41 protein-coding genes (2 of these 41 cut by a window edge) are annotated in these 57,671 nt (G+C 60.2%); 24 read left to right on the top strand and 17 right to left on the bottom strand.

The window, feature by feature from the left end; translation table 11 throughout:
• The 5 genes in view from AC07N4_RS12030 to metC are tightly spaced (at most 24 nt apart) and all read left to right on the top strand, a layout consistent with a single transcriptional unit that may run on beyond the window.
• Positions 1-599: the 3' portion of an amino acid ABC transporter permease gene (locus AC07N4_RS12030; RefSeq protein WP_493066168.1), read on the top strand. It extends 190 nt beyond the left edge of the window; the window shows 599 of its 789 coding nt (coding positions 191-789); its start codon lies beyond the left edge, outside the window; it ends in the stop codon at positions 597-599.
• Complete coding sequence (locus tag AC07N4_RS12025; RefSeq protein ID WP_273535785.1) at positions 586-1,422, top strand: amino acid ABC transporter ATP-binding protein; 837 nt, start codon at positions 586-588, stop codon at positions 1,420-1,422. Before AC07N4_RS12030 ends, AC07N4_RS12025 begins: the two co-directional genes overlap by 14 nt.
• Positions 1,423-1,437: 15 nt before the next feature.
• Positions 1,438-2,034, top strand: coding sequence for a cysteine dioxygenase family protein (locus AC07N4_RS12020; protein ID WP_493066169.1), 597 nt, complete (start codon positions 1,438-1,440; stop codon positions 2,032-2,034).
• Positions 2,031-2,687, top strand: coding sequence for a glutathione S-transferase N-terminal domain-containing protein (locus AC07N4_RS12015; protein ID WP_273535782.1), 657 nt, complete (start codon positions 2,031-2,033; stop codon positions 2,685-2,687). Before AC07N4_RS12020 ends, AC07N4_RS12015 begins: the two co-directional genes overlap by 4 nt.
• A 24-nt stretch (positions 2,688-2,711) precedes the next feature.
• Positions 2,712-5,447, top strand: coding sequence for a cystathionine beta-lyase (gene metC, locus AC07N4_RS12010; RefSeq protein ID WP_493066170.1), 2,736 nt, complete (start codon positions 2,712-2,714; stop codon positions 5,445-5,447).
• On the opposite strand, the gene AC07N4_RS12005 is transcribed toward metC, so the two are convergent.
• A complete protein-coding gene (locus AC07N4_RS12005) occupies positions 5,444-6,700 on the bottom strand; it encodes a PucR family transcriptional regulator (RefSeq protein ID WP_493066171.1) in 1,257 nt (418 codons plus the stop codon). The genes metC and AC07N4_RS12005 overlap by 4 nt on opposite strands.
• Positions 6,701-7,014: 314 nt before the next feature.
• On the opposite strand from AC07N4_RS12005, the gene AC07N4_RS12000 reads away from it, so the two are divergent.
• Genes AC07N4_RS12000 through AC07N4_RS11990 form a run of 3 tightly spaced genes read left to right on the top strand, consistent with a single transcriptional unit; the run spans position 7,015 to position 10,319 of the window.
• Entirely contained in the window at positions 7,015-7,218 is a 204-nt protein-coding gene (locus AC07N4_RS12000; RefSeq protein WP_217993306.1) for a YtcA family lipoprotein, read from the top strand.
• A gap of 9 nt (positions 7,219-7,227) precedes the next feature.
• Complete coding sequence (gene mdtN / locus AC07N4_RS11995; protein ID WP_096820590.1) at positions 7,228-8,280, top strand: multidrug transporter subunit MdtN; 1,053 nt, start codon at positions 7,228-7,230, stop codon at positions 8,278-8,280.
• Entirely contained in the window at positions 8,277-10,319 is a 2,043-nt protein-coding gene (locus AC07N4_RS11990) for an FUSC family protein (protein WP_493066172.1), read from the top strand. The genes mdtN and AC07N4_RS11990 overlap by 4 nt, the downstream gene beginning before the upstream one ends.
• 33 nt (positions 10,320-10,352) lie before the next feature.
• Here AC07N4_RS11990 and AC07N4_RS11985 read toward each other — a convergent pair whose 3' ends face one another.
• Genes AC07N4_RS11985 through AC07N4_RS11975 form a run of 3 tightly spaced genes read right to left on the bottom strand, consistent with a single transcriptional unit; the run spans position 10,353 to position 13,196 of the window.
• Complete coding sequence (locus AC07N4_RS11985; RefSeq protein WP_102622102.1) at positions 10,353-11,558, bottom strand: methylaspartate mutase; 1,206 nt, start codon at positions 11,556-11,558, stop codon at positions 10,353-10,355.
• Positions 11,559-11,601: 43 nt separating this feature from the next.
• Positions 11,602-12,057, bottom strand: coding sequence for a cobalamin B12-binding domain-containing protein (locus AC07N4_RS11980; RefSeq protein ID WP_102622101.1), 456 nt, complete (start codon positions 12,055-12,057; stop codon positions 11,602-11,604).
• A 14-nt stretch (positions 12,058-12,071) separates the two neighbouring features.
• Positions 12,072-13,196, bottom strand: a complete 1,125-nt coding sequence (locus AC07N4_RS11975; RefSeq protein ID WP_173861330.1) for a fatty acid desaturase — start codon at positions 13,194-13,196, stop codon at positions 12,072-12,074.
• A 109-nt stretch (positions 13,197-13,305) separates the two neighbouring features.
• Between AC07N4_RS11975 and AC07N4_RS11970 the strand changes: the two genes are divergently transcribed.
• The gene (locus AC07N4_RS11970; RefSeq protein ID WP_493066173.1) at positions 13,306-14,187 is read left to right on the top strand and encodes a LysR family transcriptional regulator; all 882 of its coding nucleotides are present in this window, start codon (positions 13,306-13,308) and stop codon (positions 14,185-14,187) included.
• A 19-nt stretch (positions 14,188-14,206) separates the two neighbouring features.
• Here the strand turns inward: AC07N4_RS11970 and AC07N4_RS11965 are convergent, their stop codons facing one another.
• The 4 genes from AC07N4_RS11965 to AC07N4_RS11950 form a co-directional block, all read right to left on the bottom strand.
• Positions 14,207-15,193 carry a quinone oxidoreductase family protein gene (locus AC07N4_RS11965; protein WP_102622099.1) on the bottom strand — a complete coding sequence of 329 codons (987 nt, stop codon included), beginning with the start codon at positions 15,191-15,193 and terminating at the stop codon, positions 14,207-14,209.
• A gap of 9 nt (positions 15,194-15,202) precedes the next feature.
• Positions 15,203-15,823, bottom strand: coding sequence for a LysE family translocator (locus tag AC07N4_RS11960; RefSeq protein WP_102622098.1), 621 nt, complete (start codon positions 15,821-15,823; stop codon positions 15,203-15,205).
• A gap of 123 nt (positions 15,824-15,946) precedes the next feature.
• Entirely contained in the window at positions 15,947-16,885 is a 939-nt protein-coding gene (locus AC07N4_RS11955; RefSeq protein WP_493066174.1) for an AraC family transcriptional regulator, read from the bottom strand.
• 21 nt (positions 16,886-16,906) lie between these two features.
• The gene (locus tag AC07N4_RS11950; RefSeq protein ID WP_493066175.1) at positions 16,907-17,740 is read right to left on the bottom strand and encodes an oxidoreductase; all 834 of its coding nucleotides are present in this window, start codon (positions 17,738-17,740) and stop codon (positions 16,907-16,909) included.
• A gap of 189 nt (positions 17,741-17,929) precedes the next feature.
• On the opposite strand from AC07N4_RS11950, the gene tspO reads away from it, so the two are divergent.
• Positions 17,930-18,373 (top strand): tryptophan-rich sensory protein TspO, encoded by a 444-nt coding sequence (gene tspO, locus AC07N4_RS11945; RefSeq protein WP_493066254.1) that lies wholly within the window; start codon positions 17,930-17,932, stop codon positions 18,371-18,373.
• A gap of 10 nt (positions 18,374-18,383) precedes the next feature.
• Positions 18,384-19,352, top strand: a complete 969-nt coding sequence (locus tag AC07N4_RS11940; RefSeq protein WP_493066176.1) for an alpha/beta hydrolase — start codon at positions 18,384-18,386, stop codon at positions 19,350-19,352.
• Positions 19,353-19,517: 165 nt separating this feature from the next.
• On the opposite strand, the gene AC07N4_RS11935 is transcribed toward AC07N4_RS11940, so the two are convergent.
• The 3 genes from AC07N4_RS11935 to AC07N4_RS11925 all read right to left on the bottom strand — a co-directional run bounded on the left by AC07N4_RS11935 (position 19,518) and on the right by AC07N4_RS11925 (position 22,465).
• A complete protein-coding gene (locus AC07N4_RS11935) occupies positions 19,518-20,525 on the bottom strand; it encodes a hypothetical protein (protein WP_493066177.1) in 1,008 nt (335 codons plus the stop codon).
• Positions 20,526-20,615: 90 nt separating this feature from the next.
• Complete coding sequence (locus AC07N4_RS11930) at positions 20,616-21,554, bottom strand: hypothetical protein (RefSeq protein ID WP_493066178.1); 939 nt, start codon at positions 21,552-21,554, stop codon at positions 20,616-20,618.
• Positions 21,554-22,465: an endonuclease/exonuclease/phosphatase family protein gene (locus AC07N4_RS11925; RefSeq protein WP_493066179.1), complete on the bottom strand. Its 912-nt coding sequence runs from the start codon at positions 22,463-22,465 to the stop codon at positions 21,554-21,556. Before AC07N4_RS11925 ends, AC07N4_RS11930 begins: the two co-directional genes overlap by 1 nt.
• 465 nt (positions 22,466-22,930) lie before the next feature.
• On the opposite strand from AC07N4_RS11925, the gene AC07N4_RS11920 reads away from it, so the two are divergent.
• Together AC07N4_RS11920 and AC07N4_RS11915 are read left to right on the top strand one after the other, a co-directional pair.
• A complete protein-coding gene (locus AC07N4_RS11920) occupies positions 22,931-23,374 on the top strand; it encodes a hypothetical protein (protein ID WP_493066180.1) in 444 nt (147 codons plus the stop codon).
• Positions 23,375-23,467: 93 nt separating this feature from the next.
• The gene (locus AC07N4_RS11915; RefSeq protein ID WP_493066181.1) at positions 23,468-23,878 is read left to right on the top strand and encodes a hypothetical protein; all 411 of its coding nucleotides are present in this window, start codon (positions 23,468-23,470) and stop codon (positions 23,876-23,878) included.
• Positions 23,879-24,196: 318 nt separating this feature from the next.
• Here AC07N4_RS11915 and AC07N4_RS11910 read toward each other — a convergent pair whose 3' ends face one another.
• On the bottom strand, positions 24,197-24,898 hold the full coding sequence (locus AC07N4_RS11910; RefSeq protein WP_493066182.1) for a hypothetical protein: 702 nt from the start codon (positions 24,896-24,898) through the stop codon (positions 24,197-24,199).
• Between the two features lie 537 nt (positions 24,899-25,435).
• Between AC07N4_RS11910 and AC07N4_RS11905 the strand changes: the two genes are divergently transcribed.
• Positions 25,436-25,798 carry a DUF6124 family protein gene (locus AC07N4_RS11905; protein ID WP_493066183.1) on the top strand — a complete coding sequence of 121 codons (363 nt, stop codon included), beginning with the start codon at positions 25,436-25,438 and terminating at the stop codon, positions 25,796-25,798.
• 139 nt (positions 25,799-25,937) lie between these two features.
• Here the strand turns inward: AC07N4_RS11905 and AC07N4_RS11900 are convergent, their stop codons facing one another.
• Positions 25,938-26,894, bottom strand: coding sequence for a GlxA family transcriptional regulator (locus tag AC07N4_RS11900; protein WP_493066255.1), 957 nt, complete (start codon positions 26,892-26,894; stop codon positions 25,938-25,940).
• Between the two features lie 106 nt (positions 26,895-27,000).
• Here AC07N4_RS11900 and AC07N4_RS11895 point away from each other — a divergent pair, with 106 nt between their 5' ends.
• The 9 genes from AC07N4_RS11895 to AC07N4_RS11855 all read left to right on the top strand — a co-directional run bounded on the left by AC07N4_RS11895 (position 27,001) and on the right by AC07N4_RS11855 (position 54,454).
• Complete coding sequence (locus AC07N4_RS11895; protein ID WP_493066184.1) at positions 27,001-27,795, top strand: SDR family NAD(P)-dependent oxidoreductase; 795 nt, start codon at positions 27,001-27,003, stop codon at positions 27,793-27,795.
• Positions 27,796-28,061: 266 nt separating this feature from the next.
• Positions 28,062-29,006: a lysophospholipid acyltransferase family protein gene (locus AC07N4_RS11890; protein ID WP_273535883.1), complete on the top strand. Its 945-nt coding sequence runs from the start codon at positions 28,062-28,064 to the stop codon at positions 29,004-29,006.
• A gap of 273 nt (positions 29,007-29,279) precedes the next feature.
• Positions 29,280-29,891, top strand: a complete 612-nt coding sequence (locus tag AC07N4_RS11885; protein ID WP_273535881.1) for a hypothetical protein — start codon at positions 29,280-29,282, stop codon at positions 29,889-29,891.
• Between the two features lie 577 nt (positions 29,892-30,468).
• Entirely contained in the window at positions 30,469-39,477 is a 9,009-nt protein-coding gene (locus tag AC07N4_RS11880) for an amino acid adenylation domain-containing protein (RefSeq protein ID WP_493066185.1), read from the top strand.
• On the top strand, positions 39,474-43,586 hold the full coding sequence (locus AC07N4_RS11875) for a non-ribosomal peptide synthetase (protein ID WP_493066186.1): 4,113 nt from the start codon (positions 39,474-39,476) through the stop codon (positions 43,584-43,586). Before AC07N4_RS11880 ends, AC07N4_RS11875 begins: the two co-directional genes overlap by 4 nt.
• Positions 43,583-52,678 carry a hybrid non-ribosomal peptide synthetase/type I polyketide synthase gene (locus tag AC07N4_RS11870; protein WP_493066187.1) on the top strand — a complete coding sequence of 3,032 codons (9,096 nt, stop codon included), beginning with the start codon at positions 43,583-43,585 and terminating at the stop codon, positions 52,676-52,678. The genes AC07N4_RS11875 and AC07N4_RS11870 overlap by 4 nt, the downstream gene beginning before the upstream one ends.
• A gap of 14 nt (positions 52,679-52,692) precedes the next feature.
• Positions 52,693-53,361 carry a hypothetical protein gene (locus AC07N4_RS11865; RefSeq protein WP_493066188.1) on the top strand — a complete coding sequence of 223 codons (669 nt, stop codon included), beginning with the start codon at positions 52,693-52,695 and terminating at the stop codon, positions 53,359-53,361.
• Entirely contained in the window at positions 53,354-53,569 is a 216-nt protein-coding gene (locus tag AC07N4_RS11860; protein ID WP_096820614.1) for an MbtH family protein, read from the top strand. The genes AC07N4_RS11865 and AC07N4_RS11860 overlap by 8 nt, the downstream gene beginning before the upstream one ends.
• Positions 53,570-53,584: 15 nt before the next feature.
• On the top strand, positions 53,585-54,454 hold the full coding sequence (locus AC07N4_RS11855; RefSeq protein ID WP_273538276.1) for a TauD/TfdA family dioxygenase: 870 nt from the start codon (positions 53,585-53,587) through the stop codon (positions 54,452-54,454).
• Positions 54,455-54,497: 43 nt separating this feature from the next.
• Here AC07N4_RS11855 and AC07N4_RS11850 read toward each other — a convergent pair whose 3' ends face one another.
• Genes AC07N4_RS11850 through AC07N4_RS11840 form a run of 3 tightly spaced genes read right to left on the bottom strand, consistent with a single transcriptional unit; the run spans position 54,498 to position 56,750 of the window.
• Positions 54,498-55,187 carry a hypothetical protein gene (locus AC07N4_RS11850; protein ID WP_493066189.1) on the bottom strand — a complete coding sequence of 230 codons (690 nt, stop codon included), beginning with the start codon at positions 55,185-55,187 and terminating at the stop codon, positions 54,498-54,500.
• Positions 55,156-56,196, bottom strand: a complete 1,041-nt coding sequence (locus AC07N4_RS11845; protein ID WP_493066190.1) for a GSCFA domain-containing protein — start codon at positions 56,194-56,196, stop codon at positions 55,156-55,158. Before AC07N4_RS11845 ends, AC07N4_RS11850 begins: the two co-directional genes overlap by 32 nt.
• Positions 56,197-56,234: 38 nt before the next feature.
• Positions 56,235-56,750, bottom strand: a complete 516-nt coding sequence (locus AC07N4_RS11840; RefSeq protein ID WP_493066191.1) for a GNAT family N-acetyltransferase — start codon at positions 56,748-56,750, stop codon at positions 56,235-56,237.
• Between the two features lie 437 nt (positions 56,751-57,187).
• Here AC07N4_RS11840 and AC07N4_RS11835 point away from each other — a divergent pair, with 437 nt between their 5' ends.
• The gene (locus AC07N4_RS11835; protein WP_102622152.1) at positions 57,188-57,451 is read left to right on the top strand and encodes a hypothetical protein; all 264 of its coding nucleotides are present in this window, start codon (positions 57,188-57,190) and stop codon (positions 57,449-57,451) included.
• A gap of 113 nt (positions 57,452-57,564) precedes the next feature.
• Here AC07N4_RS11835 and AC07N4_RS11830 read toward each other — a convergent pair whose 3' ends face one another.
• Positions 57,565-57,671 carry the 3' end of an NAD(P)-dependent alcohol dehydrogenase gene (locus tag AC07N4_RS11830; protein ID WP_096820620.1) on the bottom strand. The gene runs 943 nt beyond the window's last position, so the window shows 107 of its 1,050 coding nt (coding positions 944-1,050); its start codon lies beyond the right edge, outside the window; its stop codon occupies positions 57,565-57,567.

Here is a 57,671-nt window from a genome sequence, read left to right as displayed (position 1 = left end):
TCGCCATCGCGCTGGGGTCGCTGCTGGGGTTGTTGGTGGGCGCGCTGGCCCTGTCGCCGTTGCGCTTGACGCGTCTGCCGGCGCAGATTTGGGTGCAGGTGTTCCGTAATGCGCCGTGGCTGGTGCTGATCTATTTCACCACTTATGTGTTCCCGTTCGAGATTCACGTCGCCGGCGTTTACCTGCCGTTTCCGGACTGGGTCAAGGTCACCATCGGTCTCGCGCTGCCGGCCAGCGCCAACATCGCGGAAATCTTCCGCGGGGCCGTGGCATCGATCCCGGCCACCCAATGGGAGGCGGCGCGCTCACTGGCGTTCACCCGTGGACAGATTTTCCGCTCGATCATCCTGCCACAGTGCTTCAAACGCATGCTGCCGCCGTGGATGAACCTGTACGCGGTGATCACCATGGGCACGGCGCTGGCTTCGCTGGTGGGCGTGCATGACGTGATCGACACCGCGCAGATCGCCAGCAACACCGTGAACATGACCGGGTTTACCGTGGTGATTTACCTGAGCCTGCTGGTGTTGTTCTTCGCCTATTGCTACCCGATTTCCCGACTCACCCGACGCCTGGAGCGACGTTATGCCTTCTATTGAAACCGTCGGCGAGCCGCTGGTCAGCCTGCGGGATTTGCACCTGTCGTTCAGCGGCAACCCGGTGCTCAAGGGCATCGACCTGGACGTGCATCGCGGTCAGGCGGTGTCGATCATCGGCCCGTCCGGCTCCGGCAAGTCGACCATCCTGCGCTGCATCACCGGCCTGTTGCAGCCCCAGCGTGGCAGCATCCGTGTCGGCTCGACCGAGGTGCACACGCTGACGCAGGAAACCCAGCGCATCGAGTTGCGCAAGCGCGTGGGGTTTGTGTTTCAGCAGTACAACCTGTTCCCGCATCTGTCGGTGCTGGAGAACCTGGTCGTGGCGCCGCGCAAGGTGCTGGGCCGCAACCGGGTCGACGCCGAAAAGGACGCACGCGCCTTGCTGGCCAAAGTGCGTCTGGAGCACAAGGCCGATGCCTATCCCGGGCAGTTGTCCGGCGGCCAGCAACAGCGCGTGGCGATTGCCCGGGCATTGGCGATGCGCCCGGAGCTGATTCTGTTCGATGAAGTGACTTCGGCCCTCGACCCGGAAACGGTCGGCGAAGTGTTGACGGTGATTCGCGAACTGACCGAGGAGGGCATGACCTGCGTATTGGTGACTCATGAAATGCGTTTCGCCGAAGAAATCAGCGACGTCGTCTATTTCACCGAGAACGGCGTCATCGTCGAGCACGGCAGTGCCGAGCAGATCTTCCAGAACCCCGTTAGTGAACGCACCCAGACCTTTTTGCGGCATGCCTTGGGCGATCCGGGTCGTCGCCCGGCGCTCGCCAACGATCCCTACCTGCTGAGCAATCTGAGCCGTTACAGCCTGTCCGTCTGAACCGAGGAGATATCCATGAGTACCGTGAACCGCGCCGACGTCATCGAGGACTTCCTGAAGAAAGTCCGCGTCATCCATCAACGGGGCGTCGACCGCAATGCGTTGAAGGAGATCGTGACGTTGCTCGAAGCGCTTGCCGAGCGCCGCGATCTGTTCAATTTCGACGAATTTCCCGCACCGGTGCCGGGGCAGGGCAGCACCGCATTCCGCTACCGTCTCAACGACGATGGCGACACACCGACGCTGTACCTCAACTCGCTGCTGCCGGGCAAAAGCACCATCCCCCACAACCATGAAACCTGGGCGATCATCAGTGCCATCGAGGGCCAGGAAATCAATTACGTCTACGCCCGCAGTGACGAGGGCCGCGAGCCGGGTTTCACCACCTTGCATCTGGAACGGGAAGTCATCGTGCAGCCCGGTACCTCGATCTCGTTCCTGGGTGAGGACCTGCACGGCATCCGTGTCGACGGCGACCAGCCGACCCTGCATTTCCACCTGTACGGTTTGCCGCTGGAGTCCCTCAACGGTCGCTACGGCGTCGAGGCGGACGGGCGCATTCTCAATTACAACGCCTCGCAAATGGCCCCGTCGATCAAGGCCTACGCATGATCGACCTGTATTACTGGCCGACTGGCAATGGCCTGAAAATCGCCATTCTTCTGGAAGAACTCGGGCTGGAGTACCGCGTACTGCCGGTCAATATCCGCGAGGGTGAGCAGAAGTGGCCGGCGTTCCAGCGCATCAGCGCCAATGGGCGGATTCCGGCGATTGTCGATCACGCGCCTCACGGTCTGGGCGAGCCACTGAGCCTGTTCGAGTCCGGCGCGATCCTCAACTACCTGGCTGACAAGGCCGGGCAATTCCTGCCGCCGCCGGGCACCGCCGCACGCCAAAAAGTCCAGGAGTGGCTGTTCTGGCAAGTGGGACATGTGACGCCGTACCTGAGCCAGTTGCAGCTGTTCAAGGAAAAGGCGCCACAACCTCAGCCGTTTGCCCTCGACCTGCTCAGCGGCGAAGCGACGCGACTGTATGGCGTGCTGGAGACGCGGTTGTCTGAAGTGCCGTATGTGGCGGGGGAGTATTCCGTCGCCGACATGGCGATCTTTCCGTGGATTCAGCCGCTGCGTCAGGGCCAGGACCTGGCGCATTTTCCGCAGATCAGTGCCTGGCGCGAGCGACTCAAACAGCGTCCGGCCATCCAGCGCGCCTATGCCAAGGGCCGGGACATCGCGGTCAACGAGCGCTCTCTGGCGCTTCAATAAATCATCTTTAAAAGCGGAACCTCCATGAGCCAGACCGTATCCCCGCAGCAGTTGCAGCAATGGCTGTTCGACGGGCAGGAAATTGCCCTGTTTGATGTGCGCGAGCACGGCCAGTATGGCGAAGCGCATCTGTTTTTCGGGGTGAACCTGCCCTTCAGTCGACTGGAACTCGAGGCGGCACGCCTGGCGCCGAATCCGCATGTGCGGCTGGTGATCTACGACCAGGATGGCGGCAGTCTGGTGGCCCGTTGTATGCAGGTGCTGCAGGGGTTGGGCTATGACAACGTGCACTGGCTCGCCGGGGGCGCCGACGGCTGGGAAGCAGCAGGTTATCAGCTGTTCGCCGGCGTACACGTGCCGTCCAAGGCGTTCGGTGAATTGGTCGAGGAGGCCAGTCACACGCCGCATGTCACGGCGCAGCAACTGGCCGAATGGCAGGCCCGGGGCGCGCCGCTGGTGATGCTCGACGGTCGGCCGTTCGAGGAATACCGCAAGATGACCATCCCCGGTGCCATCTGCTGCCCGAACGGGGAACTGGGCTATCGCATCCATGACCTGATTCCGGACGACAGCACGCCGATCGTGGTCAACTGCGCCGGGCGAACCCGCAGCATTATCGGCGCCCAGACGCTGATCAATCTGGGGCTGAAGAACCCGGTCTACGCGTTGGAAAACGGTACTCAGGGCTGGTATCTGGAGGACTTTCGACTGGAGCACGGCAGTGCCCGGCGCTATGCCGATGAAGTGTCCGCCAAGGGGCTGGAAGCCCGGCGTCTGGCGGCCGCCCGGCTGGCGGACAAGGCCGGAGTGAAAACCGTAGCGGCTGACGAAGTCCGGCGTTGGGCCGATGACGCAGGGCGCAGTCTGTTCCTGTGTGATGTGCGCACGGCCGAGGAATTTGCCGAGGACAGTCTGCCGGGGGCGCAGCACACGCCGGGTGGGCAGCTCGTTCAATCCACCGATTTGTACATTGGTGTGCGCCGGGCGCGGGTGGTGCTATTCGACAGCGACGGCGTGCGCGCGCCGATCGTTGCCAGTTGGCTGCGGCAGTTGGGACATGAGGCTTATGTGCTGGCAGGTGGGACGGGCAGTGGCCTGGCGTTGTCCGGCACGGGCGTCGATACGCCCGCAGCATTGCCTCTGATCACGGCCCGGGCTCTGGCCGACGCACTCAAGGACGAGGCGATCGTGCTGGTGGATCTGCGCCCGAGCATGGACTATCGCAAGGGGCATGTGGCGGGTTCGCGCTGGTCGATCCGCCCGGTGCTCGCCGGTGCCGTGGCCGGGGAGACACGGCCATTGGTGTTATTGGCGGATGATCCGGCGCTGGCGGCCATCGCCGCTCTGGAATTGCCTGCGATTCAACGCGCTGGCGTGCGCTTGCTGGACGGCGGACTGTCGGCGTGGCAAGCGGCGGGCGGCGCGGTGCAGGAGGAGGGCAGCAGTCCGGCAGATCAGGATTGCATCGACTTCCTGTTTTTCACCCATGACCGTCATTCCGGGAACAAGGACGCGGCACGGCAATACCTGGCCTGGGAAATCGGCCTGCTGGCGCAGATGAGTCGCGAGGAAATCGCCAGCCTCAAGCCGCTGAAAACACCGGGCGATGCACGCGTACGCACCCGGCTGATTCATTCGGCCCGCACCGAAAACGGCAGCGGCGCACGCTCGGTCAATGTCCCGGTCACCCGCCTGAGCACCGTGTTGTTCGACAACCTGGCGCAGATGCGTGACGCCCGTCAGCGTCGCGACACTGAACGTGTCTTGAGCTACGGCGCCCGGGGCAATCCCACGGCGTTTGCCCTTGAGGACCTGGTCACGGAACTGGAAGGCGGCTATCGCACGCGCCTGTTCAGCACCGGGCTGGCGGCGGTAGCGCAGACGTTCCTGGCCTATCTGCGCCCCGGCGATCATCTACTGATTACCGAAGCGGTCTATGCGCCCGTGCGGCGACTGGCCGCTGAGCTTCTGGAACCGTTCGGCATTCAGGTCGATTACTTCCAGGCCGACGGCAGCACTCTGCCGGGTTTGCTCAAGGCCAACACCCGAATGGTCTACACCGAAGTGCCGGGATCGCTGCTCTACGAACTCTGCGACTTGCCGGCGATAGCGAGCCTTTGCCAACCCCGCAACATCCTGCTGGCCGTGGACAACACCTGGGGCTCGGGTTACCTGTACCGGCCGCTGGCGCTGGGCGCGGACATTTCCATCATGGCGCTGACCAAATACCTGAGCGGCCACAGCGACGTGGTCATGGGCAGCGTCTGCACCCGCGAGGACGTCTGGCAACCCTTGGCGTCCATGAGCGATGCAATGGGTGTCACGGTCAGCCCCGACGACGCGTATCTGGTGCTGCGCGGTGCACGCACCCTGGCATCACGCCTGGAGGTTCATGAACGCCAGGCGCTGGAGATCGCTCACTGGTTGCAGGCGCACCCGGCGGTGAAACGGGTTTTCCATCCGGCGCTGGCCGAACATCCCGGGCATGCGCTGTGGCAACGGGATTTCACCGGGAGCAACGGGCTGTTGTCGTTCGAGCTGCATCACGCCGGGGCTGATCAATTGGAGCGATTCATCGATTCGCTGCAACTGTTCGGGCTGGGCGCGTCGTGGGGCGGGTACGAGAGCCTGATCACGGTGACCGATGCGCTGGACAGTCGTGGCGCAGGTTCAGTGTTGCGGCTGCACATCGGGCTGGAGGATGTCGAGGCGTTGATCGAGGATCTGCAGCGCGGGTTTGCCGCTTGTCGTGAACGCTAGTCCTCGCGCACCTTGCTGATCGAGAACCGGCGCAACTTCAGCGCCGTGTCCAGTCGGCTGACCCAGTTGATGTCATTGAGATCCGCGCCCAGCAGGTTCTCGATGCGTCCCGTCCGGTAATTGAGGGTGTTCGGGTGGATGCCGAGGGTCTTGGCGGTCTGGGCGCGGTGACGGCCACTTGAGAAGAACGCCTCCAGCGTCAGCAGGAGGTCGGGTTCATGGCTGAGTTGCTCGATGAGCGAAATCAGGTATCTGAGGGTGTTGTCGTTGCTGCGCACGCTGTCTTCGATCAGCACGCTGGAATAGCGTCTGACGAGTTGTTCGGCCCCGTTGAAAGGGAAGAGGTCGATCGCCTTGATCGCTTCTTCTGCCGTGCTGATCCAGCCGGCGATACCTTGATTCAACAGACCGATACCCACGCCCCGCAGTTGGGGCAGGAGCGCGGGCAGTGACGCAGCGCTTTCGGCCATTCGCTGGTCGCATTGGGTCAGGGTTTCGCCTTTGATGCCCGGCAGCCAGATCACCAGTTTGTCCCGGTACCAGACGCGGATCAGCTCCTTGACGGGAATCTTCAGGTGCCGGGAAACCTGCAGGGTCAGGCGGTCGAATTCGTCTTCGCGCTGCAACGGCTGGACAGGGCGCAAGGGCAGTTCCAGTGCGAGCGCCACGCGGGGCGTGCTGGCGTCCAGGCCGAGTGCCGACAGGGTGTCCTCAAATCCCTCGGTATCCTGCGGCGAATGCAGCAGGAAGTGATAAAGGCGTTGGTGCAGGTGTTCCCTCCAGCGGACTTTCTGAATCTGTTCTTCCAGATACGCCTGGACCACTTCTTCGGCGATATCGTCGAAGAAGTCGAACATGTAGCCGGAAATCTGCAACAACAACTCTTTGCTTAATGCATCGTCGTCTCTGGCGAGTTCCAGGTAGCCGCTCCAGATTTCACGCACCCCCAGACTGAAGCCGCGCATCAGCGATTGCAGGGGCACGCCCTGATGGACCCGCCTGCAACCGATCTCCTTCAGCGTAAGACGCGTGTCCTGCGACAGACCCTCGCCGGTCAGCAGCGTTTCGCACCACAGGCGCGCGGTGTAGCTCAGGGAGTTTTCCAGATCCTTGCGGGCTTCTGGCGTGAGGTCCTTGTAGCCCGCCATCCGGTTGAGTTGGCTGTTGATCTTCGCGGTGAGCAGGGAAGGGGTGTTCGCAAACTCGCGGGTGATCGTTGCAAGTCGAGCGCTGAGGGTGGGGATTGGCGTCACTGTGTTCACCTTTTTGCGCCTGGAAGTGTCGGTTTCACTCGCCGGCGAGTGTCTGTGCGCGCTCTATACTCTTACGTTCACCAAGCCAGTTCAACAACGCTTTCAGCCCGGTTTTCCGGTTGTTTACTGTCACAACGAAGTTATGTTTTTTTCCAATATCGGGGCCGTGGACGGATCGGTAAGGTGCGCAGGTCAATTCCTTGCCCAGAGGTTCCGGTTTGCGTCAGTCGTCACTTGCGGAGGTAGGCATGCCTTCATTCAATCCCGTCAGGCTGGCACTGATACCTGTCGTTCTACTGCTCAGTGGATGCTCCATGTCCCCCTCGCTTGTACTGTTCGGTGCGGCTTTTCCTGACTGGCTGTTCTGCATTGTCGGCGGCGTTCTGGCGACCACGGCAATCCACGTGATACTGGGCAGATATTCGCTGCGCGAACACATTTCTCCTCTGGCACTGAGTTACCCGGCGCTGACCGGACTCCTGGCGATGCTGTTGTGGCTCGTCGTCTTCCACGGATGAATGCCCGCCATGAATAAAACCACCGAAAAAACGCATTCAAGCCGTGTGCCGGCGCTGCTGATCGTTCTGGCCGCTTTTCTGGTGCTGGGTTATGTGCTCTGGCAAACCGAAACCCGGCCGAGTACCGATGATGCCTATGTGTACGCCGACACCATCGATGTCGTTCCGGAAGTGAACGGCCGGATCGTCGAGATGCCGGTGCGCGACAACCAGTTGGTCAAGCAGGGCGATCTGTTGATCCGCATCGACGCACGTCCGTATCAGGATGCGCTGGATCAGGCCAGGGCGCGGCTGGTTACGCTGAATCATCAGATCGGTTTGACCCAGCGCAGTGTGAATGCCCAACAATACGAGGCGGCATCGGCTGTGGCGTCGGTCGAGCGGGCGCGGGCGCAGGCCACGCAATCGAACGACACCCTTCAGCGTCTGGAGAAGTTGCTCGCCAAGGGTTATGTGTCCGTGGAAGCGGTGGATCAGGCGCGAACGGCCCAGCGTTCGACGGCTGCCGAACTCAACGCCTCCCGATTGCAGGCGCAACGAGCCGGGGCTGCCGTCAGTGGTGTGGATGCGCTGGTGGCGCAGCGGGCCGAGGTCGAAGCGCAGATTTCCCTGGCCGAACTGAGCCTGGAGTTCACCGAGGTTCGCGCACCTTTCGACGGGCGAATCGCGTCCTTGCGCACCACCGTCGGCCAGTTCGCCTCGGCCTACAAACCGATTTTCACGCTGATCGATACGCGCCACTGGTACGTGGTGGCGAACTTTCGCGAGACCGATCTGAAAGGCATCAAGGCTGGCACGTCCGCCACGCTTTATCTGTTGGGCGACACCGGCAAGCGGTTTCAGGGGCGGGTCGACTCGCTCAGTTTCGGTGTGTTGCCGGATGACGGCGGGACCGTCATCGAAGGCCTGCCGCGCGTCCAGCGCACCATCAACTGGGTCAGGGTTTCGCAACGCTTTCCGGTGAAGATCTCGGTGCAAGACCCCGACCCGGAGCTGTTTCGCATCGGCGCCTCTGCCGTCGCGGTACTGCGCCCTGACGAACCGGCCAAGACCGGTCAATGAAACGCTCGGCGGAAGACAGGAACAGGGGCAGCCTGGAGCGCCTGTATCGGTTTCTGGTCGATGAACTTCAGCCGTACCCTGGCCGTGTGAACCTGTTGCTGCGCACGCTGCTGGGCAGTGCGCTGGTGATCATCATTTCGATGACCCTGCAGGTGCCGTTGCTGGCGCTTTCGCTGATCGTGGTCTTCTACGTGACGCAGACCAACGTGGTGCTGACCCGCATGGTCGGGATGCTGTTCCTGGTCGGCGCAACACTTGCGATCGGCTTGACCATCCTGCTTCTGAAATTCACCTACGGATACCCGCTCCTGAGAATTCTCGGTGCGAGCGTGCTGTTTTTCTGCAGTGCGTATCTGATTCGTGTGACGCGGATCGGCGTGGTGTTTTTCGTGGTCGGCATTGTGGTGATCTATGCCCAGACCTTCGTCGACCTGACCGATCAGGCCGAGGCCGTTTTGCGTCTGGTGCTGTGGGTGTGGGTGGCGGTCAGTTACGCCATCGGCCTGACGCTGTTGGTCAATACGCTGCTGTTGCCGGCGGAGCCTGTCAGGCAACTGGAGAATCATCTGCGATCGCAGTTGTTGATCGTTGCCCGGTGTCTGAGCGGCGAGCAGAGCGGTGCGGCGCTGGGTGCCGCCGCGATTCAGCGCAGCGTGTTGGCCGCGCAGCAACTGTTGAGGTTCGCCTGCATGAGGGACGCCGGTTATCGCAGCCAACAAGTCGCTCACCTGGCGCGCATCAGCAGTATTTCCCGACTGTTGACGTTGGCCGCTCAATTGCCGGCGCCCACAGCGAACGCTCTGGCCAACGAATTATTGCGACAGGCAGTGCTTGATCTGGAGGCTTCTCTGGGCACGGGACAGGCACCCGAAGGGATGTCCGTTCTTGATCAGATCGATACGAGAGGATTGCCCGGCGTTTACGAGGAAATACGCCTGGAGTTGCTGTCTTTTCTGAATGTGGAGAAGGCTGATAACCCTCAAGGCACCAAGGCTCAGAGCGCGCCGATGTGGGTGCCGGATGCGTTCGAAAACCCGGTGTACATGCAGTTTGCCGTCAAGACGCTGCTGGCGGCGTCGCTTTGTTACCTGTTCTACATGGGCACGGACTGGCAAGGCATCCACACCATCATGCTGACCTGCCTGATCGTCGCTCAGCCCAGCCTCGGCGCGACCGGAATGCGTGCGACGTTGCGTGTCGGTGGTGCGCTGGTGGGCAGTGCCTTGGCTTTGGCGATGGTGATTCTGGTGGTTCCGCACATCGACGGGATCGTCGGCCTGTTGTTCATGTCATTGCCGGTGATTGCGCTGGGTTCCTGGATCGCCGCCGGCTCCGAGCGAATCAGCTACGCCGGCGTGCAGATCGTGTTCACTTTCGCGTTGGCGTTGCTGGAGCAATTCGAGCCCAGCACCAACCTGACGGAGATTCGTGATCGCGTGATCGGTGTGCTGTTGGGTGTCGGGATATCCCTGTTGATTCACGCCTTTCTGTGGCCCGAGGCAGAGGGTGAAGCGTTGCGTCAGCGATTGGCGAAGCTGATGGACCGACTGGCAGACTCGTTGAAAACCCGACGAACAGCTGACGAGGCGCCCCGTGATTTGCGGGTATGGAATGAGTTGGCCGACAGCCAGGCGATGTTGGCCAGGGTGGCGCTGGAACCTGGCTGGCAGGTCGCCGAGAGTCATCAGGAAGTGCTGGTTTTTCGTATGCAGGAATTGCTGGTGCGGCTTCGCACCATCGCCATGGCAATCGATGCGCTACAAGTGGAGTTGACTCACGATCAGTCGGAAGGCGAGGCCTGGCTGGCATCACTCGAACTGTGCAACGAGACCGCCGCCGTGCTCGATGACTATGCACAACAGTTGAAAGGTCAGGGTGGTTTTGTTGTCGCGAGAGGGACGCTTGCACGCTTGCATGCTTATGCAATGGCAAGACTTCAGGACGACACCTTGAGAGCGCGCTTTGTCGATTTGCTGGCGAGCGTCGATGACTTGCCTTCAAGCGGTCCGGGATTGGGGGTAGGGCTGCCCGCCGAATAAGGCGAACAGCCTCCCATTAACGTAGACGGTTACTCAAAGCACGCCGTCATAGGTACGGATGTTTTGTCGCAGCGCCGCGAGGAAAGAGAACGCGTTCTCCACGCGCTCGCCTTCGAAGCCGTGATAGTAGTTCTGCGGAGTCAGCACGGTGCCGGCGCTGCGCTTGTTATCCGGGTGGAGGCAGTAGGGGATCGACAGGAATCCACTGTCGAAGGCACTGAGGATGGCTTCGGACAGATTGGTATCGCGCTTCAACGTCCCCTCGATCAGCCGTTTTGCGGCCCCCAGAATGCGCGCGTGTTCCTGCGCATCGAACGGGATATCCGGCAGAACGCCGTCGGTGTGCAGGCAATAATCCGCGTATTCCAGGGCCGCGATGTTCTCCTCGATCCGGGGAATCCGCCGTGATTCCACCGGCGTCTTGATGATGACCCTTTGCACGCCTGTCGCGCGGATCATGCCCAGCGCATCGCCGGTGATTCGGCAGAAGCCACCCAGGGTCCGGGGGAAGAACCCCATGAACACATAGCCGACAAAGTGATAACTGCCCGGTGCGAAGTACTCGGCCGCCAGCTGTTGCAGCGCCGTCACTGCGGCGCGGTCCTGTACCGGCGAGGTGCCCTGGGCATAGGAGAAGGACAAGGTCTTGATCCCGTGGGAGCGCAAGAAGAGCCCTTCAAGGATGTTGAGTGCAACCAGAATGACCGGGTCGCACATCTGCCCCATCATGCAGCCGGCAAAGCTTTCGATATGACTCTGCTCTACGCCCTGGGCCAGCACCTGGCAGGATTTCTCCCAGTGGCCGAAGGCTTCGCGCAGCGGTGTGCGGCTGTAAGGCAGGCAATAAGAGATCGGTCCGCCTTCGGTGGTGGCCAGGCCGATCTCGACCATGCGCTGGAAAATGTGCAGCGGGTTGGGCGAGCCATGGCGAATCTGCACCGGCAGTCGGTAGCGGTCGTGAATCTGACCTAGCATGGTACGGGTCTGTGCCGGTGGATGGTTGACGATCGGGTAGCCATTGAGCATGGAAGCCGTATCGATGGCCCGTTGTGCCGCCTCAAGGTTGTTCACCCGTGTGAATGCATCAAGGGTGATGGTGCAAACGGTGTTTGCCCGGCTTGCCGCTGTGGCCTCCAGACCCGCCTGCATGCGGGCCGGGTCACTGAAACCCATGCGCGGCTGAAGTACCGGGCCGCGTGCGTCGAACTGTTCAAGGACATGCGTGTTGAAGTCGATCATCCTGGCAAACCTTTATCTGGACCTGAGGGGGCGGTGTCGCGGGTCATCGAGCGACCCGTTTTTCCAGGTAATGCGTCGGATAAAGCTGCGCTGTCACCAGCTCCTGAAAGGCATCGAAGCTGTTCGCGACACTGTCGTCGAACACTTCATCAAAGCCTGCCGTCCTGAGGGTTTCGCTGTGCCGGGCGATGGTCTGCGGATCGTTTTCGGTGCAGATCTTGCCACCGATATACAGCCCTTCCGAGTGATCGGTCTCGGCACGAATGCGCCGGGCGAGTTCGGCGCCCTCAAGGTAGCCGTGGCCGTTGACCGTGCTGACCACAACGATTGCGCTACCGTTGCGATTGAGCCGCGAGACCACCTCATCCATCGGGGTGTTGGGCCCCAGGTTTTCGACCTTGTAGCCAAGGTCGTTGAGCAGGAACTCCATGAACACCAGGTTCCAGCTGTGAGAGTCCGAAGGTACGGTGGTGAGCAGTGCGGTTTGTTTGAACGTCATCGTTAAAGTCCCTTTTAAGTTGCATTCCTGGCTGCGTAATACGGGAGTGCCCGTTGAAAGTTGCGAAAGTTCGTCGTGACCGCGTTGATGTATCCCCAGTTCTCCCCGTAGTTGGTCGGGAAGGGTTTTGAGCCTTCGATCCTGTCGCGCTCGCGGGCGGTGATGTAGTTCGGCCACTCCTTGGATCGCGGGCGGCGGTGGTGGAAGTCGTGGCACGGCGTATCACCGACCATTACAAACAGGCGAATGAACAAGTGGAACGCGAGCATCTTGATCAGCCACAGGCCGATATGGGCGTAGCGTCGAACGGTGCCTGCGCCGTCGGGGATGTGCAGTTCTTCGCCGATGAACACCGCTGTCGTGCTTTCGCAGATGAAGTCGATGCCGCGTCGCTCCAGGACATCCACGCTTGGCCAGGTGTGTTCGGCGGCGAGGCGGAAGGTGGTGCTGATGTGGTAACCCGCGAAGACCGGCACGACCCAGGCCATCATGAACAGATCGAAATGGCCCAAAACGATCGACAACAGCGCAAGGCTCGCCCAGAACAGGAGGGTCAGTGCCGAGACGCGTCGGTTTGGCGCCGTTGCGGAGGCCTTCAGTCGCCCCCAGAACGAGCGCAGGATGGCGAGCGGGGAAAACGCCGTGGACACCAGTTTGGTCCACATGGTGGTGATGCTGTCGGACGGCTTCAGCCCTACCACGCTTTGCAGGTAGGAGAGGGTGTCGTCATCGTCGGTCAGCAGGGTTTTGGAGCTGTGATGCAGCGTGTGCTCATGCTTGTACGTATCGAAAGGCTTGAGCATCAGGGCGCCGGAAATGATCCGGCCCACGGTCAGGTTCTTCTCGCGTGATTCAAAGACCATGTCGTGAGCGCAGTTGTGGCAGATCATCACTTGCATCTGCTTGATGCCCCCGGTCGCCACGACGAAGCCCAGCAGCCAGAGTGCAACGTTGCCGTGCAGGTAACCGATGCCGGCCAGCAGCGTGCCGGAGGCTATTAATCCCGCCGACACAAGGATATGGTGCATCGGTTTCAGGACGCGGACCCGATCGAGGTCTTCGGGCAGAGGTTTGGCCGTCAGCCAGCTCAAGAACGGCTGCATGAACCCTGGAAGGGCGCGCATTGAATTACGTATCATCCATGTTTCCTCTGGGTTTTGCTCCGTGCAAAAACTCTAACGTGGCCTCGAATTATTTCGAATAGAAATAGGTGGGGATCGATTTTCCATTTTTGGGTATGTCATCAACATGGACTGGGATGATCTGAAGGTTTTTGTCTTCGTCGCCAAATCGAACAACGTGACCGAGGCCGGAATTTCGCTCAAGGTCTCGGCCTCGACGGTATCGCGCAAGATCGCCGCGCTCGAGGAATCGCTCGGCACTGTGCTGTTCTCGAAGAAGACCAATGGCTATTTCCTCACGGAGGCGGGCCGCACGTTGCTGCCACTGGCACTGGAAACCGAGGAACGCTTCAAACTGATGGAGCGGCAGATGTCGCAACCGGGGGACCGGATGGCGGGGCAGGTGCGTATCGATTGTCCTGAACTGATGGGCACGCACCTGATCATTCCGGGGCTTGCCGCATTCCGTGATCAGCATCCGGAAATCAGCTTCGATTTCATCAACTCGGCGGTGTCCTCCAAACTCACGCAAAGCCACAGCGACATCATTGTCCGGTTGCGCAGGCCCGATAACGGCAACTTCACCATGCGCCGGGTGGGCACGCTGATGCAGGGGCTGTTCTGTTCCCAGGGATATGCCGCAACCCATGGGCTGCCCATGGAGCCCGGCGACTTGAAGGATCACAACCTGATCGGCTGGACCGAGGAGATGGCTTACATGCCGCTGGCGCAGTGGCTGAGTGAAGTCAGTGGTGATCAGAAGCTCTGGATGCGTGTGTCCAACCTCAACGCTCAGCTGAAAGCGGTCGAGGCCAACCTTGGCATCGCCGCGTTGCCGGCCTATGTCGGCCACCAGTCCGGTTTGCTGCAGGTGTTGCCCGACCGGCCGTCACGCACCTCGGATATCTGGTTGCTGCGCAATCAGGCGACGCAGGGCGTCAGTCGTGTCGATCGGGTGGTGGAGTATCTGACGGAGCTGTTTCACAGCAAAACGGCCGAAATTCACTGACGGCCGTTTTGCTGCGAGGTCAGGGGACCAGGATCAGCGAGCCCCGGGTTTCCCGGTCTTGCATCATGCGATGGGCTTCAGCGGCCATGGCCAGCGGCAGGCGCGTTATCCGAGGGGCCTGGATCGAACCGTCGGACAGGGCCAGCAGCACACGCGAGGCAGCGTCGGCGAGTTCGGCGTCCTGGCCGATGTAGTGCTTCAAGGAGGGCCGGGTGACATGCAATGAGCCCAATTGCCCAAGCCGTGACAGGTTGAACCCGGTCACATCGCCCGAGGCATTGCCAAACAGCACGAGATGACCGCGCTGGCGCAAACTGGCCAGCGACAGCTCCACGGTGTCGTGCCCGACAGAATCGAACACCACATGAGCACCCTTGCCCTCGGTCAATTCACGAATGGATGCTGCTGCGCCCGGGGCGCCCGCGTCGAGAGCGGCAATGCATCCGGCCTCCAGCACTTGTTTGCGCTTGGCTTCGGTCGACGCGAGGCCGATGACGCGCATGCCTCGAGCGACCAGCCAGCGGGTGGCAATGCTGCCCACGCCTCCGGCAGCGGCGTGCCAGACAACATAATCGTCAGGCTTGAGCGGGACGCAACGATGAGTCAGGTATTCGGCCGTCAACCCCTTGAACATCAACGCCGCGACGACCTCGGCGGGTGCATCATCGGGCAGGCGAATGGCACGTGCGGCCGGAAGGATTGCGTGGCTGGCGTAACTCCCGGTCGAGTTGTCGACGAACGCAACCCGGTCACCGGGGGCGAAGCCTTTTACCTGGGCTCCACATTCGACTACGCGACCGGCACCTTCCATGCCCAGCCCCCTGGGAAACGGCGAACCGTCCTCCAGAGCACCACTGCGACGGTGCAGGTCGATGAAGTTCACCCCCGCCGCTTCGATGGCAACCGTGATCTCCTCGGGGCCTGCGGCGCGCAGTCTGTATTCGCGTAATTCGAGGACGTCCGGTTGACCTGGTGTGGCGAAGACGATCCCGTGTGCATGGGTCATAGGTCCTCCTTACAGTGGGCCGATACGCAGGAAAATCCAGACCGCCACGGCGATCAGCATCAGACCAAATGCGGCGTTCTGGAACACCAGTAATCTGGGGCGTGACTGGATCAGTTTCTGCACGGTCGAGCCCAGCGAGACCCAGATGACATGCGAGAAGAAATTCAGTGAGATCAGTGCGGCGCTCAGGATCAGCACGACACTGCTGCTGGTTTCACCGGAGGGCATGAAGGTCGAGAACATCACCAGCAACATCACGATGCCCTGAACATTGCCCAGTTGCACAACGATCCCGTCCTTGAATTGCAGGTGCATGGCCTTGTCGCTGGGCGCCTTGAGCGGGCGACGCAACAGCCGGATGCCCAGGTACAGAATGTAGAAACTGCCGACGACTTGCAGAACCCAGACCAGCGTCGGGCTGTTCATGAGCGTGTGATAAAGGCCCAGTCCGACCAGCACGGCGATCAGGAAGTAAGTGATATCCAGGCCGGCAATGAACCGGACCGAGCGGCGCACACCGCTTTGCGCACCCGAGGTCGCCACCATCAGATTGCCAGGGCCTGCACTGAGGGTCAGCGGCACCATGGTTGATAGCCAGAGCAACCAGTTGATGCTGAAAATTTCTTGCATGTTGTCTTCCTTAATCGCGATGCGAACTGAACTGCAGCCAGTCTAATTCGCGGTCGCTTATAAGGTTATAGCGAAGAGCGCAAGGCGGTTTCCCAGAAATGGGGGAAGCGCGGGAGAGGGCGATCAATGCGACGAAACATACTCCGAGGGTGTAGTCGGCGCAGGCAAGGCATAGGTTGCTTTCATCCACTCGATCTCCGCCTGCGGCGTCCTGCCGAAAAAGCGTTTGAACTCGCGACTGAACTGCGAGGCGCTTTCATAACCCACGTTGAACGCCGCTGCCGAAGCGGTCATGGCATTGCGCAGCATCAGCAGTCGCGCCTGGTGCAGTCGCGTCGACTTCAAGTACTGCATCGGCGAGGTGTCCGTCACGCTGCGAAAGTGCAGGTGAAAGTTGGGCACGCTCATTCGGGCTTCGTGAGCGAGTTGCTCGACGTCCAGGCGCTCCTGATAGCTGCTGTGGATCTTGCGGATCGCCCGAGTCACCTTGCCGAAATGCCCCTGTCGATTGAGCGCAGCACGCATCGAGCCGCCTTGTTCACCCGTCAGAATGCGGTAGTAGATCTCCCGCAGCAGCGATGGCCCCAAAATCTGCGCTTCGCCCGGAATGCTCATTGCTTCAAGAAAACGCAATGTCGACGCACGGAGCCTGTCGTCCATCGGCGAGGCGTACATGCCCTTGGGTTGCGCGTCGCTTGGGCCGTGAAGGTCATCCACTTGCTGCATCAACTCGCTGGCCAGCTGGAAGTCGAGGTGCATGTAGATCGCGAGCATCGGCTCGGCCTCGGTGGCATCGGTTTCCATGGTGAAGGGGATGGGCACGGACACCACCAGATAATGCTGGGCGTCGTAAACGTAGACGTCATCGCCCAGATAACCGCGTTTCTGGCCCTGACAAAGGATCACGATGCCCGGGTCGTACAGCACCGGTGTGCGGGTCAGCGGCCGGTTCGCGCGCAGGAAGCGGACACCTTCAAGCGCACTGAGGTTGTAGCCCTCGACCGGTGCGAGCGTTTCCATGAGCTGCACCATGCGCGAGGTGCCTGCGTCGGCCTGCTTCATTGCTTCCCCTCTATTGCCCGCTCAATGGTCGGTGGAGCGAGTCAACGCTTCCCACTGATCGATCTCGCCGGCGGCGTGTTTGAGCTTTTCACGCACCAGGCGCAACGCGTCACTTCCCAGGAGCACGTGCGCCGGTGGTGTCGGGCTGGCGATGATCTGCAACATCGCCTGGGCGGCTTTTTGCGGATCACCGAGCTGCTTGCCGCTCTTTTCTTCTCGCGCCTTGCGCACCGGATCGAAACTGGCGTCGTAGTCGGCAATGCTGCGCGGTGTGCGCTGCATCGAGCGACCGGCCCAGTCGGTTCGAAATGAACCCGGTGCAACGGCGGTCACGAAGATATTGAAGGGCGTCAGCTCTTTGCTCAGCGTATCGGAGATGCCTTCGAGCGCAAACTTGCTGCCGCAGTAGTAGGCGATGCCCGGCATCGTGATCGTGCCGCCCATCGAGGTGATATTGATGATGTGGCCCGCACGCCGCTTGCGAAAGAAGGGCAGGAACGCCTTGATCACGGCAACGGCGCCGAACACGTTCACGTCGAACTGGCGGCGCATGTCTTCCAGCGGTGACTCTTCGAAGATGCCTTCATGGCCGTAACCGGCGTTGTTGATCAACACATCGACCGGCCCATGAGTCGCTTCAACTTCGGCAATGACGCCGTCGATCCGGTCGAAGTCCGTGACATCCAGCATCACCCCGTAAGCGTTATCCACGGAGAGCGACTGAAAGGCGTGCAAGTCGGCTTCCTTGCGCACGGTCCCGATGACGCGATGGCCAGCCGCGAGTGCTTCCTTGGCCAGCGCGTGGCCGAAGCCGCTGCTGACGCCGGTAATGAAAAGGGTCTTGGTGGTGGACATGACGGGCTCCGGTGAATGGGGTTTCTGCTCATGGTATCCATCGCAGAAACGCCCACCTATGTCGGTTTGTCTTTGAGCATTGCCTATTCCTATCAACGAGGCGAGATGACGGTTGATGAACTTTTTGCATGGCTCCGGGCATCCAAGCAGGAACAGACCCAAAGCGCTGATATCAGCCAAGGACAGACGATGACTTTTCTGATTTTCCTGTTGGCCTGCGGTGCGGCAGCGAGCACCGGGATGATTTTCCAACCGGGTCCATGGTACGAATCGCTGAACAAGCCACGCTTTACACCGCCCAACTGGGTGTTTCCCGTTGCCTGGACAACGATCTACCTGTTGCTCGCGTGGGTCGGTTATCGTCTGACCCTGACGCCCGGCAGTGAAACGGTACTCGCCTTATGGGCGGCGCAAATTGCATTGAACACCTTGTGGACACCGGTGTTCTTCGGCGCCCATCGCATCTTCGCCGGTATGCTGATCATCACGCTGCTGTGGCTGGTGGTCGCGGCGATGGTGGTGTTGGCATTGCGCCTGGATGTGATTACCGGTTTGATTCTGTTCCCTTATCTGGCATGGCTGTGTGTCGCGGCGGCGTTGAATTTTTCCATTCTGCGCAACAACCGCGAATAAATAGGACGAAATGAAGACATCAATGGACTGGCCCGCAGACGATAACGAGTTGGCGCAATTACGCGCTTTCAACAAGAAGCTTGCCCGGCTGCCGCGCTTTCGCATCCGTAATCGCATCACGCCGCGAGTGATTCAAATGCTGTTACGCCTCAGCCAATTGGGCGGCGCGAGAAAGTTGTTCAAGCACGGGCTCGAGGCAGAACGCAAAGTGGTGGGCGTCGACGGCGCTTCAGTGCCAGTGCGGATCATTCGGCCAAAGACAAAGGCCAAAGGCGTGGTATTGGATTTTCATGGCGGCGGCTGGGTCATCGGCAATGCGCAAATGAACGATCACCTCAACATCGGCATGGTGAACGCCTGCGATGTGGCAGTGGTCTCCGTCGATTATCGGCTTGTGGTCTCGACGCCGATTGAAGGCGTGATGCAAGACTGCCTCACGGCGGCTCGCTGGCTGCTGAGCGATGACTGCCACGAGTTTGCGAACCTGCCCGTCATCGTCGTGGGCGAGTCGGCCGGCGGCCACCTCGCCGCCGCAACCCTGCTGCAACTCAAACAATGGCCGGAGCTGCTCAAACGGGTGAGCGGGGCGCTGCTGTACTACGGCGTCTACGACCTGACCGGGACCCCCAGCGTACGCAACGCCGGACCCGACACCTTGCTGCTGGATGGGCCGGGGATGGTTGAAGCGCTGCAAATGCTCACGCCGGGATTGAGCGATGAAGAACGCCGGCAGGCGCCGTTGTCTCCGTTGTACGGTGACTTTACGGGGTTTCCGCCGGCGTTGATGTTTGCGGCGGAGCTGGATCCGCTCAGGGATGACACGTTTGAGTTGGCTGAGCGTTGGGGCAGGGCGGCGGAGGTTGAAGTGCATTTGTTGCCGGAGACGGCGCATGGGGTGATTCATTTTCCGTTGGGGTTGGCGGGGAGGGTGGTTGGGTATAGTTGGGCGTGGGTTGTGGGGCGGGTTGGTGAGGGGTGAGTGTTTTAGGGAGGGCCGATTTCGGCCTCCACGAATGTCCGCTATCGGCTAGAAGCGGACATTGGCAAACGACCGCTGCCGGCAAAAAGCAGCCAAGGTGATACGCATCGTTGAGGCTATAATCTCTCATGATAAATATCGAGGCTTTACGCGCTCGATATATTTTTAGATTATGGGCCGGGTCTGGCCTAGTTCATTAACTATTTCGACGCCTCTATCATTCGTTTGAACTGTAAACATATGACGTGTGCTCCTACGAACCTTGGATGAGGAAAATATCGCGTACTCGGTCTTTTTTTCGAATTCATAGTGAATACGAATTTTATTTATTTTTTGCTCTTTTGATATCCGCCGTAGGTTTTTATCTAGCTCTGACAGCTCATTCTTCTTGTTTCTGTTTTGCCCTGCTGCATCAAAATAAAAAATAAGGCATTTCTCTAGAAGTTTCCCCTCTAGTTCCACGTCAACCTCATCTGTCATGGCATTTGCGAAAGCAAAACTGAGCATGGAAACCTCATCGTCCGCGCGCGTGATTATCTTGAAAAGATTAAAATAGATAAACGAATCACGGCAGTTTTCCGACAGTCTATAGAGTGTGTCACTCAGCCCAGTATGTCCGCCGTTAGTTGGTCGCGACTCAGGATTTTTCGTATAGCCTACATATTCAACGTTACTATCCAAACCAAGGAAGATATTCGCATCCTCAAGAAAGTCGTGGATCGAGAGCGTAATATTATGGTTTTGCGCATCTGTGATGGTAATGTACTTGTCGGTTAGTTCTATTTTCGGGTGGTAGAATTTTTGACTCTGCATGTCAAAGAATTTGCATCGAATCGTTTTTTTTATTTTGTTTTTACCAATTAGCACATGAAATTTTGTGGAGCGGGTAATTCGATTATAGGAGGGCGTTTTCTTAATATTGAAGCGCACCCGCTCACGAGAACAGATGAAGTATATGAATCGCTTTTCAAGCCCGGCTTCAACAGCCGCCTTTATTCGCTTGAGATAGTCGACAATGAGTTGCCTGCTATCGAAATACTCCGCAACCTCATGTGGATTTACTACCAAGTCATACCAATACTTGTGATATTGTTGCAGTTCTACAAACCATTCTTTATCCGCATTTTTGTAGGCCTCTGTCTCGGCCACAATAGAAAAGAAACCTCTATTCATTGCTGCTCGCTAAGTAACATTAGACTTATGAAAGGTCATCCAGATTATGACCAATGTGACCACTTTTTTCATCTTGCCTAATAGATTCACCTATACGGGCACGTCGCTATTCGCATTTTGTTGATACTCCCGGCCGGCGTTATTGCCAATTGGGGATCCGTCGGAGATGTCAACATCAGCTGGCTTTAATTTGGATTTGGCGGACGGAGCTTTTGCAACAGCCTGTGCCGCCGCAGGTTTTTTTGTAGGCCTAGAGGTTGCGGGCTTCGCTGTGCTCTTAGGAGATTTAGCTTTGGACGCCTCGGGCTTGGCAGCACTCTTAGAAGCTGCGCCCTTAGAGGCAGTAGGTTTCGCGGCAGTATTAGAAGCTGTAACCCTAGGGGCAGCGGGTTTTGCAGCGCTCTTAGAAGCTGCAACTTTTGAGGCTCCAGATTTGGCCGCTATCTTAGCAACTGCAGGCTTCGTAGCAATTGTAGAGGCTGTGGACTTTGCGGAAGCTTTGGAGCTCGCACTCTTTTGTACAGACTTACTAACTAAACTCAAACGAGAGGGTTGGCTTACCTCTGAAGTCTTTCGCGACTTCTGCATGCTAGCTTCTGAGGCTTTTTTTGTCAGGTTGTTTACAGCATTACCAAAACCAACTGAAGACAATAATTCAGATATACCATTAACCAAATGCGCAGCAGAGCCACAACTTAATTCCTGGCCGTCAAACTTTAGCACGCAGGGATATCCTGTTGCGCGCTGTTTCCAACCCGCAACATCTACGCTAAACTCTCCACTTTCCGTATTTAATGAAAGAAATATCCTATCATTTCTGAAGAAATAAGACTCGGCACCTGCGATCTTATCGACGATTGATTCGATCTGAGCCTTTCCAGATGTGCTGCGGACTAGCCTTAGCTCGCCTGCTGGATAGTTCTTTAAGTCGGAATTAACGTTTTTGAAAATCTCATCGACCTCGGCCACGGCAGCAAGACATTTGTTGGATTTTTCAACAGCCATCTGTACAAATTTAAGAAAATCCATCAAATGACCCTCTTCAAATTACATGCGATAGGATAATGATCAGAGAGATCCGACCATTTCAAATTGCTACCAGCGATATTCAGAGTTGTAATGATTTCTACGCCGCTCCCTACGAAACTCCAGCCATCTTTCAAAAAGCCCGATGATAGAATAATTTGGTCAAATGTTCTCCAATTGGTTAGATGTTGAGAATCCGTACTTGCGCAAGTTCCAGCTGGCAGGTGAGCTCCTGTCACGAGATCGGTCATTCCCACGAGTCGCCAGAACGGATTAAAGAGAGCATCGCTGCGCGCTTTAACATAACTGATATCCCGGCTCGCCTTCAATGCCATCTGGAGGGATCTGCTGAAAGGCTCATCATTGAAGTCGCCGCAAATAACAATCAGAGCATTTGGATCGTCATCGTATATATCTTTGATGTATCCTCTAAGCGCTAATGCAATCTCTGTCCTGATATGCGCGTCTTCAGCATATGTGCGCAAACTTTGCCAATGGCACAGAATTACCGAGATATCAAATTCTGCACTCAACTTAAAGCCTAGTTTTCGACCGACCTTTAGATGCTTTTCGGATACGTCGGACTTGGCATTTAGATCGATCACATCAACTGCAGAAGAGAGCTTCTCATGATTATATATAACGCCATAATCATCTATTCTGTTGCCATCCTTTGAGTATAAAGAACGCACAGTATAGGATGCATATTTTGGATCGATCGATGCAGCCACCAATATCTGCTTTTCCAGATCTCGGCAATTGTCTTCATTGACTTCGCAAAGACAAAGAAGGTCAACACTGGAATTCAACATATTTAGAATCACGGTGACAAACTCCGTTGTCACCTGGCCAGATTTTGCTTTGGTAGAAGGGGCAGATAAATGGCAGTTCCACCATGCAATTTTTAGTTCCATGAAACTCCTTATGGCCTCGTTCTCCAAATGTTGACGTCAACGCAAATCACTGGTTTATACATCGCTGGAGTGATTTCAATCCTTTCTATGGGCGATGTCAAATAGTGATATAACGATAGGGTCACTGGTTCAACAGTGAGCCTCGCGACCATTGGGCCTATTGACTGTCCGCGATAGTGCGTCGGCGTGTTCGACGGACAGCTCTTGGCTGGGAGCGGTCACTTGCGATGTCCGCTTCTGGCCGTCAGTCGTCACTTGCGCACGTCTGCTTCTGGCCGATCTGTGCCGTTCGTGGAGGGTAGAAAACGGCCAGAAGCGGACGTAACGGCGCTTGTGTAGTATCTGCTTCTATTTCGACCTGTATAGAGCTGCCCGATGTCTAGCCGACACTCCCCATCCCCTACAAGAGCTGTCCTGGATCTGCAAAACGCACGTTCACTTTTGGGAAAGCGGCTGGGTGCGCTGGTGCACGACCAGTACTATTTCAACGACGAGAAGGAACTGGGAGACATAGGTTCTCTAGAGTGGCATTTTGGCGAGCGAGAACTTCTATCCATGTATCTCTTGAGTGATGGCGCAAGAGTAGGCGCGGACTTGTTGCCTTCTGATACGCCGATTTCCTTCGAGATAGAGCCGAACGTGACATGTTCCTGGAAAAGGGAAAACCTGCTTGCAGCCCTATCAGCAACCCAACTCGAGAACACGAAAATTTGCGCAGTTGAGGGAATTCTTGACTCTTTCAACGGGCAAGAGCCTTGGCTCGCCGGATTCAGAGTTACGTTCGAGACCGGTGACTCATTGATCTATCTTAACCAGGGCGACGATGCCGTAGTTTTGATTAATGCGCTACCGCCAGTAAATGCAGGCCTCGAAACCCGCTTCGTTACCTCAGTTCAATCACAGCGATGAGTCGGATGCAGCCCTTCACGACAGCCAGAAATCGGCCAAAAGCGGCTGCTTTCGACCCAAAGCGGACAATACGCACGAGACTGAGGAGAACAAATGTACATAGTGACCGTCGTTAGCGAGCGGCCCGACTTCAGGTGCTTCCTGGATTTGCTCTATGGCCCGGGGCGAAATCTAGACACGGATGGTAATTCATACCCAGTGAACAGCCGCTCTTGGACATCCCTGTATGTGAAAGACAGAGAGAGCGATGACCCTTACATCGAAATCGAGGCGAGCGAGGTAGATGTCTCAATGTTTACCGTGCAGTCCGACTCGTCGAGGCTGGAGGCGCTGGCTGCGTTGTACTTGTACCTGACCTGTGGTGGGGCAATCGCCTCTTCAGATCAGGCGCTTGATACAGCAGCCATCGAAATCTTGTGCGACAGATATTCCATTGAGCTCTGCCGAGCCCATGGTTCTATTTGGCATCAGTCGACAGATGAAGCGCCTTATCCACAGGAGTGAGCGACGGCTTGTTTCGGTGCGCAGCAACCGTCAGCAGAAAAGGGGACGGTGTTGTCGTTGTGGAGATTGGGACTGGAATATTGGCGTAGCGGACGCGACTCAACCTCTCGAAAAGCGTTGGAGAGGTTGGAGCTCGTGATGCGAAACGAGGTACACCAACAAGCACAGGCTTTGGAGTCGATTTGTGAGGATCCATCAGAATCCGTCCCTATTCTTTCTTAAGGATAGCTAATACTGGCCCGTCGGTATTGGTTAACAAGGGGAGGGCGACCTACTGTAGCCGCTTACCAACGACTGTGGTCGGCACCCATTTTTGTCTTACTCCACTGATTTCATTTCTCCTAGATATGCCCATTCGCCACCGGTACTGTTATTGAACCACAACCGGTTATCACAGCCTTTATTAGGAATGAAAATCTGAAGATGGGTACTGTCCTGGCGCTGCACTACAGTTCCCTTGCAGTCAAATAGTTTTTGCTGCGCTATCTCCCTGAATGCCGAGAAGAGTGTCTCGTTAGGGTATATCTCGACCCAAACTCCCGGTTTCACTTGAGTCCACTGGCGACTTCCCGCGTACTCGCCGAAAGTGTAGTTGAAGGTAAAACTAACGGGGCGACCCAGAGCATCATCCGACTTGAGTTGCTGTTGCGCAGGATCTAAATTCGGAGGGAGTTTTTCTATACTAATCTCTTTGCCCACAGGCACGTTGCCCTGACAGGATGTGTTGGTAAACTGCAGTTCGAGTGGCTCTGATGCTAATGCAGTTGGCTTGAACCACACCACCAGTATAAATACGGCAATTGCACCTCCCGCTTGGATCGGTAGTTCAGGCAAAGCATTAATTTTTAGTTTCAAAATACCTGGGATACATGCAGCAATCAGTGCAGACATCAGTCCAAGGGCAATGTTGAGCGTTCGTTCTTGGCTCACTGTCGGGCACGCGTTGAACAACGTAGCTATAACCAACAACGCAAGACCAACACTTCCAGTGATGAAGAGGATAATGTCTCGCTTGTTCATCAAAGGCCTCCAGCTGACAAAAAATGCTCACCGACATCAAGACTGCTGCCATGAACCTGCAGCAGTTTACGTTCCACTCGCCATCAGCGTAGCCAAGCTTTAAGTCTGCTGCCAAACCATGCGACAGAATTGGGATGCTCAATCGGAAGCATGGAGAGGGGAGCTGATCCAACCGTTTATCCCTCCCAAAAATCCCCGTTTAAAAGACACCATCCGTTACTTCCTCAAGGCTACACAACCTTGCGTCATTGCCTACGACTACGCCAGAATCCGCCGGCTTGTGCGTCTGGGGCGCGGGTTTTATCGTTTTCGGGTCACTGAAAAACAGTGATCGGGTTTGGTAGCCCGGTTTACCTGTCGCATCGCAACGCCAGTTTGCAGGGATTCTTTCGTCCTCTGTTTTTATGGTGGCCATGCGTAGGGCGTCTTCGGACGCGCCGGGTATCCAGGTGACCGGTCTACCAACCTCCGTATGGCCACCACCCTCGTTTGGTAGCGAGGTTGATGGCTCCACTTTCTCACCCTGGAGTTACATCAATGATCAAACCAACACCCAACTCACCCGAAACCGACCCGGTTTCCCCCTACCAATTCCCCGATTCCCGAACCCTGAACGAAGCCGCCGAACGCGCCCTCGATCATTACCTCACCCCGCAACAGCGCATCATGGGCAGTCACTCAAAGCACGACCCCATGTTCCTGGCCAACCCGGCCTACAACAGCGAATCCCTCCTGGCCAATGCCAGCGAATCCCTCGATTCCGCCAGCGAAATGCTCAGCAACTTCGCCGCGATCCTGGAGCCCGGCCACCGAAAAACGGCACTGGGCATCGCGCAAGTGGTGATGGTCGCGGGGTTGGCGGTGAATCAGGCGCTGGATCATGTCGAGGTGAAGACGTGATCGGTTGATGGCTGTCGCTCAATAGCCGAAAAGAAAATGGCCGAGGTTGTCAGGTGTCACTGACGACCTCGGCCATTTTTCTTTTTTCCTGCACCTTTCAACGCTCCAACAAAGGTGACAGCTCGTCAGTCCTCGATATCTACACTTTCCCCACCACTTGCCGCGCATCCCGCCGTACCGCCTGCGGAGGCACACCGAAGCCTCGGATAAACGCTTCCCGCATATGGCGCCGATCGCGAAAACCGGATTCGCTGGCCACCACATCAAGGGAATGCCGGCTCTGTTCAATCATCAACCGAGCGGCCTCCAGACGCAGGCCTTCGATGGCTTTTGCGGGAGATTGGCCGGTTTCCGCGCTGAATATGCGGGTGAACTGGCGAGGGCTCAGGTGTGCCACGCCGGCCAGTTCTTCGACGCTGAGCGGTCGGCTCAAATGTTGCCGCGCATAGTTCAGTGCGCTTTGGATGCGGTCGGATTTGGGTGCTAGGTCGAGCATTTCCGAATGCTGCGACTGGCCGCCGGAGCGGTGCTGGTGCATCACCAGTTTGTGCGCCACCGAGCGGGCGATATCGGCGCCCAGATCCTTCTCCACCATGCCGACCGCGAGGTCGAGGCCGGCGGTCATGCCCGCCGACGTCCAGAAGGGGCCGTCGACGATATAGATGCGGTCGACGTCGACGCTGATTTCGGGATGGCGCTTCTGCAAGGCCTGCGCGTAGGCCCAGTGGGTCGTGGCGCGGCGTCCGGTCAACAGGCCGGCTTCGGCGAGGATGAAGCCGCCGGTGCAGATGCCGACAGTGCGCCGCGCCTGATTGCCGGCCTGACGCACGAAATCGAGCACCGCAGAGGCCGTATCGGTTTTTACCGGATCGTTGACCCCGACAACGATCCAGGTATCGGCCAGTCCGGGCGCCTCAAGCGGGCGGGTTTCCATGGCCAGCCCCAGTGAGGAGCGCACCATGCCGCCGTCCGGCGAGAAGTTTTCGACGCTGTAGAAGGGTTCTTCGGCGATCTGATTGGCAAACTCGAAAACGGCTTGAGTCGCCAGGGAGAGCACTTGGAAACCGTCGGTGAGCAAGTAGCCGATGCGATGCATGGTGTTTTCTCGGTTGTCCTGAATCACTACCATATACGTCATTTGAGATATGGCCAAGCCGTCGCATTCTGTTCTCCAGTACTTCCCACAACCCTGGAGATTCGACATGACTCAATCCCGCCTCGGTACCGCCCTGATCACCGGTGCGTCGTCCGGCATCGGTGCCATTTACGCTGAACGCCTGGCCCGTCGTGGCCATGACCTGATTCTGGTCGCGCGAAATCGCGATCGCCTGAATGTTTTGGCTGAGCGCCTGAGTGAAGAAACCGGCCGTCAGGTTGAAGTTCTGGCTGCCGATCTTTCCGACAGGACCGATCTGGCACGGGTCGAGGAGCGGCTCAGAACGGACGCCAACATCTCTCTGCTGGTGAACAATGCCGGGGTTGGCGCGACTCAGCCCTTGCTGGAGTCGGACGTCGACAAACTCGACGACTTGCTCACGCTCAACGTGAACGTGCTGATGCGTCTGACGTACGCGGCCGTTCCAGGCTTTGTTGCCCGTGGCGGCGGCACGCTGATCAACATTGCTTCGATCGTGGCCATTGCCCCGGAGGTGTTGAACGGCGTTTACGGCGGCTCCAAGGCCTTCGTCCTGGCGTTCAGCCAATCCTTGCGTCACGAACTGGCGGACAAGCATGTCCGGGTTCAGGTGGTGCTGCCCGGCGCAACGGCCACCGAATTCTGGAGTGTGGCCGGAACACCGCTGGAGCACCTGCCGGAAGCGATTGTGATGCGGGCGGACGATATGGTAGACGCTTCGCTGTCCGGCCTCGACCAAGGCGAGTTCGTCACCATTCCGGCGCTTCCTGAAATCGCCGACTGGAATGCCTACGAGGCGGCGCGCCAGAAGCTGATGCCTGATCTGTCGCGCAGTGAGCCGGCTGCACGCTATCGCGACTGATGGTGTATGCAGGTATCGATGTAGGAAACGTCAGATATTTATTTTGCACGTTTCCTGCGTTTTGATTGCATCTCCAGCCCCAGTAGCCTCTCCCGAGATCATTTGTGCCGTATCGGACGCATCGTAATCGATGCAATTCGGCACAGTTGTCAGCATACTGCTGCCCGAATTTGCTCTACTTCAGGAGCAAAAAAGAGGCTACGGCCACGAATAACCCGGCGCCAAAGGATACTCGGTGCCCAGCCATGCAAAAAAAGGAAACCGTAATGTCGGACCGCTGTGACCGGAAAAATAACCTGAACACCTCCCCGAAACGCCGGGACAAGCTTAATCAGCGTTGGGTTCGGATAGCGTTGGCGATGGCAACCGCATCAATAATTAGCGTACTCGCGATACTGCTGATTGAGTATGTTACAGGGCAGGTCATTCCCTGGAAGTACTACATAGTCACCAGCATTGTGCTCGCAGGGATAATGATTGCGCGGAACCTGGCCGCCAAGGAACTGGTTTTTACTCAAGATTGGCAAATGCTGTCGATGGTTGCCAACAGCAAAGCCCTGATGCTCATCTCTGTGGCTTTGACTGTCGTGCCTCTAGCCCTCTCGGCTTCACAGGCTATTAACAAACAATATTTGTTCCCTTTCGACCTTTACTTGTATTGGGTGAGCGGGCTGTCTTTTTTTGCATTTATCCTGGTGTACAAGGTAACGGCGCCAACAGTCTTCAAGTATGCCTCGTATCGTGATCTTATCGACCGTGAAGGCAGCGTGCGTGTATTGCGTGATTCACTTGCCGAGTTACAACAATTAGTAATTGCACGCAAAGCACCGTTTTCTCCCGCGCGCGAAGTGCTGGTGCCCGAGTCAGATGTTTATGCCATCCGTACGCTAAATACCCAAAATGTGGAGGATCCGGAACACATCTACTTCCTGCTGCGAGAGTACACAAAGTCCTTGAAAGGCTTCTACAGGTTCGTCCTGAATATTCTACTGATTGCTCCCATTTTTTTCGTTCTGACGATGACACTTTCCAAGATGTTTGCAGTGGGTACTCAGGCCGACCAGACGGCGGAATGTTATGACGGCTGGATAAAAGCGACCTACTGGAACTTGTTGAAGACGAATCCGCACATCATCACACCGGAGATGTTTGAGCTCACCCAACAATGCTTGCGTATCCGGGCTACAAACGGGGCGAATGCTGCACACTGACAAAGGGAATCATACGCGCCGCCTCAAAGCCTCGCTAAATCCGTTCCTTTTGGCAGGAATTGGGGCGCTCGTATGAGTTTGTTATCACAAGACATCAGAGGAAGAAATGGAAAACGCGATGTCTTTTATCTGCCAGTGAGCATGGATAAGTTGCCTGCCAGCAAGCCACAATCGGCTTGAAACTTTCAAGCTTCAGCGCAATCCGCCGACAACGATTTACCTTTTGGATTCGGCTGGTGACTCCCGTCGTCAGCGCTCGATGGATTACGCCCGATGCTCAAATACTTACTGCCACTTGCGATGGTCCTGGCCGTGGCCGGCTGTACCAACCATTCACAACGCGACTACACCGATCAGGTTCAGTCCAGTACCACGCCGGTTGCCCACTCTTTCCAGGAAGCCATTCGCCTGGCACCGTCAACGCCATTGCCGATCAATCGTGGATTGTTTCCGGACCGTTGGGAGATCGGAGCAACGGATCCACGCATTGTCCTGGGTGCGCAGCAAGGCAATTATCGACTGTTCAACTTTCGCTTGATCAAGGGGCAGCACTACGTCATCAACATCAACTCGATGTGCAACAACATGTGCATGGGGCTGGCGAAGAGTGCCCTGAAACCTAAAGCTGTGGTGCTCGACGCCCAAGGCAATCTCGTGGCTGATGATCTAGTCGGCCCCAATGCGCTGGCCATTGAATGGGCCGGCGTTGCGCCCGCAGATGGCAGCTATTTCCTGCTGGTCGCCGCAGATAACCGGGCGCCGGGAGAGCAGGTTGCAACCATCAATGCGCCAGTAGCCGGGTATTCGGGGGTGACGTTGCCGTTAGGTATGGCAAGTGCGCCATTCGGCAAGGTTATTGTCTACGTCGAGTTCCCCCGGTCCTGAGCGTCATCCTCCAGATACTCAGCGGCATGGATCAGCCGGATATGGTCTCGGTGTCGTAGGAAACATCGGATATCTATTTCGCATGTTTCCTACATTTTGTTTGCCTCTCCAGCAAAAAACGTGGTTATTATCCGGCGGCGCTTCGGGTCACAAACCCGGCGCCAGAAGATTGCCGTGTGTCTACAGACCCGGCAGTCGCAGCCGATCGGGACCACCCTGGCGCTGTCACCCACCGCGCAGGCTGTTCCTCGTCGTTGACCCTCAAATGGAAGTCGAGGTTTCAATTGATCACGCGGTTTGCAATCGACGATGCAATGAGCAGGGCGACGGACGTCGTCAACGATTCTGTCATCTCCCCAGCTGCCTGCGCGGACCGCGCCGCGGTGTTCTTCGCCAGCCTTTCTCCCCCCGGTTTCCTGTGTGTGCCTGCGTGCGACGCGAGTCTGCATGCGCGTGCCGCGCCATCTTCCTGAATTCGAATGACCGAACCGGTACCTGATACCGGGGCCTGACTGGCAGGGCGCGTGCTGTCTCTGCCTGATCACAAAAATAATGCAGTCATGGACGGTAGCCTCCGATGCTCGACAACACTTCCTTGCGTGGGACGAATCCCGCGCAGCCCGACGTTTCATCCTTGATTCCGTTCGACACCGATCTGTGCGTGCACGGTCTGTTTGAAGCGCAGGTGCTGCGCAACCCCGAGGCCATTGCCGTACGCTGGCAGGAAGAGGCGCTCAGTTACCGCGATCTCAACACCCGCGCCAATCGCCTGGCCCATCACCTGTGCAGCCTCGGAGTCGGGCCGGACGTGCGGGTCGGGCTTTGTCTTGAGCGCTCGCTGGAGATGCTGGTGGGCGTGCTCGCGGTGCTCAAGGCCGGTGGCGCCTATGTGCCGCTGGATCCGGCGTATCCGACGGCGCGGCTGGCACACATGCTGGCCGACAGCGCGCCGCCGGTGGTGCTGACCCAGAGCCAGGCGCGGCATGTCTTGTTGGCCGCGCTCGAACAATCGGCCACTGCACCGACGGTGCTCGACCTGGGCGATTCAACACATTGGGCTTCACAGTCACCTGACAATCCCGATCCTTACGCGACAGGCCTGACACCTCGGCATCTGGCCTATGTGATCTACACCTCGGGGTCGACCGGCACCCCGAAAGGCGTGATGGTTGAACATCGCGGGCTGATCGCCGTGAGCGCTGCCTGGGCGCAACTCTATGCGCTGGATGAGCCGGTCAATCACCTGCAAATGGCCGGTTTTTCCTTCGACGTGTTCAGCGCCGACCTGATTCGTGCGCTGGGGTTTGGCGGCACGCTGGTGCTGTGCCCTCGGGACACCTTGATGGATCCGCCGGCCCTGTATCGCTTGATGCGGGAAGCGCAGATCGGCTTTGCCGACTTCGTGCCGGCGCTGCTCAACCCTTTGCTGGCCTGGGTTGAAGAGACCGGCCATGACTTGTCGTTCCTGCGCACCGTGGTCGGCGGCTCGGACATCTGGACTGCCCACAGCGCACGGCAATTGCGCAGGTTGTGCGGTGAGCGGGTGCAGATCGTCCAGGCCTATGGCGTCACCGAAGCGAGCATTGACAGCACCTGTTTCGAGTTCACCGACGCCAGTCAGGTCGACACTGTGCTGCCCATCGGTCGGGCACTGCCCAATACCCGGATTTATTTGCTCGATGCTCAAAGTGCACCTGTTGCGGAGGGTGTCGCAGGCGAGCTGTACATCGGTGGCGTCGGCGTGGCGCGGGGTTATCTGAACCTGCCGCAACTTACCGTCGAGCGCTTCATCGACAACCCGTTCGTGGCGGGCGAACGCATGTACCGAACCGGGGATCTGGCGCGTTATCGGGCCGACGGCCAACTGGAATTCCTCGGCCGCAACGACTCCCAGGCCAAGTTGCGCGGCCTGCGCCTGGAGCTGGGAGAAATCGAAACCCGGCTGGCGGACATTGCGGGCGTGCGTGAAAGCTTGGTGCTGCTGCGTCAGGACGGCCTCGGTGAACCTCGACTGATCGCTTATTACTGCGAAAAACCGGGCACAACGCTGAGCCCGCGTTCCCTGCGTGACCAGCTGAAAATCAGCCTGCCGGATTACATGGTACCGACCGCGTTCGTGCGTCTGCATGCGCTGCCGCTGACTGCCAATGGCAAGGTCGATCGACCCGGTTTGCCTGCGCCGGACGTTGAGGCATTCGACCAGCAGGAATATCAGGCGCCACAGGGCTCTCTGGAAACAGCGCTCGCCGCGATCTGGGCCGAGGTGCTCGGCGTCGAACGGGTCGGGCGTGAGGATCAGTTCTTTGCCCTCGGCGGTCATTCGCTGCTGGTGATGCGCGTGCTGGCGCAGATTCGTCATACGCTGGGGCTGGAAGTCGCGCCTTCGACGTTGTTTGCCGCGCCCGTTCTGGCAGCGTTCGCCGAACGGCTGCAAGCCAGTCAGGCTGCGGCTCGTCCAGCCATTGCGGCCCTTTCACGGTCGGGCGCGCAAACGTTGTCGTCTGCTCAGCAGCGTCTGTGGTTTCTGGCGCAAATGGAGGGTGGCAACGCGGCGTATCACATGCCGCTGAACCTGCGCTTGCGTGGTTCACTGGACGTGGCGGCACTCGAACGCAGCTTCAATCAACTGGTGGCACGCCATGACGCGCTGCGCACCACCTTCATCGCCGTTGAAGGGGAAGGGCGGCAGCAGGTTTCACCGCCCGCGCACAGCATTCGACTGACCGTAAACGATCTGCAAGGTCCCGATGCTCAAAAACGTCTCACTCGGTTGATCGACGAGGAGGGCGCCCGGCCGTTCGACCTGAGCTGCGGCCCGCTGATGCGCGTAAGTCTGGTGCGACTGGCAGCGGATGACCATGTGTTGCTGCTGACCCAGCACCACATCATCTCCGATGGCTGGTCGATGGGTGTACTCACCCGGGAACTGGGGCAACTGTACGAAGCGGCGTTGCAGGATCGCGACGATCCGCTGCCGCCATTGCCCGTGCAGTACGTGGATTACGCGGTGTGGCAGAAGCAATGGCTGACCGGCGAAGTGCTGGAACAGCAAAACCGCTATTGGCGCGAAACCCTGACCGGCGCACCGGTGCTGCTGGAGTTGCCGACCGATCACAAGCGTCAGCCCGTGCAGGATTACCTCGGCGGTTTTGTGCCGCTGGTCTTTGACGAAGCCTTGACCGCGCGCCTGAAAGCCTTGGGTATGCAGCAAGGCACCACGCTGTTCATGACTTTGCTGGCCGGTTTTTCGCTGCTGCTGTCGCGCCTGTCGGGGCAGAGCGATGTGGTGATCGGCGTGCCATCGGCCAACCGTCCGCAGCAGGAACTGGAAGGGTTGATCGGTTTCTTCGTCAACACCCTGGCCCTGCGCATGACCCGGTCGGGTACGCCATCGGTGGCGCAATGGCTGCAACAGGCGCGACGGGTCGCGCTGGAGGCTCAGGAACATCAGGATTTGCCGTTCGAGCAAGTGGTGGAGTTGCTCAATCCGCCGCGCAGTCTGGCCCACAGTCCGCTGTTCCAGGTGCTGTTTGCCTGGGAGCAGGATCAGGATTCCGATCTGCTGCTGACCGGGCTTGAAGTCACGCCGGTCGAGAGCAGTCATCACGTGGCCAAGTTCGATCTGCAACTGGCGCTCAGTGAACGGGACGGGCAGATTGTCGGCGGTCTGGAATACGCCTCTGGCCTGTTTGAACGCGGCACTGTCGAGCAGTTTGGCGAGTACCTGCGCCGGGTACTGACGCAGATGGTCGAGGACAGCGAGCAGTCGCTGGCGAGGATCAAGCTGTTGAGCGCCGAGCAACACCAGCAGATTGTTCATGACTGGAACCGCACTTCACGCGATACGTCGTCACTGCCCGATTGCGTGGCGCGATTCGAGACCCAGGCCCGGCAACGTCCCGAAGCCGTGGCGCTGCTCGCCGAGCGCGAGCAACTGAGCTACCGCGAGTTGAATCGGGCGACCAACCAACTTGCGCATTACCTGATCGAACAAGGTGTCGGCCCCGAGCATTGCGTCGGTTTGTGCCTGGAACGCTCGCCGCAAATGGTCATCGGCCTGTTGGCGATCCTCAAGGCCGGCGCGGCGTACGTGCCATTCGACCCGGCCTACCCGAGCGAGCGTCTGGCGTTCATGTTCAGCGACGCCGCGCCGACCTTGCTGTTGACGCAATCGAGCCTGATGGCCGGGCTGCCGGCCAACGAGACGAAGATCTGCTGCCTGGACGCGGACGCATCGCAATGGGCACAACACCCAACTGATGATCCGCAGGTCTCGGTGAGCCCGGAACACCTGGGCTACGTGCTCTACACCTCCGGCTCCACCGGGCGCCCGAAAGGTGTGGCCCACAACCGTCGCGCGCTGGATAACCTGATCGCCTGGCAACTCAATCAAGCTGTGGCACCGCAGCGCGTGCTGCAATTCGCCTCGCTGAACTTCGACGTCTCTTTCCAGGAAATCTGCAGCACGCTCTGCCAGGGCGGCAGCCTGTTGCTGATGACCGAAGACAGTCGCAAGGACCTCGCCGCGCTGCGCCCCACACTCGTAGCCGAAGGCGTGCAGCGAGCATTCCTGCCATTCGCCGTGTTGCAGCAACTTGCCGGCCTGACCGAGGCCGATGCACCGATGCCGGCCGGCGGCTGCGAGATCATCACCGCCGGTGAAGCCCTGCAAATCAATGACGAGCTACGCGGTTTTGTCCGTGGACTGGGCGGCGCGCAGTTGCACAACCAGTACGGGCCGACCGAAACCCATGTGGTCAGTCAGTTCAGCCTTGACTGCAACGAGGCCGAATCCTGGCCGGACGCGCCGCCCATTGGCCGTCCCATCGCCAACGCGCGGCTGTACGTGCTGGACGAGCATCTGAATCCGGTGCCGGTCGGCGTGGCGGGCGAGTTGTACATCGCCGGTGCCTGTCTGGCCCGTGGTTACCTGAACCGCCCGGACCTGACCGCCGAACGCTTCCTGCCGGACCCGTTCACTGACGAACCGGGCGCGCGGATGTACCGCAGCGGCGACCTCGCGAAATTCCAGGCCGACGGCAACGTGCAGTACCTGGGACGCATCGACCAACAGGTGAAACTGCGCGGCTTCCGCATCGAGCTCGGCGAGATCGACAGCCTGTTGCACCAGCAACCCGGCGTGCAGGAAGCCGCCGTGCTGTTGCGCGAAGACGTGGCCGGGGACAAGCGTCTGGTGGCCTATGTGGTTGGCTCCGCGACCAGTGAATTCTTGCGTGCCGAACTGCAAGGCCAACTGCCCGAACACATGATCCCGAGTGCCTGGGTCCGGCTTTCGCAATTGCCGCTGACCCGCAACGGCAAGCTCGACCGACAGGCGCTGCCGGCACCGGAGCGCAGTGCCGGAGCGACCTACGAGGCGCCGCGCAACGACATTGAACGGCAAATGGCCGAGATCTGGGCCGAAGTGCTCAAGTGCGAGCGGGTCGGCATCCACGACAACTTCTTCGACCTCGGCGGCCATTCGCTGCTGGCGACGCGGATGATCTACGCGATCAATCAGCGCATGGGCGCGCAGTTGTCCCTGAGCAGCCTGTTTCAGACGCCGGTGTTGATGGATCTGGCGGCGCAGGTCTCGCGTGATGACCAGAGCATTGAACCCGCGTTTATCCAGATCGAGCCGGATCGCGGCAATCGACATGAACCATTCCCTCTGACCGATATCCAGCAAGCCTACTGGTTCGGCCGCGAGGCCACGGTCAGCCTCGGCGGCGTCAGCGCCCACGGCTACGAAGAACTGCGCATTCCCGAGTTCGACGTCGAGCGTTTCGAACAAGCACTGAATCGCATGATCCTGCGCCACGACATGCTGCGCGTGATCTTCCTCAGCGACGGCACGCAACAGGTGCTGCCGCTGGTGCCGACCTATCGCATGCCCCGCAGTGATCTGCGCGGTCTGCCCGCCGAAGTGGCACAGCGCACGCTGGAAGCAACCCGCGAACGTCAGTCCCATCAGGTGTTGGACGCCAGTCGCTGGCCGCTGTTCGAGTTCAGCCTGTCGCTGCTCGATGACGGCATCACCCATTTGCACATCAGCCTCGATGCGCTGATCGTCGACGCCGCGAGCACGCAGATTCTCGCGCGCGAACTCATGGCGTTTTACGTCGATCCGACGCTGGAACGGTCAGAACCGGGCCTGACCTTCCGCGACTACGTGCTGGCCGAACAGCAACTGCGCAACGGCCGCCGCTACGAGCAGGCGCTGGGCTACTGGCGCGAGCGGGTGACCACTCTCGCCCCGGCACCAGATCTGCCGCTGGTGCGCCAACCCGAAAGCATCGCCAACCCGCACTTCACCCGCCGCGACCGCGACATGTCGGCCGCGCAGTGGACGCAACTCAAAGCCGTGGCCAAACAGTTTGCGGTGACGCCGTCAGTGATGCTGCTGACCGCCTTCAGCGAAGTGCTCGCGCTTTGGAGTCGCACCCCGCGTTTCACCCTGAGCCTGCCACTGTTCAACCGTATGCCGTTGCACCCGGATGTCGACGAAATCATCGGCGACTTCACCTCGCTGGTGCTACTGGAAGTCGGCATCGACGGGACACAAACCTTTACCGACAAGGCCCGCGCGGTGCAGGCGCAGCTGTGGCGCGACATCGACCATTCGGTGGTCAGCGGTGTGCGGGTGCTGCGTGAATTGTCCCAGACCAGGGGCGTGCAGCAGACGGCGATGCCGATCGTGTTCAACAGCACGCTGTCGGAAGCAGCGCCGGAGCTGGCCGAATTCAACCTGGCCGACGCGCTGAATGCCAAACACATGCACAGCATCACCCAGACCCCGCAGGTGTGGCTCGACCACACGTTGCTGGAGCTGGAAGGACGCCTGTTGTTCAACTGGGACAGCATCGACGAACTGTTCCCGGAAGGGATGATCGAGCAGATGTTTGTCGCTTACAACGCGCTGCTCGACAGTCTGTGCGAGCCGGCGGCATGGGGCGCAAACACGCCACAGCTGTTGCCGCAGGTACGGTTGCCGGCACCGGTCGACATTCAGCAAACGCTGCCATTGATGCACGAACTGTTCGAACGTCAGGCCCTCGCCACACCGGATGCACTGGCGGTGATCGGTGCGCGACAGCTGACCTACGCTCAACTGCGCAACGAGGCCCGGCAACTCGGCGCCCGCCTGCAAGCGCAGGGCGTGCTGCCGAACCGGTTGGTCGCGGTGGTGATGGAGCGCGGCTGGGAGCAAGTGGTCGCGACCCTTGCAATTCTGTATGCCGGTGGCGCTTACCTGCCCATCGAACCGAGTCAGCCAGCAGAGCGGCTGCGACATATTCTGGAACGGGCGGAGGCGAGTCTGGCCCTGACCCAAACGGCGCTGCTCGACAAGATCGAATGGCCGGCGCAGGTCACGACCATTGCCGTGACCGAAGAAGTCTCAAACGATGGACTGCCACTGCAACCGGTTCAAGTGAGCGAAAGCGACCTCGCTTACGTGATCTACACCTCCGGCTCCACCGGCCAGCCGAAAGGCGTAGTGATCGACCATCGCGGTGCGGTCAACACCTTGCTCGACATCAACCGGCGTTTTGCCGTTGGCCCGAATGATCGCGTGCTGGCGATCTCCTCGCTGAGCTTCGATCTGTCGGTCTATGACTTCTTCGGCACGCTCGCCGTGGGCGCGGCGGTGGTCATCCTCGACCCGCAACTGACCCTCGATCCGGCGCACTGGCTCGAATTGATCAAGCGTCATCACGTCAGCCTGTGGAACTCAGTGCCGGCGCTGCTCGGCATGCTGGTCGAGTACGTGGAGGGCGAGGGCGGTGCGTTACCGGCGAGCCTGCGGGTGGCGATGTTGTCGGGCGACTGGATTCCGTTGACCCTGCCCGAGCGGACCTGGGCCTTGCAGCCAGGTTTGCAACTGATCAGCCTGGGCGGCGCTACCGAAGCGTCGATCTGGTCGATCTGCTATCCGGTGCAACACGTCGACCCGGCGTGGCGCAGCATTCCCTACGGCAAGGCTCTCGATCACCAGCGCTTCTACGTGCTGGATGACGCGTTGCAAGTTCGCCCGACCTGGGTCGCGGGACAGCTGTACATTGGCGGTATCGGTCTGGCCAAGGGTTACTGGCGCGATGAAAAACTCAGTGCCGGCAGTTTCTTCGAGCATCCACTGACCGGCGAACGGCTGTATCGCACCGGCGACCTGGGGCGCTTGCTAGCGGACGGCAACATTGAATTCCTCGGTCGCGAAGACAATCAGGTCAAGGTGCAGGGCTATCGCATCGAGCTGGGCGAAATCGAAGCCGCGCTCAATCGCCATCCCGGCGTGCAGAGCGCGGTGGTGCGCATTCTCGGCAGCACGCTGGGCGAGAAACGTCTGGCGGGTTATGTGCTCAAGGCCGATCCGGCGTTGCAGGCCAGTGACTTCACCGACTACCTGACGGACAAGCTGCCGGCGTACATGATTCCGACGTCGTTCACCTTCGTCGAAGCCTGGCCGTTGTCCTCAAACGGCAAGGTCGACAAGAAGCGCCTGCCGGAATCGGAGCAAATCGAGGAACAAGGGCCGGCGCTGGAAGTCGAGGGCCCGCAGGAACAGCGGCTGGTGGAAATCGTGCAGGGCGTGCTCAAGCGCGAATCCATTGCCGCCAATGCCAACCTGCTGAACCTCGGCGCGACCTCGATCGATATCGTCAGGATCAGCAACGCCTTGTCCGGCGCCTTGCAGTTCCGCCCGCACGTGGCGCAACTGCTGGCCCAGCCGACGTTGCTGCATCTGCTGGGCATGTACCGCCAGAACCGGGCGCGGCAGGAATTGCTCGGCAACGTGCAGCAGGCTCCGGAAACATCGCAGGACATCATCGAAGATCCGCAGCAGCGGGCGCAGTTCAAGGCTGAGCAACGCGGTCGCCGTGACTTCGCTCAAACCTTGCCGGAGGTGGCATTGGACTTGCCGCAAGACCCGGCCTTCGCCCGGCGTTTGAGCGATTACCGCTCGGTGCGCCAGTTCGGCGCGCAGCCGATTGCGACTCAAGCCTTCGCGCATTTGTTGGCGGCACTGGCGCAGGGGCAGCTCGACGGTGAGGTGAAATACCAGTTCCCGTCGGCGGGCGGGTTGTACCCGATTCAGGCGTACCTCTACATCAAACCGGATCGCGTGCTCGGCGTGCCAGGTGGCGCGTATTACTACGATCCTCGCCAGCATCGTTTGCTGGCGCTCCAGAGCGGATTGCTCGACCCGGACACCTACGACTATTTCGTCAATCGCCCGGTGTACGAGAACGCCGCGTTTTCGCTGTTTTTCATTGCCGACATGGCAGCGATACGTCCGTTGTACGGCGAGCGCAGCCGCGACTTCTGCCACATCGAAAGCGGTGCGATGGCGCAACTGCTGAGCATGACCGCCGTCGAGCAGGGCCTTGGCCTGTGCGGAATCGGTTCGGTCGAGGAGCAGCAACTGACGGCGCTGTTCGACCTCGGGCCAAGCCATGAATTGATCTACTCGATGATCGGCGGGCTGCGCACGGCCGATGAGCAGCACCGCGCGCCGGTCGAGGCATTTGCCATCGAACCTGTGACCGAAAGCCTGGACGACGAAGACATGGAGGAGTTCGAAGTATGAATGCCGATCAATTGCTGGCGCTGTTCGCTCGCCATGGCGTGGTGCTTGATGTGGACGGTGACAAGCTGCGTTGCAAGGCGCCTCGCGGGTATCTCACCGAAGAATTGACCCAGGCGCTCAAGCGTCACAAGCAGGAACTGATTGCCTTGCTCGGTGGCCGGGATGACGCCGTGATTCCCCGCCGTGTTGGCGAAGAAACGGCATGGCCGCTGTCGTTCTCGCAGCGGCAACTGTGGTTTCTCGATCAACTGGAACCCGGAAATCCGTTCTACAACGTGCCGACGGCGGTGACGCTAAAAGGGCAACTGAACGTTGCGCTGCTGGAGCGGGCGCTGAACGAACTGGTTGCCCGCCACGAAGTCCTGCGTACGACGTTTTGCAGTGTGGAGGGCGAACCGCGTCAGGTGGTGCATCCATCGATGCCGCTGTCGTTGTCGGTGACGGATCTGCGCCAGTTGTCAGTCAGCGAGCGTGAAGAAAAGGTCCGAATCGCCGTCGAGCAGGACGCACGGGCGCCGTTCGACCTGGCCACTGGGCCGTTGCTGCGCGCGTCGTTACTGCGCGTGGCCGACGACGAATACCTGTGGCTGTACAGCGTGCATCACATCATCGCCGACGGTTGGTCGATGGGCGTGATCCTGCATGAGGTCGCCACGCTGTACGGCGATTATCTGGGTGGCGATACACCGACTCTTGCGCCATTGCCGGTGCAATACGCCGACTACGCCTGCTGGCAGCAACAGCGCGTGGGCGGTGCGGCGCTGGACGCGCAGCTCGATTTCTGGCGCCGCACCCTGGACGACGCGCCGCTATTGTCGACTTTGCCCAGCGACCGGCCGCGACCGTTGGTGCAGCGCTATGTCGGCGCGACGCTCAGTTCTTCCGTCGATGGCGGCACCTTGCGCGAGCTCACGGCGCTGGCCCGCCAGACCCAGGGCACGCTGTTCAACGTGCTGCTGGGCGCATTGTCAGTGTTGCTGTGGCGCTACAGCGGTCAGCAGGACTTGTGTATCGGCACACCGTTCGCCAACCGCAACCGCCCGGAAGTCGAGCCGCTGATCGGCCATTTCGTCAACACGCTGGTGCTGCGTCAGCGCCTCAATCCGCAGCAGACCTTCGCCGAATTGCTGCGCGACGTGCGTGGCCAGATGCTCGATGTTCACGCCCACCAGGACGTGCCGTTCGACCGTGTGGTCGAAGCCGTCAACCCGCCGCGCGATCCCGGTCATTCGCCGTTGTTCCAGGTGATGCTGGTGTTGCAGAACACCCCGGGCAACGCGGTGCAGATACCCGGGCTGGAACTGGCGCCGTACAGCACCAGCAGTGCCACGGCCAAGTTCGATCTGGCGTTTGAATGGGTCGAGCGGGAAGGGCGGCTGGACTTGTTGGTGGAATACAACACCGACCTCTATGACGTCGCGACCATCGAACGCCTGAGCGGGCACTACCGTCATCTGCTCGAACAGATCGCCGCTGATCCCAAGCAACCGATCAATGCATTGCCGTTGATGAACGAGGCTGAGCGTCAGCAGGTGCTGGTCGACTTCAACCGCACCGCGCCGCTGACGCAAGCGGCGCCCTGCGTGCACCAACTGGTCGAAACACAGGTCGCGAGCAATCCTCAGGCTTGCGCAGTGGTATTCGAGGGCGAATCCCTGAGCTACGCCGAACTCAATGCCCGGTCCAACCGACTCGCGCGGCATTTGCGCACATTGGGCGTCGGCCCGGACGTGCGCGTGGCGGTGTGCATCGAGCGCTCGCTGGAATTGCCGGTGGCGTTGCTGGCGGTGCTCAAGGCCGGGGGCGCCTATGTGCCGCTGGACCCCGATTATCCGCTGGGGCGCTTGAGTCATATGCTCGGCGACAGCACACCGGCGGTGTTGCTGACCCTCGGCTCGGCGCACGGGATATTGCGTCAGGCGCTGCAAGGTTCGACCTGGGAAGCGCCGATCCTCGACCTCAAAGAGGACGCTGTGAGCTGGGCGTCGTTGCCTGCGGACAATCTCGATCCGCGCAGTGTCGGCGTCACCCCTGACCATCTCGCCTACGTGATCTACACCTCCGGCACCACCGGATTGCCCAAGGGCGCGATGGTTGCCCACCGTGGCCTTAGCAACCTGCTGTTGTGGTGTTTGCAGGTCTGCGGCGAAGCGGGGGCGATGCTGCACAAGATCCCGTTCGGTTTCGATGCCTCGGCCTGGGAGACGTTCTGGCCGCTGGCAACCGGTGGGCGACTGGTGATTGCACGGCCCGGCGGACATTACGAACCGGCCTATCTGGCGCGCGAAGTTCGCGAGCAGCGGGTCACGGCGTTGGTGTTCGTGCCGGCGATGTTGCAGCTGTTTCTGGAGGTCGAAGAAGTCAGCCAGTGTGCTTCGCTGACCGATGTGTTCAGCGGCGGCGGTGAACTCCCGCCAGCCCTGGCCCGGCGTTTTCAGGAGCGCCTGCCCCATGCTCGGTTGCACAACGTCTACGGCCCGACCGAAACCACGGTGATCAACAGCGTCTGGACCCTGGAGCCCGGTGCCGAAGTACCGGCCCGGCAACTGCCGATCGGACGGCCGATTTCCAACAACCGTTTTTATGTACTCGATGACCGCGATGAGCCGGTGCCGGTGGGTGTCACCGGGCAATTGCACATTGGCGGTGTCGGCGTCGCTCGGGGTTATCTGGGGCTGGCGCAGCTCAGTGCCGAACGTTTTATCGACAATCCGTTTGTGACAGGCGATCGGCTCTATCGCAGCGGCGATCTGGCGCGCTATCGGCCGGACGGTCAGCTGGAGTTTCTGGGGCGCAACGATTTTCAGGTCAAGTTGCGCGGCGTGCGTCTGGAACTGGGCGAGATCGAAGCCCGGCTCGAAGCGTTTCCCGGCATTCGCAGCGCCGTGGTGCTGATGGTCGGCGAAGCGGCGCAGGATCAGCGTTTGGTGGCTTGTTGCGTTGTTTCCGAATCGATGGATGAAGCGGCGGTTCAGGCTTATCTGGCGACGACGCTTCCTCGTGCGGTGGTCCCCGGCAGTTATCTGTGGCTCGACGCCTTGCCGCTGACCGCCAATGGCAAGGTCGACCGTGCCGCACTGACTGCGTTGGCGGATGAAGAAATGGTCAATCGTCAGGTCAACCTGAGCAGCCCGCGCGATCACATCGAGCTGACGCTGTACCAGATCTGGAAACGCCTGCTGCTGGTGCCGCAGATCGGCATTCGCGACAACTTCTTCAATGTCGGCGGCACCTCCATCGCCGCGATCAAGATGGCCCATGAAATCAGCCAGGTGTTCGCGGTTGAAATGCCGGTGCGCGTGGTGCTCAGCTACCCGACCATCGAAGCATTGGGCGGTTGGCTGCGGGTCGGGGCCAACCCGGCGGTTGCGCAGGGCAATCTGATCGAGTTCCGTCGAGGCTCGGGTCAGAGCAACGTGGTGTGCATTCACCCGGCGGGCGGTACGGCGTTCTGTTATCTGTCGCTGGCCAAGGTGTTGCCGGATGAGGCCGGTGTTTACGGCGTGCAATCGCCGGGGCTGAATCCGGGGGAGAGTACCGAGCCGACAGTCGAAGCAATGGCCGAGGCCTATCTGCGGCTGATCGAACCGCTGACCGCGCAACCGCTGATCCTCACCGGATTGTCGTTCGGTGGTCTGGTGGCCTATGAAATGGCTCGGCTGTTGACGGCGGCGGGTCATCGTCAGGTGACCGTGGTGCTGCTCGATACCCAGGGCAGCGACGATCCGGGTTTCCGCGAGCAGATCGGCACCGTGGACATGGCCGAGTTCCGCGACAAACTGGTGCGCTTCAACGGCATGTACCCCGGCATCGAAGACGCGCAAGTCGAGCGCTATTTCCACATTTACAACCACAACCGAATGGCGATGGCCGCCTATGAATGTGCGCCGCAAGCCCGGCGTGTGGTGCTGATTCAGGCCCGAGAAGATTTCAGCCGCCATCAGTTGCATGAACTGCGCGGATTCTGGCGTCGCCGCGCCGGCCACGGCTATCTGGCGAAACTGGTCAGTGGCGGGCACTGGGACATGCTCGAAAGTGCGGAAATCCATCGGGTCTCGCAGATCATCCGTCGGGAGCTGCAACGCTTCGACGCGCAGGAGGCGAAATGATGAGTGCGCCCAATGATCTGACGTTGCTGGCACGTTTCGCCGAGCAAGTGCAGCGTAATCCGCAAGCCCCGGCCGTCATCGACGGGGCGGTAACCCTGACCTACGCCGAACTGGCCAGCGCCAGCGAGCGCATCGCCCGAGGGTTGCTGGCGCGTGGCGTCGAGCCCGGCCAGTCGCTGGCGCTGTGCATGCCGCGTTGCTGGCAATGGCTGGCGGCGATTATCGGCGCGTTGAAGGTCGGCGCGGTGGTCGTGCCGCTGGACCGTGCCAGCCCGTTCAAACGCCGTGAGTTGATGCTGGCGGATGCGGCGTGTGTCGGCCTGATTACCCAGGATGAGGAATCGCTGTGGTCGCCTTCATTGTGGCAAACCAGCGTCGAGGCCTTGCTCGATCAACCGGACGTCCCGCCGCAAGCGCTGGCTGAAGACTTTGCCGAGGTGATGTTCCTGTTCTACACCTCGGGCACCACCGGCACGCCGAAAGCGGTCGAGGTCGGTGAACGCGGCTTGCTGCGCCTGGCGCACACCGACGGCTATATCGAAATTCGTCCGACGGACCGCTTCGCCTGTCTGTCCAACCCGGCGTTCGACGCTTGCAGTTTCGAACTGTGGGCACCGCTGCTCAACGGTGGCTGCTGCGTGATGATCGCCGACGAGGACGTGCTGGATGCACGCCGGCTGGCCGAGGTGCTGGAGCGGACGCGGGTCGACAACCTGTTCATGACGGTGTCGCTGTTCAACACCTTGATCGCCGAGTGGCCGTCGTGTTTTTCCTGCGTGCGTCAGGTGCTGATTGGCGGCGAGCAGATCAGCGCCGCTGCCGTGCGTGCGTGGTACCGCGCCAACCCTGAGAGCCAGTGCCGGATTCACAACGTCTATGGCCCCACCGAATGCACCACGTTTGCCCTGTGCTGGCCGATCAGCCGTGACTTTACCGGCGACTCGGTGCCCATTGGCCGACCACTGCCGGACACTGGCGTGCAGGTGCTGGATGAGCAGCAACGGCCGGTGCCGGCGGGAGAGGTGGGCGAACTGTATTTGAGTGGCAGCGGCGTCGCCCGTGGCTACCGCAATCGCCCTGAAGAAACGGCCCGTCAGTTCGTCCGATTGCCCGACCTCGACGGTGGCGCACACGTCCATTACCGCACTGGTGATCTGGTGCGGTGCAATGCCGATGGTTTGATCGAGTGTCTGGGACGGGTCGACCGTCAGGTGAAAATTCGCGGTTTCCGGATCGAACCGGGGGAGGTGGAGCAGCGGATGCTGGAGCATCCGGGCGTGGCGCAGGTGTATGTCTGCACCCGGCGTCAGGCGGCGGAAGATCATCAGCTGCTGGCGTTTATCGTGCCGCGCGGGGAGCTGGACTATCACGCCTTCGAAACCCACTTGCGAGCGCAACTGGCGCCGTATATGCGGCCGCATCAGTTGTTCCTGCTGGAGCGCCTGCCGCTGACGGCCAATGGCAAGATCGATCGCGACGGTTTGCTGGGCCAGGCGCTGAATCCGTGGCACTCAGCCTTGGCGGCTATGGAAAACGACAACGCTTCACCGTCGCTGGACTGGTTGCTGGGTCAGGCCCGTTCGCTGCTCGGTCAACCGAGCCTGAGCGCACAGGATGACTGGCTGGGCAGTGGCGGCGATTCGCTCAAGGCCATGCGCTTGCGCTCGGCGATTCGTAACCGTTGGCAGAGCGAGATCTCCATCGACACGTTGCTCAATGAACCGTTCTCGGCACTGGCCGAACAACTGACCGCTGAGCTGACGTGGCCTTCGATCTATCCGTCCGCGCCACCGATCAGCACGGCCCGACGCTTGCCAGCCACTGCCGAACAGCGCCGCTTGTGGCTGTTGCAGCAACGTACGCCAACCTCGACCGCTTACAGCGTGCCGCTGATTTTGCATCTGGCGGCAGGTATCGATCTACCAGCGCTGGCCGAGGCCGTGGGACGTCTGGTGCTGCGCCATCCCGGATTGCGCACGGCGTTCGTGCCCGGTGCCGATGGCCTGGATCAGGTGATCGCGGAGCAAGGCCCGGCCTGCCGAACCTTCGCCGTCGGGCATTTCACCGAAGACAACTGGCAAGCCTTTGCGGAACTGGTGTTCAGCACACCGTTCGACCTGACCACGCCGAACCTGTTTCAGGCGTGGCTGTTGCCGTTTGCCGATGGCAGCTGCCGGCTGTTGCTGAACCTGCATCACATCATCGTCGATGGCTGGTCGGTGAACCTGTTGTTCGACGACCTGACGCAGCTCTACAACGACGCTGTGCAGGGTTGCGAAAGCCCTGAGCCGTCAGCACGCCTGACGACGCTGGAATTTGGCCAGTGGCAGCGGCAGTGGGGCGTCGATCCGCATTACCGCGACCAGCGTCGCGCTCTGGCCGAGTTGCATCGTCGGCAGGAAGAACCGTCGCCCGCACGGATGCCAATGCGCGAAATCAGCCCGGATGCCCGGTTGCATCGAGAACCTTTGGGGGCCGTACGCAGCACCGCCCTCGAGCGCTTTTGCACGCAACAGCGACTGACCCGTTTCGAAGTGCTGTTCAGTGTCTTCGCCTGGAGCCTGTACGCCTTGACCGGGTGCGAGCGGCCACGGATCGCCAGCCCAGTGTCCAACCGGCCACTGGCGGAGTTCGAAGACAGCGTCGGCATGTTCGCCAACACCGTGCTGATCCCCACCACCGTAAACCACGCACTGACCCTGGGCGAGCAGTTGCGCCAGCAGACCGCTAGCGTGCGTGAGGTGCTGGCATTGCAGGACGTGGCGCTGGCGGATCTGGTGGAAGACCTGCGGCTTTCATCGAATACCGCACTGTTCGATTTCATGTTCGTGCTGGAAAACACCGATTACGCCGCACTGGCCGATTCAAACCTGCGCGCCACGCTGGAATTCAACGAACACCTGCACGCCAAGTGTCCGCTGACCTTGTTGATGGTGGGCAGCGGCTCGCAGCTGGAGTGCTGGTGGGAATATCAGTGCAGCTATTTCGATGCAGAACAGGTGAGCACGCTGAACGCATTATTCCGCCGTGGTCTGGACCTGTTGCTGGAAAGCCCGGCGGCCACGCTCGACAGTCTGCTCGGTCCTTATCGACACGGTCTGGCCCCGGCCAGTGAAGGGCCGAAGGGCGAGCTGCCATTCAACACCCTTGCGGACTGGTTCGAGCATCAGGTGCATTGCACGCCGGATGCGGTTGCGTTGGTTAAAGGTCAGCGCCGCCTCACCTATGGCGAGCTGAATGGACTGGCCGACGTTCTGGCTGCTGACTTGGTCGAGCGTCATCCGTTGCCGACCGGGAATGCTCCGTTGCATGTCGTGCTGTTTCTCGACGCGTCAGTGGAGCACATCGTCGCCTTGCTGGCCCTGGCCAAACTCAACCTGACGGCCGTGCCACTGGATCCCGCTTACCCGATGGCGATCCAGCGTCAGGTGCTGGAACAGGCGCAGCCGCATTGTCTGTTGTTCAGCGACGCGACCGAAGCGGCGCTGGATGAGCTGAACGCGGGACGGTTCGCCGTGCACCGGGTCGATCTGCACGCCGATGCCGGATCGTTCGAGCGTCCACGTCATGCCGGTGAACGACCGCTTTACACGCTGTTCACCTCCGGTTCGACCGGTACGCCGAAAGGTGTGCAAGTGTCGGAGCGCACTCTGTGCAACCTGCTGCAATGGCAGCGCACGGAAGGGCAGTTGCCGGCGAAAGCGGTGACCTTGCAGTTCTCCATGCTGTCGTTCGATGTGTCGTTTCAGGAGATTTTCAGCACCCTGTGCGGGGGCGGCTGCTATCACCTGATCACGCCGCGCTGGCGTCAGGATGCCGAGGCGTTGCTGGGTTACATGGTCGAGGCGCGGGTCGAGCGGTTGTTCCTGCCGTACGTGGCTTTACAGCATCTGGCGCAAACCGCTGTGGCCCGAGGGATTTACCCGTCGGCATTGCGCGAAGTGATCACCGCCGGGGAGCAATTGCTCTGTACCGACGCGCTGCGCAACTGGTTCGGCGGCATGCCGCAAGCTTCGTTGTTCAATCACTATGGCCCGACCGAAACCCACGTGGTCAGCGCCTTGCGCTTGCCAGCCGTGGCGCGGGACTGGCCGCTGCGGGCGCCGATTGGCCATGCCGTTGGGAATGCCCGGTTGCTGCTGGTCGATGAGCATGATCGCCCGGTGCCCAACGGAAGTCGCGGTTATCTGTTGGTGGCCGGGCCGATGGTTGCCCGTTGTTATCTGGCCGACCCTGCGCTGAACGCCGCGCGGTTCGTCGAGTTGGCAGAGGGCCGCTTGTTCTATCGCACCGGCGATCTGGCGTGGGCCGACGCCCAGGGTTGCCTGCACTATCTGGGGCGCGACGATCAGCAGATCAAACTCAGCGGCCATCGTCTGGAACTGGGGCAGATCGAAGCGGCGCTGATGCAGGTGCCGGACGTGGTCAACGCGGTGGTGGCGGTTCAGGCCGATCCGCCGCGCCTGACCGCCTGGCTGCAGCTCGATGGCGAGCCCGCGACGTCTCAACAGCTGGATCGTCAGGTGGCGCACCGACTGCCATCCCATGTGCGAATCGATGAATATCGGCGGATCGACGTCTGGCCACGCACCCCCAGCGGCAAGATCGACCGCAAGGCCTTGCCGGCTCTGGGCGAAGCGCTTGAGCGGCGCAGCACGCCACAGCCGGTTGTTCAATTGACCGCACTGGAGCGGCAACTGAGCGAGCTGTTCCAGACAGTCATCGGGCGGGACATCGAGCCGGAGCAGACCTTCTTCGAGGCCGGCGCCACCAGCCTCGGCCTGATGCGTCTGCATGCCCGTTACACCCAGGAACTGCCGCACAAGGTGACGATGGCCGACCTGTTCGAACACGTCACGATACGGCGTCTGGCGGCGCATCTGTCGACCGCGCCAGTGGCGGCGGTAGAGCGCGTACGACAAGCCGATGCAAGCCATCAACCGATGGCGATCATCGGCATGTCGGTCAATGTGGCCGGGGCACAGAACCTGTCCGAGTTCTGGGCGATGGTGCAGGGTAACGAGCTGGGCATCGAGCACTTTGCCGCGGAAGAAGGCCTGATCGGCGCCCGCAGCCAACTGGCCGGCATGCTCGATTTCGATCCCGAATATTTCGGCATCAGCCGCCAGGAAGCGCGCCTGATGGACCCGCAACAGCGGCATCTGCTGATGGGCTGTGTGCAGGCTCTGCAACACGCGGCCATCGTTCCGTCGGCGGATGGCCCGCGCATCGGCCTGATCGCCAGTTGCGGCGAAACCACGTACTTCCAGCAGCTGCTGCGCGACACCGCTGAAGGCGATCTGCCGGACGGCTTCCAGATGGCGCTGCATCATGACAAGGACTTTCTGGCGACCAAAGCCGCGTATCACCTGGACCTCAACGGCCCGGCCCTGAGCGTGCAGGCGGCGTGCGGCAGTTCGCTGATCGCCGTGCACCTGGCCAGTTCGATGCTGCGCCAGGGCGACAGTGACGTGATGCTGGCGGCCGGGGTGTTGATCGACCCGACCCTGAGCGATGGTTACCGTCATCGCTCGCAGCACATCTTTTCCGCCGATGGCCTGTGCCGACCATTCAGCGACGACGCCAGCGGGACCATCGGCGCCAGTGGTTATGGCGTGGTGGTGCTCAAGCCATTGGCCAGGGCGCGGGCGGATGGCGACCGGATCTACGCGTTGCTCGAAGGCTCTGCACTGAACAACGATGGCCGGGCCAAGATGAGTTACACCGCGCCGTCGGTGGCCGGGCAGAGTGCGGTCATCAGCGACGCCTTGAGTCGCGCCGGATTGACCGGTGCCGACATCGGCTACATCGAAGCCCACGGTACCGGCACCTTGCTGGGCGATCCGATCGAAGTCGCGGCGTTGACCAAGGCCTTCGGCGATGCGCCGGCCGGTCAATGCGCGTTGGCCTCGGTGAAGAGCCAGATCGGCCATCTTGGCGCGGCGGCGGGGGTAGTCGGGCTGATTCGCGCCAGTCTTGCGGTGTTCCATGGCGTGTTGCCGCCGAACCTCGGGTTTGGCCGGATCAATCCGCAGATCGATCTGGAGCATTCGCCGTTCTACGTACCCACCACGTCCCGGCCATGGCCGGAAGGGCGGCGTCTGGCCGGTGTCAGCAGTTTCGGGATCGGTGGCACCAACGCCCATGTGATTGTCGGCGCCGCACCCAAGGCGCAGGACTTGACCGAGGAAACGCTGCCACTGCTGATGGTTTCGGCCCACAGTCGAGCGGAATTGCTGCGCGATATCGCGGCGATCCGCGAGCACATGCAAGCGCATCCGGAGCAGCAGACCGCGTTGCTGCGCCACTTGCAGTCAGGTCGCCGGCAACTGCGCTGGCGCTTTGCGATGGTCTGCCGGCCGGGTGACGAAATTCCTTTGCTGCCGACAACGATCAAGGAAATCACCGCGTCGGGTGTACAGATGATCGCCCGTGATCATTCAGCGCAGGCATTGCTGGAGGCGTGGTACGAAGGCGCAACTATCCAGTGGCCGCAGCGCTCGGCGCCACCGCCGTGGGATTTTCCGCCAGCGTCGTTCGATCTTCAGACTTATCGGTTTCAACCCGCAGCCGAAATCGTTGCCCCCGTTTCGGCAGGCATCGAGCGGCAACCGCTGGCGCAGTGGTTCCATCAGCGGCAGTGGGTGCGTGTCCAACGCCTGAACACAAAGGCAATGGACGGCGCACGAGAAACGGTGATCCTTTGCAGCCATGACGCGCCCAACTCGACTTTGCTGGAGCACCTGCGGGCTGTTTATCGACGCGTTGTTCAAGTGCGCGCCGGAAATGGCTTCAAGCAACTGGGCGCTGATCGCTTCGAGCTTGATCCGCTGGATTCCGAAGCATTGGGCCGTTTACTCACCGATGTTGTAGAGCATGAACTCGGCGAGCTCGACTGGCTGCACACCTTGCCGCTGGCGGTGTCAGGCGCAGTCAACGAGCAATCTCTGGATCTGGCGCAGTGGGCCTGTCTGGACACGGTCAGCGCACTGATGCAGGCCTGGGGGCAAATCGCACGCACGACACGTCTGCGCCTGTGGCTGATGTCGTGGCAGGCGTGCCCGGTGGACGGCGAGGTTCGGCGTCCCGAATTGGCGGCACTGGCCGGGATCACCGAAGTGGTGCCGCAGGAATACCCGGTGCGTTGCCACTGGCTGGACTGGCCGTCGCCGCACCTTGAAACGCAGGCCGGGGAGTTGGCGGCGTTGCTTGTCGATCCGGCCGCGTTGCCTCGGCGAATGGCGGTGCGTGACGGTTACCTGTGGCAGCCACGACTGATATCCCAGCCATTGCCGAGCCTGGCGACCACCTCCAGCCTGTTGCCGGACGACGGCACGTTTCTGGTGCTGGGCGGCACGGGCGGGATCGGTCGGACCCTGTGTGAACACCTGCTGCAAGCGCCAGGGCGGCGTGTGGTGTTGCTCTCGCGTCAGGGACAGTTGCCTGCAAATCTCGCGACTTATGCGCCGAGAATCGACTGCGTTCAGGCGGACATCGCCGATCTGTCGCGTTGGCCGCAGGTACTCGATCAACTGGCCGGGCGTTACGGTCGTCTGAGCGGGGTGATTCATGCGGCAGGTGTCGGCGCGGGCAGTCTGATTCGCCATCGCGATACCCGGCAGATGGCCGAGGCGATGGCCGCCAAGACCCGCGGCATGCTGGCGGTCGAAAGCCTGATCGAACAGCTCTCGCCGGGTTTTGTCCTGTACTGCTCGTCGATGTCGGCATTGTTCGGCGGCGCGGGGCACCTGGACTATTCAGCGGCCAGCGGTGTGCTCGACGGTTTCACTCATTACCGGGCGGATTCGGCCAGTACTTGCCTGCGCCTGGGGATCAACTGGGACATCTGGCGCGACATCGGCATGGCCACGACCAGCAATGGCGGGGACGCTGCGCACCAGGAACATCTGACGGTCGGCTTGTCGGCCGAAGAGGGTTGTCGGGTATTCGATCTGGCGATGGCGGCGCAGTTGCCACAGCTGCTGGTTTCCACCACCGGCATCGACACGGCGCGGCGCTTCTATCCGGTTCGCCACGGCGCCGTTGCCGCGGCGGTTGCAGTGCCGAAAGGCGTGGATCTTTCCGTGCGCTTGCGTGAGTGCCTTTGCAAATGGCTCGGCGTGACGAATCTGGAGGACGACGATTCGCTGTACGACCTGGGCGCGGATTCGCTGACCTTGCTGGACCTGATCGACGAACTGCAAGCGGCCACCGGTGAGGTGTTCCAGCTGTCGCAGTTCAGTCACAAGGTCAGCCTGAGCGAAGTGTTGGGGCTGGTGACAGCCTGCTCGGTCGAGGCGCCAACCGCCATTCAGGGCAGTTGGAGCGACGCGGTGCGGATCGATCAATGGCATGCCGGCGCCGGTCGCGAATGGCTGTATCTGATCCATCCGGTGGGCGGCGATGTTCAGGCCTACCGGGAACTGGTTTCGGCGTTGCCTGCGGATCTTGGGGTGTGCGTGATTGCGGACCCTGCGTTGCGTCTGCCGGCGCTACCGAACATCAGCATCGTCGAGCGCGCCCGGTTGTATCTGGAGGCAATCAAGGCCCACCTCCCGGCCGGCTGTGCCTGGCGCCTGGCGGGTTGGTCGTTCGGTGCCTGGGTGGCGCAGGCACTGTGTCAGCAAGCCCAGGCTGACGGCTTCAGGCAACCGCTGCTGTACCTGATCGATCCACCCGCGCCGGATGCCGGTGCGGAACTGGCCGGCATCGACGAGCGGACCATCGAACAGGTGTTCCAGCGTGAGTTCGCCCAGCGCTGGCCTGACGTTGAAGGGCAGGCGATGTCCGAGGAACGTCAGGCTTATCTGCAACGGCTGACAGTGTGCTGTCGCAACAATATGACCAGCATGGTCGACTTCCAGCCACCCGCGTTGGCCGCCACACCGGTTCGGATGTTCATCGCCGGGCACGCCAACCCTTATGGGCTGGGCGACGCCTGGAGCATGGATGACCTGCAACGCAACTGGCAGGCCTTGCTGCCGCAATTGCGCAGTTGGCAACGGCTGGACACCGATCACTACGGCATCGTGGCGGGTCGCTGGGCGCGGATGCTGGCCGAGGTGATTGGCACGGAGGGGCCGTCGATATGAATGAGCCGATTTCAATGCCTCGGTGGTTGCCGACCTTGGCGCAGGTGCTGTGCGAAGAGCAGCCCGATGTCTTGCTTCAAAGGATTTACAGGGTCGATGAACCGCAGTCGCTTCGGCGGGTTCATGGTTGGCAAGCCGACGTGGTGCTGCCGATGCTCTGCGAGGCCTTGCCGGAACATCGGCCAGCGCTGCTCGCCTTGCAAAGCTTGCATCAACGGGCGGCGCTCGGCTTGTCCGGGCGTCAGGGCGAATGGCGGGCCATGCTCAAACCGGTGTTGCTGGCGCTGTATCGACGGGCCTATGCCTACGACGCGGCGTACGCCCAGGCCCATGCCAGTGCGATGACATACGGTCTCGCGCCGAGCAACACCGCCATGATCGCCGAGCACTTCGGCGATGCCGAGGCGTTCGCGGTGTATTACGCGCAACTGAATACCGAAGCCAGTGCCACCGCGTTTGCCCAGGCCCATGCGAGTGCCAATGTGGAGGTTTCGGCCAAAGCATTCGCGACTGACGATGCTGACGCGTACGCGCAGGTGTGCGCGGCGTCGGCGCGGGTCTACGTCTGGGCCTGTGCGCAGACCGACGAGCAGCGGCGTGTGCTGTTCAGCCACCTCGCAGAAGGGCTGGTCCGGCACCTGGCCCCGCTTCAATCCCGTTCAACAGGAGAACGACATGAATGACGCACAGCTGCAATTCGATGTGGTGATCAATGCCCAGGGTCAGTATTCCCTGTGGCCGGCGGGCAAGCCGATGGCCAGCGGCTGGAGTGCAGCCGGGATGCGTGGCGAACGCCAGGTCTGTCTGGACTACATCAATCAACACTGGATCGACATGCGACCACGGTCGCTGCGCGAGACCCTGTCGCCGTCTTCGGCGTCGTTCCAATAAAAAAGGTGAGGGAACATGGATCAGTTGGCACTCAAGGCAATCGAGCGCATCGCCGCAGGAAAGCGTGCGCCGTATCAGCGCATCACGGTCGACCGGATCACGCCGATCATCGGTGCCGAAATCGGCGGCGTCGATCTTTCGCAACCGCTGAGCGACGATCAACTCGCGGAAATCCGCCGGGCCTTTCTGGAGAACCACGTGCTGGTGTTCCGCGATCAGCATCTGACGGTCGAGGAACACAAGGCGTTTGGCCGGCTGTTCGGCGAACTGCGGGCCTTGCCGGTGGAAGACATCGACGGCGATGACCCGGAACTGGTGGTGATCCGCGCCAATGCGCAATCGCGCTATGTGGCCGGCGAAACCTGGCACACCGACGGCACGGCCGACCTGGCGCCGTCCATGGGTTCGATGTTGTACGTCAAGGAAACCCCGGCCATCGGCACCGGCGGCGATACGTTGTTCGCCAACATGCACCTGGCGATCGAAATGCTCTCGCCGACGATGCAGCAGTTTCTCGGCGAATTGACCGCGATTCATGACGGTGCGATCCCATGGAAAGGTTACGAAGCGCCGGCCAATCTGCCTAAAACCGAACACCCGGTGGTGGTGCGTCACCCGGAAACCGGGCGCAAGTCGCTGTTCGTCAATTCCGGTTTCACATCGCACATCGTGCAGTTGTCCGGTGGCGAAAGTCAGGTGCTGTTGAACATGCTGTTCGACCTGGTGGCTCGGGAACCGTCTCTCAGCTGTCGCGTACGCTGGGCGCCGAACACGCTGGTGTTCTGGGACAACCGCTGCACCCAGCACCACGCGATCTGGGATTATTTCCCGCATTCGCGTTATGGCGAGCGGGTGACGATCCTCGGGACGCAGCCCAAGGCTTGATGGTGCTGAAAAAACCTGTGGGAGCCACTTGCTCCCACAGGTGCTAGACGCCGCGACGGATCAGTTGCTCGACGATCAACTCACCGAATGCCAGATTGCCGTGCAGCGGGTCATCCACTTCGCAGAACGCCTCACGCTGAAAACCCTGCTCATCATTCGCCGCCTCGCGCATGTCGATCAGCTCGACGCCAAGCCCTTGCAGGCGTTCGATCAGCAATGACTGTGCGGCCATGAACACGCGCGTGTCGGAGAGCTCCGGCACCCGTTGCGGCGGCAATACGGCGAACACCTTGAGGTTCAGCGCCAGGGCCTGTTCATAGAAAGCCAGCGCAGGGCGGGACAGGGTGTCGATGACCGCCTCGAACAACGGCCCGGCGAGAAAACCGTCGTCGAGCTCGCCGTGCGCATTCTGGTAGCAGGTCCAGTTCGGCGCGGTGGCGAGGTAGTGCAGGCTCAGGCCTATAGTGCTCACCAGCGGCACGCTGACCTTCGCCAGTTGCGGCACTTTCAGCGTATCGAGAGCCTGGCGATACAGCCGATCCATTTCCCCATCCCGAAAGACCACGTCGTTGCGCGCCAGGCTGAAGAAGTCGACGGCGAAGTCCCGACCGGTTCCCAGCGGGCCGCCGCCGAAAGGCAGTTCACGGGCCTGCGCTGCCTTGCCGATGACGCCGGCATGGGAGTCGCCCAGCAGCAGAAACCTAGGCGTAGTAATCGAGTACGGCGTCTTCACAGACAAGATCCTCGCTGGACACGCTGGTGGAGGGGGAGGTGGTCGGCGCCTGCACCGATTGAACCGCGTCGAGCCCGGCAAAGAATTGCTGCATTACGAACGCCACACCTTCTGGTGTCACTTCCCGCTGGTTGGGCTGGTAGAACGCGCCCTTGAACGGGGTGCCGGTGATGATTTCGTAGGACGGGAAATAGTCGACGTCGGGCAGGTCTTCACACAACTGCCCGGCGACGGCGCGCAGCACCGATTTGGAGTAGGTCGTGGCGCTCAGCACATGTTGCCCGGTGGCGGTTGCCGTCAGGGGCACCGGTGAAACGGTGAGCAGCAGGCGCAGTTGCGGGTTGATCGAACGCATCAACTCCAGCGCCCTGACCATGTCGCCATAAGTGTCCATGAAACCGAAGTTGCAGAACCGGTGGAGCAACGGATCGAAAGTGCCACGCACGGTGCCGGGACACACGGGATACACCAGACCGGTCTCGCGATGTTGCCAGGCTTCGGTCAGCCCGAGGGTGAAGACGAACACTCGGGCGCGGCGCAACGCTTCGCGGATGGCGTCGAGGGTGGCCTCACGCGACTCGAACAACGCCTGCTCGCTGGCAAAACCGTCGGGCTCCACGGCGGGGCGGAACGGATCGAAGAAGCGCCCGTCATGCACCCAGACCTCATCCGGCGGAGCGCTCACGCCCAGCGCCCATTCGAGCCATTGGCACAACATCGCCGGGGTATACAGATTGCCGGTGCGGAACGAAAACACTCCGTAGTTGTGGGCCTTCCAGTCCGCCTCAGGCAACGCGTCCGGGGCGGGTTCCGCATCCAGCCAGTTCATGCCGCGCGCAACCAGCGCGCGGCCGATGTGCTGGGCAAAACAGGAACCGGCGGTGACGATGGCGTCCTTGTTGCCGATCTCGAATTGCGGTGTCCACAGCTCACCGATGTCCAGCGCGGACTTGTCGGCCACGGCCGTACGCCAGAAGGAACGTGGGGGCAGGCATTGATAGGGATTCACGACGAAAGGCCTCCTTGGCGAGTCGTTGAGCGTAAGGCTCAGCGGATTTGATAGTGATAGATCAGATCGTCGAACCACCGATCACCGATCTGGTAGGCCTGCGGCACACGACGTGCGAACACAAAGCCGCATTTCTCCAGCACCTTGCAGGACGCGATATTACCGTCGGTCACGGTCGACTCCAACGAGTCCAGCCCGATGGATGCGGCATGGTCGATGATTGCCTGCCGCGACTCGGTACCAAAACCTTTGCCCTGATGTTCCGGCAACAGCAGGCAACCCACCTCGGCATGCCCGGGCGAGAGAATGCGCAACCCGGTCACGCCCAGCTCCTGGCCGCTGACCCTGTCGATCACCACCAGGCACAACCAGTGCTCTGATTGCGGCCCCCACGCCGGGAGCCGATGTTCGAAACCTTTGCGAACCTGCTCCTCGGCAATTTCGCCGAACACGTACTGCATGGTCTGCGGCTCGGAATGCAGCCTGAGGAACAGAGGCCAGTCGGACTCGACCATCGTGCGCAGGTCCAGTCGATCCGTGGATAGCTCGAGCATCCGCTGCTCCTTGCGAGGATGGAAAAGGGAGAGGGTTTTTTACTGGGTGTGGGGGGAAAGATCAATGCAAAAGCAGGCGTTTACGTAATGACGTTGTTCATGGAATTCCTTTCCGCAAAAACTCGGGTCTGACGACCTTCGAAGACGTTTGATATCTTTTTGATATCAAAAGGCTACTTCAAATGGAGTGATTTTGGAAAGCCATCCCGGGTTTCGCTGACGGTGTCTTGTGCGCGCTGGGCCAGATGGCGTGCCTTATCCGCCACTACGGCCAGGCCTCGAAGGTGCCACTCGTGCGTGGAAATGGTTCCATGAAATAACCTGAAAGTGGATCTCGTGGAGGGGCCAATCAATCCCTAAGATTCTTCTGCAGCCTATGAAAACAGCAGGTTTTTTCATTACTTCAGGAGGGTCTCCCGGAAGGGGGATTCATTGTCATGACGCCAGCCAGCAGCTATCCACTCGCCTGGAAACTCGCGGCCACCATTCTGTCGGTCGCCACGTTATCCGGCTGTGAGCCACCCACCCGGGCGGACTTCATTAAATATCCGACCTTGAGGCAAAAGTGGGCAATGATCTGCGATGCGCGCAGTCATGCAGCGGAAGTCAACGTGGAGGGGTGCAAGCATTGGCGCGACTGGCAAGCCGCCAGTCAACAACCGGTACTGGACAATCTGATGAATCAGAATCTGGGCAAATGAACGGTCCCGAAGCGATCTCGGTAACAGAAGGGGGTTGGGCCAGCGGTCATCCCGGGGCATTGAAGCGCCCGGGATTTTCGTCGTTACATTGACGCGTTCGTCGAGCCCGGCGCTCAGCCTGCCAACGTCGCGTTATCAATCACAAACCGATACTTCACATCGCCCTTGAGCATCCGCTCATAGGACTCATTGATCTGATCCGCGCGAATCAGTTCGATGT

The organism is Pseudomonas sp. GW821-FHT09E04 (assembly GCF_059416185.1).
Note: the sequence above shows the minus strand (reverse complement) of the source record. Positions and strands in the feature narration are given on the sequence as shown.

Excerpts from the sequence above, each read along its gene's own strand:
- AC07N4_RS11835 (WP_102622152.1), top strand. The coding sequence starts at position 57,188 with ATGACGCCAGCCAGCAGCTATCCACTCGCCTGGAAACTCGCGGCCACC.
- AC07N4_RS11960 (WP_102622098.1), bottom strand. The coding sequence starts at position 15,823 with ATGCAAGAAATTTTCAGCATCAACTGGTTGCTCTGGCTATCAACCATG.
- AC07N4_RS11900 (WP_493066255.1), bottom strand. The coding sequence starts at position 26,894 with ATGCATCGCATCGGCTACTTGCTCACCGACGGTTTCCAAGTGCTCTCC.
- AC07N4_RS11875 (WP_493066186.1), top strand. The coding sequence starts at position 39,474 with ATGAATGCCGATCAATTGCTGGCGCTGTTCGCTCGCCATGGCGTGGTG.
- AC07N4_RS11855 (WP_273538276.1), top strand. The coding sequence starts at position 53,585 with ATGGATCAGTTGGCACTCAAGGCAATCGAGCGCATCGCCGCAGGAAAG.
- AC07N4_RS12020 (WP_493066169.1), top strand. The coding sequence starts at position 1,438 with ATGAGTACCGTGAACCGCGCCGACGTCATCGAGGACTTCCTGAAGAAA.
- AC07N4_RS11975 (WP_173861330.1), bottom strand. The coding sequence starts at position 13,196 with ATGATACGTAATTCAATGCGCGCCCTTCCAGGGTTCATGCAGCCGTTC.
- AC07N4_RS11865 (WP_493066188.1), top strand. The coding sequence starts at position 52,693 with ATGCCTCGGTGGTTGCCGACCTTGGCGCAGGTGCTGTGCGAAGAGCAG.
- AC07N4_RS11905 (WP_493066183.1), top strand. The coding sequence starts at position 25,436 with ATGATCAAACCAACACCCAACTCACCCGAAACCGACCCGGTTTCCCCC.
- metC (WP_493066170.1), top strand. The coding sequence starts at position 2,712 with ATGAGCCAGACCGTATCCCCGCAGCAGTTGCAGCAATGGCTGTTCGAC.
- AC07N4_RS11880 (WP_493066185.1), top strand. The coding sequence starts at position 30,469 with ATGCTCGACAACACTTCCTTGCGTGGGACGAATCCCGCGCAGCCCGAC.
- AC07N4_RS11980 (WP_102622101.1), bottom strand. The coding sequence starts at position 12,057 with ATGACGTTCAAACAAACCGCACTGCTCACCACCGTACCTTCGGACTCT.
- AC07N4_RS11890 (WP_273535883.1), top strand. The coding sequence starts at position 28,062 with ATGTCGGACCGCTGTGACCGGAAAAATAACCTGAACACCTCCCCGAAA.
- AC07N4_RS11935 (WP_493066177.1), bottom strand. The coding sequence starts at position 20,525 with ATGAATAGAGGTTTCTTTTCTATTGTGGCCGAGACAGAGGCCTACAAA.
- AC07N4_RS12015 (WP_273535782.1), top strand. The coding sequence starts at position 2,031 with ATGATCGACCTGTATTACTGGCCGACTGGCAATGGCCTGAAAATCGCC.
- AC07N4_RS11985 (WP_102622102.1), bottom strand. The coding sequence starts at position 11,558 with ATGATCGACTTCAACACGCATGTCCTTGAACAGTTCGACGCACGCGGC.
- AC07N4_RS11965 (WP_102622099.1), bottom strand. The coding sequence starts at position 15,193 with ATGACCCATGCACACGGGATCGTCTTCGCCACACCAGGTCAACCGGAC.
- AC07N4_RS11895 (WP_493066184.1), top strand. The coding sequence starts at position 27,001 with ATGACTCAATCCCGCCTCGGTACCGCCCTGATCACCGGTGCGTCGTCC.
- AC07N4_RS11860 (WP_096820614.1), top strand. The coding sequence starts at position 53,354 with ATGAATGACGCACAGCTGCAATTCGATGTGGTGATCAATGCCCAGGGT.
- AC07N4_RS11910 (WP_493066182.1), bottom strand. The coding sequence starts at position 24,898 with ATGAACAAGCGAGACATTATCCTCTTCATCACTGGAAGTGTTGGTCTT.
- AC07N4_RS11840 (WP_493066191.1), bottom strand. The coding sequence starts at position 56,750 with ATGCTCGAGCTATCCACGGATCGACTGGACCTGCGCACGATGGTCGAG.
- AC07N4_RS11990 (WP_493066172.1), top strand. The coding sequence starts at position 8,277 with ATGAAACGCTCGGCGGAAGACAGGAACAGGGGCAGCCTGGAGCGCCTG.
- AC07N4_RS11885 (WP_273535881.1), top strand. The coding sequence starts at position 29,280 with ATGCTCAAATACTTACTGCCACTTGCGATGGTCCTGGCCGTGGCCGGC.
- AC07N4_RS11915 (WP_493066181.1), top strand. The coding sequence starts at position 23,468 with ATGTACATAGTGACCGTCGTTAGCGAGCGGCCCGACTTCAGGTGCTTC.
- AC07N4_RS11870 (WP_493066187.1), top strand. The coding sequence starts at position 43,583 with ATGATGAGTGCGCCCAATGATCTGACGTTGCTGGCACGTTTCGCCGAG.
- AC07N4_RS11930 (WP_493066178.1), bottom strand. The coding sequence starts at position 21,554 with ATGGATTTTCTTAAATTTGTACAGATGGCTGTTGAAAAATCCAACAAA.
- AC07N4_RS12000 (WP_217993306.1), top strand. The coding sequence starts at position 7,015 with ATGTCCCCCTCGCTTGTACTGTTCGGTGCGGCTTTTCCTGACTGGCTG.
- mdtN (WP_096820590.1), top strand. The coding sequence starts at position 7,228 with ATGAATAAAACCACCGAAAAAACGCATTCAAGCCGTGTGCCGGCGCTG.
- tspO (WP_493066254.1), top strand. The coding sequence starts at position 17,930 with ATGACTTTTCTGATTTTCCTGTTGGCCTGCGGTGCGGCAGCGAGCACC.
- AC07N4_RS11925 (WP_493066179.1), bottom strand. The coding sequence starts at position 22,465 with ATGGAACTAAAAATTGCATGGTGGAACTGCCATTTATCTGCCCCTTCT.
- AC07N4_RS11955 (WP_493066174.1), bottom strand. The coding sequence starts at position 16,885 with ATGAAGCAGGCCGACGCAGGCACCTCGCGCATGGTGCAGCTCATGGAA.
- AC07N4_RS11950 (WP_493066175.1), bottom strand. The coding sequence starts at position 17,740 with ATGTCCACCACCAAGACCCTTTTCATTACCGGCGTCAGCAGCGGCTTC.
- AC07N4_RS11970 (WP_493066173.1), top strand. The coding sequence starts at position 13,306 with ATGGACTGGGATGATCTGAAGGTTTTTGTCTTCGTCGCCAAATCGAAC.
- AC07N4_RS11940 (WP_493066176.1), top strand. The coding sequence starts at position 18,384 with ATGAAGACATCAATGGACTGGCCCGCAGACGATAACGAGTTGGCGCAA.
- AC07N4_RS12025 (WP_273535785.1), top strand. The coding sequence starts at position 586 with ATGCCTTCTATTGAAACCGTCGGCGAGCCGCTGGTCAGCCTGCGGGAT.